Source organism: Bradyrhizobium sp. 138, assembly GCF_023074075.1.
Classification (GTDB): domain Bacteria; phylum Pseudomonadota; class Alphaproteobacteria; order Rhizobiales; family Xanthobacteraceae; genus Bradyrhizobium.
The window spans coordinates 1-56414 of the sequence record NZ_JADPKT010000094.1; the positions used below are offsets into that span (position 1 = coordinate 1).

At 64.3% G+C, this 56414-nt stretch carries 49 protein-coding genes and 1 pseudogene (1 of these 50 running past the window's edge); 29 read left to right on the plus strand and 21 right to left on the minus strand.

Translation table 11 applies throughout. From position 1 onward, the window contains the following. Positions 1-174: 174 nt before the first annotated feature. A complete protein-coding gene (locus IVA79_RS32330; RefSeq protein WP_247560782.1) occupies positions 175-1911 on the minus strand; it encodes an EAL domain-containing protein in 1737 nt (578 codons plus the stop codon). Positions 1912-2121: 210 nt separating this feature from the next. Next, on the minus strand, positions 2122-3087 hold the full coding sequence (locus IVA79_RS32335; RefSeq protein WP_247560784.1) for a sensor histidine kinase: 966 nt from the start codon (positions 3085-3087) through the stop codon (positions 2122-2124). Positions 3088-3266: 179 nt separating this feature from the next. Here IVA79_RS32335 and IVA79_RS32340 point away from each other — a divergent pair, with 179 nt between their 5' ends. Further along, a complete protein-coding gene (locus tag IVA79_RS32340) occupies positions 3267-4106 on the plus strand; it encodes a glucose 1-dehydrogenase (protein ID WP_247560786.1) in 840 nt (279 codons plus the stop codon). A gap of 168 nt (positions 4107-4274) precedes the next feature. On the opposite strand, the gene IVA79_RS32345 is transcribed toward IVA79_RS32340, so the two are convergent. After that, a complete protein-coding gene (locus IVA79_RS32345) occupies positions 4275-5651 on the minus strand; it encodes a cytochrome P450 (protein ID WP_247560798.1) in 1377 nt (458 codons plus the stop codon). Positions 5652-5755: 104 nt separating this feature from the next. Then, a complete protein-coding gene (locus tag IVA79_RS32350; protein ID WP_247560801.1) occupies positions 5756-6991 on the minus strand; it encodes an LLM class flavin-dependent oxidoreductase in 1236 nt (411 codons plus the stop codon). A gap of 297 nt (positions 6992-7288) precedes the next feature. Between IVA79_RS32350 and IVA79_RS32355 the strand changes: the two genes are divergently transcribed. Both IVA79_RS32355 and IVA79_RS32360 read left to right on the plus strand, forming a co-directional pair. After that, on the plus strand, positions 7289-7477 hold the full coding sequence (locus IVA79_RS32355; RefSeq protein ID WP_247560803.1) for a hypothetical protein: 189 nt from the start codon (positions 7289-7291) through the stop codon (positions 7475-7477). A 141-nt stretch (positions 7478-7618) separates the two neighbouring features. Then, on the plus strand, positions 7619-8800 hold the full coding sequence (locus IVA79_RS32360; protein ID WP_247560805.1) for a PHB depolymerase family esterase: 1182 nt from the start codon (positions 7619-7621) through the stop codon (positions 8798-8800). Positions 8801-8847: 47 nt separating this feature from the next. Here IVA79_RS32360 and IVA79_RS32365 read toward each other — a convergent pair whose 3' ends face one another. Beyond that, a complete protein-coding gene (locus IVA79_RS32365; protein WP_247560807.1) occupies positions 8848-9150 on the minus strand; it encodes a hypothetical protein in 303 nt (100 codons plus the stop codon). A gap of 139 nt (positions 9151-9289) precedes the next feature. Between IVA79_RS32365 and IVA79_RS32370 the strand changes: the two genes are divergently transcribed. Then, entirely contained in the window at positions 9290-9658 is a 369-nt protein-coding gene (locus tag IVA79_RS32370) for a helix-turn-helix domain-containing protein (RefSeq protein ID WP_247560809.1), read from the plus strand. 3 nt (positions 9659-9661) lie between these two features. On the opposite strand, the gene IVA79_RS32375 is transcribed toward IVA79_RS32370, so the two are convergent. Then, entirely contained in the window at positions 9662-10330 is a 669-nt protein-coding gene (locus tag IVA79_RS32375; RefSeq protein WP_247560812.1) for an MBL fold metallo-hydrolase, read from the minus strand. Between the two features lie 162 nt (positions 10331-10492). Between IVA79_RS32375 and IVA79_RS32380 the strand changes: the two genes are divergently transcribed. After that, positions 10493-12091, plus strand: a complete 1599-nt coding sequence (locus tag IVA79_RS32380) for an alpha-amylase family glycosyl hydrolase (protein ID WP_247560814.1) — start codon at positions 10493-10495, stop codon at positions 12089-12091. A 78-nt stretch (positions 12092-12169) separates the two neighbouring features. Here the strand turns inward: IVA79_RS32380 and IVA79_RS32385 are convergent, their stop codons facing one another. Further along, positions 12170-13870: an alpha-amylase family protein gene (locus tag IVA79_RS32385; RefSeq protein WP_247560816.1), complete on the minus strand. Its 1701-nt coding sequence runs from the start codon at positions 13868-13870 to the stop codon at positions 12170-12172. Between the two features lie 141 nt (positions 13871-14011). Here IVA79_RS32385 and IVA79_RS32390 point away from each other — a divergent pair, with 141 nt between their 5' ends. After that, positions 14012-14500, plus strand: a complete 489-nt coding sequence (locus tag IVA79_RS32390) for an MmcB family DNA repair protein (protein ID WP_247560819.1) — start codon at positions 14012-14014, stop codon at positions 14498-14500. A 117-nt stretch (positions 14501-14617) separates the two neighbouring features. On the opposite strand, the gene IVA79_RS32395 is transcribed toward IVA79_RS32390, so the two are convergent. Continuing rightward, positions 14618-15172 carry an ActR/PrrA/RegA family redox response regulator transcription factor gene (locus tag IVA79_RS32395; RefSeq protein WP_276577546.1) on the minus strand — a complete coding sequence of 185 codons (555 nt, stop codon included), beginning with the start codon at positions 15170-15172 and terminating at the stop codon, positions 14618-14620. 103 nt (positions 15173-15275) lie between these two features. After that, positions 15276-16598, minus strand: a complete 1323-nt coding sequence (locus tag IVA79_RS32400; RefSeq protein ID WP_247561528.1) for an ActS/PrrB/RegB family redox-sensitive histidine kinase — start codon at positions 16596-16598, stop codon at positions 15276-15278. Positions 16599-16704: 106 nt separating this feature from the next. On the opposite strand from IVA79_RS32400, the gene IVA79_RS32405 reads away from it, so the two are divergent. The 4 genes from IVA79_RS32405 (at position 16705) to IVA79_RS32420 (ending at position 20942) form a co-directional block, all read left to right on the plus strand. Continuing rightward, the gene (locus tag IVA79_RS32405) at positions 16705-17508 is read left to right on the plus strand and encodes an ABC transporter ATP-binding protein (RefSeq protein ID WP_247560823.1); all 804 of its coding nucleotides are present in this window, start codon (positions 16705-16707) and stop codon (positions 17506-17508) included. A 109-nt stretch (positions 17509-17617) separates the two neighbouring features. Next, positions 17618-18436, plus strand: a complete 819-nt coding sequence (locus tag IVA79_RS32410; RefSeq protein ID WP_247560825.1) for an ABC transporter permease — start codon at positions 17618-17620, stop codon at positions 18434-18436. A gap of 121 nt (positions 18437-18557) precedes the next feature. Beyond that, entirely contained in the window at positions 18558-19886 is a 1329-nt protein-coding gene (gene phaZ / locus IVA79_RS32415; RefSeq protein WP_247560827.1) for a polyhydroxyalkanoate depolymerase, read from the plus strand. 216 nt (positions 19887-20102) lie between these two features. Beyond that, positions 20103-20942, plus strand: a complete 840-nt coding sequence (locus IVA79_RS32420) for a SprT family zinc-dependent metalloprotease (protein WP_247560829.1) — start codon at positions 20103-20105, stop codon at positions 20940-20942. 220 nt (positions 20943-21162) lie between these two features. Here the strand turns inward: IVA79_RS32420 and IVA79_RS32425 are convergent, their stop codons facing one another. Then, positions 21163-23367, minus strand: coding sequence for a penicillin-binding protein 1A (locus tag IVA79_RS32425; protein ID WP_247560831.1), 2205 nt, complete (start codon positions 23365-23367; stop codon positions 21163-21165). Positions 23368-23535: 168 nt separating this feature from the next. Here IVA79_RS32425 and IVA79_RS32430 point away from each other — a divergent pair, with 168 nt between their 5' ends. Further along, positions 23536-23961 carry a DUF1330 domain-containing protein gene (locus tag IVA79_RS32430; RefSeq protein ID WP_247560834.1) on the plus strand — a complete coding sequence of 142 codons (426 nt, stop codon included), beginning with the start codon at positions 23536-23538 and terminating at the stop codon, positions 23959-23961. Positions 23962-24099: 138 nt separating this feature from the next. Here IVA79_RS32430 and IVA79_RS32435 read toward each other — a convergent pair whose 3' ends face one another. The 3 genes and pseudogenes from IVA79_RS32435 to IVA79_RS32445 all read right to left on the minus strand — a co-directional run bounded on the left by IVA79_RS32435 (position 24100) and on the right by IVA79_RS32445 (position 27310). Continuing rightward, positions 24100-25326: an ABC transporter substrate-binding protein gene (locus IVA79_RS32435; RefSeq protein WP_247560836.1), complete on the minus strand. Its 1227-nt coding sequence runs from the start codon at positions 25324-25326 to the stop codon at positions 24100-24102. 256 nt (positions 25327-25582) lie between these two features. Further along, positions 25583-26809 (minus strand): ABC transporter substrate-binding protein, encoded by a 1227-nt coding sequence (locus IVA79_RS32440; protein WP_247560838.1) that lies wholly within the window; start codon positions 26807-26809, stop codon positions 25583-25585. 145 nt (positions 26810-26954) lie between these two features. Then, positions 26955-27310: pseudogene (locus IVA79_RS32445) on the minus strand (DUF1304 domain-containing protein). Between the two features lie 101 nt (positions 27311-27411). Here IVA79_RS32445 and IVA79_RS32450 point away from each other — a divergent pair. Continuing rightward, a complete protein-coding gene (locus IVA79_RS32450; protein WP_247560840.1) occupies positions 27412-27942 on the plus strand; it encodes a methylated-DNA--[protein]-cysteine S-methyltransferase in 531 nt (176 codons plus the stop codon). A 9-nt stretch (positions 27943-27951) separates the two neighbouring features. Here the strand turns inward: IVA79_RS32450 and IVA79_RS32455 are convergent, their stop codons facing one another. Next, entirely contained in the window at positions 27952-30741 is a 2790-nt protein-coding gene (locus IVA79_RS32455) for a [protein-PII] uridylyltransferase (protein WP_247560843.1), read from the minus strand. 187 nt (positions 30742-30928) lie between these two features. Here IVA79_RS32455 and IVA79_RS32460 point away from each other — a divergent pair, with 187 nt between their 5' ends. The 5 genes from IVA79_RS32460 to IVA79_RS32480 all read left to right on the plus strand — a co-directional run bounded on the left by IVA79_RS32460 (position 30929) and on the right by IVA79_RS32480 (position 35394). Then, positions 30929-31900 (plus strand): aliphatic sulfonate ABC transporter substrate-binding protein, encoded by a 972-nt coding sequence (locus IVA79_RS32460; RefSeq protein WP_247560846.1) that lies wholly within the window; start codon positions 30929-30931, stop codon positions 31898-31900. Between the two features lie 295 nt (positions 31901-32195). Further along, a complete protein-coding gene (locus tag IVA79_RS32465) occupies positions 32196-33041 on the plus strand; it encodes an ABC transporter permease (protein WP_247561529.1) in 846 nt (281 codons plus the stop codon). Positions 33042-33046: 5 nt separating this feature from the next. Next, on the plus strand, positions 33047-33832 hold the full coding sequence (locus IVA79_RS32470; protein WP_247560857.1) for an ABC transporter ATP-binding protein: 786 nt from the start codon (positions 33047-33049) through the stop codon (positions 33830-33832). A gap of 55 nt (positions 33833-33887) precedes the next feature. After that, the gene (locus tag IVA79_RS32475) at positions 33888-34397 is read left to right on the plus strand and encodes an OsmC family protein (RefSeq protein ID WP_247560859.1); all 510 of its coding nucleotides are present in this window, start codon (positions 33888-33890) and stop codon (positions 34395-34397) included. 193 nt (positions 34398-34590) lie between these two features. Beyond that, on the plus strand, positions 34591-35394 hold the full coding sequence (locus tag IVA79_RS32480; RefSeq protein WP_247560861.1) for a hypothetical protein: 804 nt from the start codon (positions 34591-34593) through the stop codon (positions 35392-35394). A gap of 110 nt (positions 35395-35504) precedes the next feature. Here IVA79_RS32480 and mutS read toward each other — a convergent pair whose 3' ends face one another. After that, the gene (gene mutS, locus IVA79_RS32485) at positions 35505-38243 is read right to left on the minus strand and encodes a DNA mismatch repair protein MutS (RefSeq protein ID WP_247560863.1); all 2739 of its coding nucleotides are present in this window, start codon (positions 38241-38243) and stop codon (positions 35505-35507) included. 216 nt (positions 38244-38459) lie between these two features. Between mutS and pcaF the strand changes: the two genes are divergently transcribed. The 6 genes from pcaF to IVA79_RS32515 all read left to right on the plus strand — a co-directional run bounded on the left by pcaF (position 38460) and on the right by IVA79_RS32515 (position 45140). After that, on the plus strand, positions 38460-39668 hold the full coding sequence (gene pcaF / locus IVA79_RS32490) for a 3-oxoadipyl-CoA thiolase (RefSeq protein ID WP_247560865.1): 1209 nt from the start codon (positions 38460-38462) through the stop codon (positions 39666-39668). 118 nt (positions 39669-39786) lie between these two features. Continuing rightward, positions 39787-40680: a dioxygenase gene (locus IVA79_RS32495; protein WP_247560867.1), complete on the plus strand. Its 894-nt coding sequence runs from the start codon at positions 39787-39789 to the stop codon at positions 40678-40680. Positions 40681-40801: 121 nt separating this feature from the next. Further along, complete coding sequence (gene pcaH, locus IVA79_RS32500; protein ID WP_063199241.1) at positions 40802-41503, plus strand: protocatechuate 3,4-dioxygenase subunit beta; 702 nt, start codon at positions 40802-40804, stop codon at positions 41501-41503. After that, a complete protein-coding gene (gene pcaG / locus IVA79_RS32505; RefSeq protein WP_247560869.1) occupies positions 41504-42094 on the plus strand; it encodes a protocatechuate 3,4-dioxygenase subunit alpha in 591 nt (196 codons plus the stop codon). 219 nt (positions 42095-42313) lie between these two features. Continuing rightward, entirely contained in the window at positions 42314-44002 is a 1689-nt protein-coding gene (locus IVA79_RS32510; protein WP_247560871.1) for a methyl-accepting chemotaxis protein, read from the plus strand. A 76-nt stretch (positions 44003-44078) separates the two neighbouring features. Continuing rightward, on the plus strand, positions 44079-45140 hold the full coding sequence (locus IVA79_RS32515; protein ID WP_247560873.1) for an ecdysteroid 22-kinase family protein: 1062 nt from the start codon (positions 44079-44081) through the stop codon (positions 45138-45140). 161 nt (positions 45141-45301) lie between these two features. Here IVA79_RS32515 and IVA79_RS32520 read toward each other — a convergent pair whose 3' ends face one another. The 3 genes from IVA79_RS32520 to IVA79_RS32530 are packed head-to-tail and all read right to left on the minus strand — an operon-like array spanning position 45302 to position 48516. Beyond that, positions 45302-46858 (minus strand): MDR family MFS transporter, encoded by a 1557-nt coding sequence (locus tag IVA79_RS32520; RefSeq protein ID WP_247560875.1) that lies wholly within the window; start codon positions 46856-46858, stop codon positions 45302-45304. Positions 46859-46877: 19 nt separating this feature from the next. Then, on the minus strand, positions 46878-48041 hold the full coding sequence (locus tag IVA79_RS32525; RefSeq protein ID WP_247560877.1) for an HlyD family secretion protein: 1164 nt from the start codon (positions 48039-48041) through the stop codon (positions 46878-46880). Further along, positions 48034-48516, minus strand: coding sequence for a MarR family transcriptional regulator (locus IVA79_RS32530; protein ID WP_247560880.1), 483 nt, complete (start codon positions 48514-48516; stop codon positions 48034-48036). Before IVA79_RS32530 ends, IVA79_RS32525 begins: the two co-directional genes overlap by 8 nt. Positions 48517-48673: 157 nt before the next feature. On the opposite strand from IVA79_RS32530, the gene IVA79_RS32535 reads away from it, so the two are divergent. The 3 genes from IVA79_RS32535 to ispG are packed head-to-tail and all read left to right on the plus strand — an operon-like array spanning position 48674 to position 51454. Continuing rightward, a complete protein-coding gene (locus IVA79_RS32535) occupies positions 48674-49168 on the plus strand; it encodes a transcriptional repressor (protein WP_247560882.1) in 495 nt (164 codons plus the stop codon). A gap of 36 nt (positions 49169-49204) precedes the next feature. Further along, the gene (locus tag IVA79_RS32540) at positions 49205-50158 is read left to right on the plus strand and encodes a DMT family transporter (protein WP_247560884.1); all 954 of its coding nucleotides are present in this window, start codon (positions 49205-49207) and stop codon (positions 50156-50158) included. Between the two features lie 12 nt (positions 50159-50170). After that, complete coding sequence (gene ispG, locus IVA79_RS32545; RefSeq protein WP_247560886.1) at positions 50171-51454, plus strand: flavodoxin-dependent (E)-4-hydroxy-3-methylbut-2-enyl-diphosphate synthase; 1284 nt, start codon at positions 50171-50173, stop codon at positions 51452-51454. Positions 51455-51463: 9 nt separating this feature from the next. On the opposite strand, the gene IVA79_RS32550 is transcribed toward ispG, so the two are convergent. After that, a complete protein-coding gene (locus tag IVA79_RS32550; protein WP_247560888.1) occupies positions 51464-51886 on the minus strand; it encodes a type II toxin-antitoxin system VapC family toxin in 423 nt (140 codons plus the stop codon). Beyond that, a complete protein-coding gene (locus IVA79_RS32555; RefSeq protein WP_247560890.1) occupies positions 51879-52268 on the minus strand; it encodes a hypothetical protein in 390 nt (129 codons plus the stop codon). Before IVA79_RS32555 ends, IVA79_RS32550 begins: the two co-directional genes overlap by 8 nt. Positions 52269-52392: 124 nt before the next feature. On the opposite strand from IVA79_RS32555, the gene IVA79_RS32560 reads away from it, so the two are divergent. From IVA79_RS32560 to IVA79_RS32570, 3 genes are all read left to right on the plus strand, one after another. Further along, on the plus strand, positions 52393-53289 hold the full coding sequence (locus tag IVA79_RS32560) for a TauD/TfdA family dioxygenase (RefSeq protein WP_247560892.1): 897 nt from the start codon (positions 52393-52395) through the stop codon (positions 53287-53289). Positions 53290-53468: 179 nt separating this feature from the next. Continuing rightward, positions 53469-54806: a Rieske 2Fe-2S domain-containing protein gene (locus IVA79_RS32565; RefSeq protein ID WP_247560895.1), complete on the plus strand. Its 1338-nt coding sequence runs from the start codon at positions 53469-53471 to the stop codon at positions 54804-54806. A gap of 3 nt (positions 54807-54809) precedes the next feature. Next, positions 54810-55622 (plus strand): N-acetylmuramoyl-L-alanine amidase, encoded by an 813-nt coding sequence (locus IVA79_RS32570; protein WP_247560897.1) that lies wholly within the window; start codon positions 54810-54812, stop codon positions 55620-55622. Positions 55623-55652: 30 nt separating this feature from the next. On the opposite strand, the gene IVA79_RS32575 is transcribed toward IVA79_RS32570, so the two are convergent. Beyond that, positions 55653-56414 carry the end of a Na+/H+ antiporter gene (locus IVA79_RS32575; protein WP_247560900.1) on the minus strand. It continues 846 nt past the right edge of the window, so 762 of the gene's 1608 nt are visible here — the last part of the coding sequence; the start codon falls outside the window, past its right edge; the stop codon is at positions 55653-55655.

Sequence of the window (56414 nt, forward strand, 5' to 3'; positions counted from 1 at the left end):
CCGTGCCCACGATCTCTCTCGGCCGCGAAAGATACGTGGGCACGCTTCCGCCGTCGCTCTTCGAGCTATGGCGGACAAGTCGCTTTGCCCACCCTACGGACTGTGGGTATGGGTCCCGGGTCCGCGCTTACGCTTGCTCGGGACGACAGCGGGATGTGTTGCGCCGCTTTCGCCCTACCTTCGATACCCGCTCGCGCGCGAATAGCCCTGGCGGTTCTGCTGATGCGGGCGGCTCGCGACGCTCGCCCGCGCTTCGCTGGAGAGCGGCGTTGCGAGCTTCAGCTCCTCCAGGAAGATCGGCCGGGAGAAGTAATAGCCCTGGGCGTAGCGGATCTTGGTCGCGGCCTGCAGATAAGCGAGCTCCTCGTAGGATTCGAGGCCTTCGGCAATCACGGTCATGCCGAGCGCTTCGCTCAAGGATTCGATCGCGCGCAAAATGCCCTGGCTGCGCGGGCGCTTGTGAATGTCGGTGATGAAGGAGCGGTCGATCTTGATCTCGTCGGCGGTGATGTCGGCCAGCGCCGAGAGCGAGGAATAGCCGGTGCCGAAATCGTCGATCGAGATGCCGACGCCGAGCTTGCGGAACGTCGGCAGGATCTCGTCCTGGAAATGATTCTGGGCGACGAAGGCATCTTCCGTCAGCTCGATCATGAAGCGGTTGGGAAAGCCGGTCTCCTCCAGCGCCCGCGCGAAGCTGCGCATGAATTCGGAATTGCTGGCCTGCTTGGCGGCGACGTTGATGCTGATGGTGGCTTCCGCGCCGAACGTCTCGTTGATCAGGTCGATCGACTTGACGATCTCGGCGAGGACGAGGTGAGTCAGCTCGTCGATCAGGCCGAGCTCGCTGGCGAGATTGATGAACGAGCCGGGTGCCTGAATCACGCCTTCGTCGTCGCGCAGGCGCACCAATGCCTCGATGCCCTTCACGGCGTGGGTGCGGATGTCGACCTTGGACTGGAAGGCGCAGCAGAAGCGCTTTTCCAGTATGGCGAGCCGCAGCGACTGCTCGACCTTCATCCGCGCCTGCGCCTCGCGCTCCATGCTGGAATCGAAGAAGGCGGCCGATCCCTTGCCGCCGTTCTTGATGCGGTACATCGCGACGTCGGCGTTCTGGCGCAGCGTCTCGAAGCTGCTTCCGTGATCGGGATAGAGGCTGATGCCGACCGAGGTGGAGGCGAAGACTTCCGAATTGTCGATGAAGAACGGCGCGGTCAGCCGCTCCAGCGTCGACTGCATGAATTCGGCGACCTCGTCCTGGCTCTGGATCGGCGACAGCAGCAGCAGGAATTCGTCGCCGGAGATGCGCGACAGCATATCGGAATCACGCAGGTCGCGACCGAGCCGCTTCGACAGCTCGACCAGCAGCGCATCGCCGACGGCATGGCCATAATAGTCGTTGATGTGCTTGAAATTGTCGACGTCGAGAAAGGCCAGCGCGAAGCGCTCGCCGCCGCGCTTCTCCGCAAGCAGACTATTGGCGCGATGTTCGATCACGCGCCGCGAGGGCAGTCCGGTCAACTCGTCGAAATAGGCCGACCGGAATAGCTGGTCCTCGAAATTCTTCTGCTCGGTGATGTCGGAGGACGCCGAGATCAGGAGCTCGCGTCCGGCGAGGCGAACGGGACGATGGGTGGTGAGCAGCACCTGGCGTGCGGTGCCGCCGTGCAGCGCCTCCTCGGTGACGACAGGCTGGCCGGCGCTCAGAGCCTTGCGGCAGGCTTCGCGGCGCGGCGCCAGATCGGGTGAGGGTCGGCTGCCGTCCATGCCGAGCTGCGCGGCCGCGGCGTCGTTAACCAGCAGAAGCTCGCCATGCGCGTCCTGCACGGTCAGGCCGGCCGGCAGCATTCTAACGATTTCCTTGAGAAAACCGAGCTCGGCTTCACTCGCGCCGGAATATCTGTTGTCGTTCATAGACGTCATGAATCTTGTTGTTTCAGCGCGTTTTGCAATGGACGCGATCTTGCGTGGTTCCCTCTTAAGTTTGGTTAAGGGGTCCGGAGAAATACGGTGGTGTTTGGAGAAAACTTGCGGCGATGCGACGCGCTGGCGATCGTCATTAACAGAGGGTCAACAGCGCATGCGAAACTGCAGGGGGGCGCGGGTGCGCTTTGGCGCGCGACGCTATTCGCTTCGCGGGATTCGGCACTGCATGATGCAATGCAGCCCGGTCTTCAAATAAGAGATCTCGGTTTTGCCATCGAAGGCCGACAGTGCCGATTTCAGCAGCTTGGTGCCGAAGCCCGGCTCGGACACCTTGTCCACGCTCGGCCCCTCGGTTTCGTCCCAGGTGATGGTCAGGCGGTCGTCGCTGACGGTCCACGACACCTGTAAGAGGCCACGAGGCGCGGAGAACGCGCCATATTTGCCTGCGTTGGTGGCGAGCTCGTGAAACATCAATGACAGCGTGACCGCGAGCTTCGCCGGCAGGAACAGTCGTTCGCCGTTGAGCGTGAAGCGGACATGGCCGTAGGGGCCGAGCTCCGCGATCAGGAGATCGCGGATGTCGCAGCCGGCCTTGTCGATCCGCGAGATCAAATCGTCGGTCGCCGCCAGCGAGCGCAACCGCGGATCGACCCGGGCCCAGACCTGCGGCTGGTCATGCAGCACCTGGTGCACCACGGCATGCACCGTCGACAGCTTGTTCTTCAGCCGGTGCTGGAGCTCGTCGACCAGCAGCTTGCGATAGTCCTCTTCCTCGATCAGGCGCTTGGAGATCCGGCGCTGCTCCGCCAGCAAGGTGCGATAGTGCTCGACGCCCCAGATGGTGAGCGCACAGACCGCCCAATAGAGTGTGAGCAGAGCAAACCGCGCGCGATCGGCAAAGGCATCGCCGAAATTCACGACCACGCCGAGCACGCCGCCGATCAGCGCCGTCACGATTCCGATCCGGAAGCCTCCGAACGCGGCGGCAAAGAACACGGCCGGAAAGTAGGGGGTGAAGTAAACGTCGGGCCGCACATGCGCGAGACCCCAGCGCGCCAGCGTCGCAACCAGCAGGCAGGCCACCGCAAACGTAATACTCAAGCCGAGCGATGGCGGCGCCGTACCCTGCCAACCCCTGCGGAATTCGTCGATCAGCTTCCCCATGCGCAGCCCAGTTGCGATAGGCGTCCGAAAATCGAGCGACCCGTAAGGATGTTACGCATCCCGTCCGCACAAGCATAGCTTGCCTTGGCGGAGGCAGGCAGGGATAGTGGCCACTGCTGCGATGGCAGCGGCCGATGTTCGCCATTTGGCATCAAATCGTTCGAAAACAGGAACATTCCATGGGCAGGCTGGACGGCAAGGTTGCGGTGATCACGGGGGCGACGAGCGGGATCGGATTGCGCACTGCGGAAGTCTTCGTTGCCGAAGGTGCCAAAATTGTGATCGCGGGCCGGCGTGCACCGGAAGGCGAGGCGCTGGCGAAGCAGCTCGGGGAGAGTTGCATCTTCCGTCAGACCGACGTCACGGTCGAAGCGCAGATGCAGGCGCTGATCGCGCTGGCCGTGGACAAGTTCGGCCGGATCGACTGCCTGTTCAACAATGCCGGCGGTCCGGCGCAGACCGGTGGCATCGAGGGTCTCGAGGTCGAGCGGTTCGACGCGGCAATGGCGACGCTGGTGCGCAGCGTCATGCTCGGCATGAAGCACGCCGCGCCCTACATGAAGAAGCAAGGGAGCGGCAGCATCATCAACAATGGCAGCATTGCCGGACGCCTCGCCGGGTTCTCGTCCTCGATGGTCTACAGCGCGGCCAAGGCGGCGGTGATTCATCTCACCAAATGCGTGGCGATGGAGCTCGGCGAGTCCAATGTTCGCGTCAACGCGATTTCGCCCGGCGCAATCGCGACAGGCATTTTCGGCAAGGCGCTCGGGCTCTCGACCGACGCCGCGGAGAAGACGCCGGCGGTGATGCGCGAGGTCTACAAGACCGCGCAGCCGATCCCGCGTGCCGGCCTGCCCGATGACATCGCCCACGCCGCGGTGTTCCTGGCCAGCGACGAATCCAGCTTCATCAACGGCCACGACCTCGTCGTCGACGGCGCCATGACCGGCGGCCGCAATTGGAGCCAGCAGCAGCAGGGCTATGTGGCCTTGCGCAAGGCGTTCGATCAGGGGGCGTAGGGGCTCGGGGGACGGTGCCGTAGGATGGGTTAGACGGCGGCTGCGCCAAGCGCAGTCGCCGGCGTAACCCACCACTTCTCTATCCAAGCGGAAAGCAAAGAGGTGGGTTACGCCTAGCGGACTGCGCTTCGCGCAGCCGCAAGGCTAACCCACGCTACGGGAGCGGTGCTAGACCGCCTTCACCCTGACCTTCAGCCCATCCCGCGGCTTCGGGATCGGCCACATCTGCCAGTCCGGCTTGTAGCCGGGCTCCAGCGACACCTCGAGGTTCTGCAAAAAGTGCCGCGCGAAGCATTTCGCCTGCATGTAGGCGAAGTGCAGGCCGAGGCACATATGCGCGCCGCCGCCGAACGGGACGAAGGCGAAGCGGTGGCGGCCACGCTGCGCCTCCTCGGTGAAGCGCAAGGGATCGAAGCGGTCCGGCTCCGGCCAGATGTCCTTCATGTGATGGGTATAGAGCGGATTGACGCCGACTGCCGTGCCGGCGGGAATGGTAAAGCCCTTGAACGTGAAATCGCGCATGGCGCGGCGCGGCATCGAGGGCACCGGCGGCTTGATCCGCAGCGCCTCCTTGAACGCCATCTCGGACAGCGGCATCTTTTCGAGATCGTCGAAGCTACTCGGCGCATCCGCCGCCAGTCCGAGCGCGAGAACCTCCGCGCGCAGCCTGTCCTGCCAGTCCGGATTGGCGGCGAGCTCGCCGATGAAGGAGGTCAGCGACGAGGTCAGCGTGTCGTGCGCCGCCATCATCAGGAAACTCATGTGGTCGATGATGTCCTGCTCGGACAGCAGCGCGCCGTCCTCATGGGTGGCGCGGCAGAGCTGCGAGAACAGATCATCGCTGCCGTGGTTGCCGCGTCGCAGCGGGATCTGCTCGCGGAAATAGGCGACGATGCGCTTGCGCCCCGCAACGCCACGCGCCATCTGGGTGCCGGGCAGGGGGCGGCGGATCGGGGCGACGGCAGCCGCGACCATGTCGACGAAGGCGCGGTTGATCTCGTCCACCTCCGGTCCGATGTCGGCGCCGAGGAAGGAGGCCGCGGCGAGATCGAGCGTGAGCTGCTTCATCGCCGGGTAGAGCTGCATTTCGCCGGGCTTGGCCTTCCACTGCGCGACCCGCGCGGAGATGCCGCGGTCGAGATCAGCCAAATAGGACTTCATCGGCCCTGATTTGAACGCGACCGACAGCGCCTTGCGGTGCAGCCGGTGCTCGTCGAAATCGAGCAGCATCAACCCACGCGGAAACAACAGGCCGAGCACCTTGTTCCAGCCATGGGTCGACGAGAACAGCTTTTGCTGGTCGAACATCACGAGCTCGTTGGCCTCGGGCCCGAGCAGCACGACATTGGTCTCACCGAACACATGGGTGCGGTAGACCGGGCCGTATTTGGCGCCGTTCGCCTCGATATGGCCCTTGGGATCGGCCAGCACCTGCAGGGTCTTGCCGATGATCGGCCAGCCTTCGTCGCCGGGAATATGCGTCAGGGCATTGCGTTTGGGCGCGGTGAAGGCGGGCGCCGTTGCGGCCACATTCTGCATCGACATGACGATTGCTCCGGTTGGCAAGCTCCGCCAGCGTAGCACAATCCGGGCACCGTGATGCGGCGGTTGCTGGCGCAAATTACCATAGACGACGAGTGGAGTGTGTCCTACCGCTTCGCCGCCTCTTTCTGCAGATCCGGGGCGTTGACGGCGGGGATGGCGCCGCGGCCGGGGCCGGTCACCTTCAGCGCCTCGGCGGCCTTCTCGTTCTCCATGATTTTGGCCATCACCGCCTGGCCTGCGCGCTCGAAGATCGCGCGGTTCTCGATCACGAATTTCTGCGACCTTCGTAAGGAATCGATATAGCCGTTGATCTCGGGCACGACATAGCGCGCCACCATGTCCCAGCTCCGGCGCGTGTTCTCCGGATTGGCCCAATCGTGCACGAAACCGATGATGGCGCCGACGCCGCCGGAGACCTGCATCACGTTCTTGATGGTTTTGACGAGATCGTCGGGCGTGCCGATGGTGGATGCCGCGCCCTCGACGAAGGCGGTCTTGTCCACGGCCTCGTCGGGCGAGGAGAATGCCGTGAGGCCCGGCCGCTGCAGCGTCCCGACATTATACTCGTTGTGCCACCGCATCAGCCCGGCGCCGGCCTCGCGGCGGGCTTGTTCACGCGTTTCGGCGATGTGAAAGGTCAGCAGCACGCGCCAGTCGGCGCGGCTGACGGTGGTGCCGTGCTTCTTGGCGGCGTCCTCGGCGAACTGCCATTGCTGCTGCAGCGACATCAGCCCCTGCGTCGTCATCGAACCCAGCGAGATGATCCCGATGCCGTATTTGCCGGCGAGCGTCATGCCGGAGGGCGAGATCTGCGAGGCCACCACGAACGGCATCTGTTCCTGCAGCGGCAGGATCTGCAGCGCGGCATCGTTCATGGTGAACCAGTCGCTCCTGGCACTGACGCGCTCGCCGTTGAAGAGCCGGCGGATGATGCCGATCGCCTCGTCCTGACGGTCGCGCTGCGTCATCGGGTCGATGCCGAGCGTGTGTGCGTCGGAGGCGAGCGCGCCGGGGCCGGAGCCGAAGATGGCGCGGCCGCCGGTCATGTGGTCGAGCTGCACCATGCGCTGGGCGACGTTGTAGGGATGGTGATAGGGCAGCGACACCACGCCGGTACCGAGCTTGATCCGCTTGGTGCGCTCGCCGGCAGCAGCCAGGAACATCTCGGGCGAGGCGATCATCTCCCAGCCGGAAGAGTGATGCTCGCCGCACCAGAACTCGTCATAGCCGAGCGCATCTAACTGCTCGACCAGGTCGAGATCGCGCCGGAACTGCAGCATCGGATGCTCCCCGATCGGGTGATGCGGGGCAAGAAAGGCTCCGAACTTCAGGCGCGCCATGGCGTTCTCTCCGGCTTTGATTTTCTGTTCGTTGAGACGGTGAGGCTACGTGCCCGATGCCGCGAACGCAATCGCGCGGTGTCCCGCACGGCGGAATGCTGGCATGCGGAGAGCGAAGCGAGATGCGTCTTCTCTCTCCCCAAAGAGGCGAAGAGCACACGAATCCTAACTGCGGGGTCATCGCGATACAGCGCGATCTGAGATCATCGGCGGCGAGTTCAGAGTCATGCACGATACATCAGATCGTCACACGACAAATCGAGTCTTTCCGCCGCTGGTGGGTGCTCGGCCTCCGGCATGTACGGCACCATTGCGCAGATCGGAAATGCGGCCGGAGTGGCCGCAATCGGCGCGGCGTTCTTTGCTGTCGAAGCCTTGCAATCAGCGCGCGCAGGATTTCTGATCTCGCTCGCACTGTTTGTGACATTAATCATGATCTGCGCCGCATTCCTGGCGTGGATGCGCCGCGCCTCTGCACGAAGTTGAGGCATTTGTGGTTAATGCCTGCGAATTCCGCGGGAAATCCCTACGATTTCGTAGGATTGACAGCCCACGGTCTTTTTATTTTGCAATGCAGCAACTATCTGGTTTGGCTGGACGTTGAACGTCGCCCACCAGGAATTTGCCGTGTCGTTAGCCAGAAATGTCGATTTGTTGAGACGTCTGCCGAGGCTGGACGGTCTGCGCTTTGCCGAGCTCGGTCGCAGCGCTGATGCGTCCAGTCCATTGGAAGAGGTCACGGGCTTCGGCGACAACCCCGGCGCCTTGCGCATGTTCTCGTTCGTGCCGACGCAGTTGCAGAAGCCGCGCGCGCTGGTCGTCGTGCTGCATGGCTGCGGGCAGACGGCAGCGGCTTACGATCTCGGCGCCGGCTGGTCGACGCTCGCGAAGCACTACGGCTTCGCACTGTTGATGCCGGAGCAGCAGCGCATCAACAACGGCAACACCTGCTTCAACTGGTTCAATCCGGAAGACACGGTGAGGGGCAGCGGCGAGGCGCAGTCGGTCCGCGAGATGGTCGCGCACATGGTCACGGCGCATCGCATCGATCCCAGGCGCGTCTTCATCACCGGTCTGTCCGCCGGCGGCGGCATGACCTCGGTGATGCTCGCGACCTATCCGGAAGTCTTCGCGGCCGGCGCGGTCATTGCCGGACTGCCCTATGGCATCGCCTCGAATTTGCGCGAAGCGCTGGACGGGATGTTTCACTCGCCGGCGCGTCCGGCGCGCGAACTCGGCGATCTCGTGCGCAACGCCTCCGACTATCGGGGCCCCTGGCCGAAAATGTCGGTGTGGCACGGCAGCGCCGACCGCACCGTCAATCCCGGCAACGCCAACGAGATCGTCAAGCAGTGGCTCGATCTGCACGATCTGCCGGACGTGCCGATGGCGGAGACCAATGTCGACGGCTATCCGCGCCAGGCCTGGTGGAACAAGGACGGCGAGACGCTGGTCGAATCCTACGCCATCACCGACATGGCGCACGGCACGCCGCTCGGGCTTGCCGACAACGATCAACGCTATGGCGTCGAAGGCGCCTTCCTGATCGAGGCCGGTATCTCCTCGTCCTATCACATCGCAAAATTCTTCGGCCTCACCGACTGGATCGCGGACGCCGCCAAGGCGGAGGCCAAGGCCGCAATCAAGCCTGCAACAAAGCCGGCGCTTTCGCCCGCGCCGCATCTCGCCCGCTCGATCCGCGCCGCGGTCGCCGAACAGCCGGCCGAGCCGAAGCGCGGGGAGGCCCGTGGCTTCGATCTCGGCCAGATCATCACGCGCGCGCTGACAGCGGCGGGGTTGATGAAGTAGCCCCGACGTCGGCTCTGCGAACGCAGGGACGACAGCTGAGTTTGCGGCTACGCCGTTGCGTCGATCATCTCGATCGGCGTTGCCGTCACCTCGCCACCAGAGACTTGCCGTGTCATCGCCGAATAGGCCTTGAAGAAGTCGCGCGATTGCAGCGTTTTCTGCGCGTCCTCGTCGGCGACGCTGGCGAGGTGGAAGTAGTGGCCATCGTCGCGATTCTTCAGCACGCGATAGCCGATCCGCCCTTTCAGCTCGGGATCGGCGTCGATCGCCTTGATGAAGCGGGCGATCTCCTGATGCCAAGCCTCGGTGACGCCGTTCCTGAACTCGTATCTGATCATGAAGTGCTTCATGTGACGCTCCCTGTTCGACATGTGCGTCATCATCTGCGGCTCGCGCGCAAACCTGCAAGTATGGACAAAATTGATAGTATGGACTTTTTCGCCGTTGCTCCTATCCTCGTGCCGGTTGGATGCGCATGGAGGAGACGACATGGCAAGGGCAATGCCGGCGCGCAGCTGTCCGGTTGCGGCCTTTCAGAAGATGATCAGCGGCAAGTACAAGCTCCGCATCGTCTGGGACTTGAAGGACGGCCCGCGCCGCTATGGCGAGATCCGAAGCGGACTGCTCCGCGGCACGAATGGCAGCGCGGAGATCACTCCGCGCGTGCTCAGCCGCGAGCTGAAGGCGCTGACGGTGAGCGGCCTGATCGATCGCAAGGACTTTGGCGAGGTGCCGCCGAAAGTCGAGTATCGCCTGACCCGCAAGGGCAAGAGCTTCGTGCCCGTCGTCGCGGCGATCCGGGAGTGGGGCGAGCGTCACCTCGGCGAGGCGGCGGCACTCACCGAGGCCGCCGAATAGGGCCTACATCGCGCCGGTGATGAACGGATTTGTCATCCGCTCCTGGCCGATGCTCGAGCCTGCGCCATGCCCGCAGATGAAGCCGACATCGTCGCCGAGCGGCAGCAGCTTTGTCAGAATCGAGTTGATCAACGTGGCGTGGCTGCCACCGGGCAAATCGGTGCGCCCCACCGAGCCGGCGAACAAGACGTCGCCGACATGGGCAAAGCGCAGTTCCTTGTTGAAGAACACCACGCTGCCCGGCGAGTGGCCGGGGCAGTGGAAGATCTCGAACGAGAGGTCGCCGATCGACACGGTGCCGCCCTCGGCGAGCCACCGGTCCGGCGCGAAATTGCGCACGCCGGTCATGCCGAAGCGCGCGCCGCTCTCCACCACGTTGTCGAGCAGGAACTTGTCCGCTTCGTGCGGGCCCTCGATCGGTACTTTCAGCGCATCGCGCAAGTCGGCCGCACCGCCGACGTGGTCGATATGGCCGTGGGTCAGCCAGATCTTCTCCACGGTGACACCGGTCTGCTTGATCGCGTCCAGGATCTTCGGCACGTCGCCGCCGGGATCGATCACCACGGCTTTCTTGCTGGGCTCGTCCCAGATGATGGTGCAGTTCTGCTCGAACGGCGTCACGGGAACGATGATCGCGCCCGCCTTGGATTGGGTGTCGTTTTGCTCGCTCATGACCTCACAATGCCGATTTTTGCCATGCCGCCAAGCAAAAGATTCGTCTCCGCGCCCGGGAACAACCGTCACACGGCCGTCCCAATTTGACTGCCAATTTGAACCGGGGCGGCGTTGTCGCGTTCTCCCGCGCACGGCGCAGATTTGGGTGGGTTTTTCGGTATGGCTCAAAGCAACGAGAATTGGTGGCGCGACGGAATCTTCTATCAGATCTACCCGCGCTCGTTTCAGGATTCGAACGGTGACGGCGTCGGTGATCTCGCCGGCATCCTGCAGCGGCTGCCCTATGTGAAATCGCTGGGGGTCGATGCGATCTGGCTGTCGCCGATCTTCCCCTCGCCAATGACCGATTTCGGCTACGACATCTCCGACTATACCGGCATCGAGCCGCAGTTCGGCACGATGGAAGACTTCGATGCGCTGATCGCGGCGGTCCATGACAACGGCCTGAAGCTGATCCTCGACCTCGTGCCGAACCACACTTCCGAGCAGCATCCCTGGTTCGTCGAAAGCCGCGCCTCGCGCGACAATCCCAAGCGCGACTGGTACATCTGGCGTGATCCGGCGCCTGATGGCGGCGTGCCCAACAACTGGCTGTCCGAGTTCGGCGGCAGTGCGTGGCAGTTCGACGAGGCCACAGGTCAATATTACTATCACGCCTTCCTGGCGCAGCAGCCGGACCTGAATTGGCGCAATCCGGACGTCCGCGCCGCGATCTACGACGTGATGCGGTTCTGGCTCGAGAAGGGCGTCGACGGTTTTCGCGTCGACGTGATCTGGCACCTGATCAAGGACGCCGAATTCCGCGACAACCCGCCAAATCCTCATTACGTCGAGGGCCGGCCGCCGAACGAAAGGATCATGACGCAATATTCCACTGATCAGCCGGAGGTGCACGACGTGATCGCGCAGATGCGGCGCGTCACCGATGGGTACGGCGCCCGCGTGCTGATCGGCGAGATCTATCTGCCGCTGCATCGTCTCATGGCCTATTACGGCAACGACCTCACCGGCGCGCAGATGCCGTTCAATTTCGCGCTGCTCTCGACGTTCTGGAGCGCGCGCTCGATCGAGAAGATCATCGAGGATTACGAGAAGGCGCTGCCGCGCGGCGCCTGGCCGAACTGGGTGCTCGGCAACCATGATCGCCCGCGTGTGGCGAGTCGCGTCGGGCCGGAACAGGCCCGGGTCGCCGCCATGCTGCTGCTGACGCTGCGCGGCACGCCGACGCTCTATTACGGCGATGAGATCGGTATGCACCAGGTGGCCATCGCGCCGGAGGATGTCCAAGATCCCTTCGAGAAGAACGTGCCCGGCATCGGCGTCGGCCGCGACGGCTGCCGCACGCCGATGCAGTGGGATTCTTCCCAGTTCGGCGGTTTCTCCGCGGTGCGGCCGTGGCTGCCGCTGCCGGAGCATTATGTGCGTGACAACGTCGTCAACCTCGAAGCGGATGCGCGCTCGATCCTCAATCTCTACAGGCGCCTGATCGACTTGCGACAGAGCTGTCCGCCGCTGGTGGCGGGCGAATATCATCCGATCGCGGCGCAAGGCGATCTGCTGATCTTTCGCCGCGTGCTCCAGGGCAAGGCGGTGATCGTGGCTCTCAATCTCGGTGCGGAGCCGATCGCGGTGACGGCCAGCGCGATAAAGTTCGGCAGCAGCATCTTGCTGTCGACGTTCCTGGATCGCGAGGGCGAGCGGATCGAGGGCGTGCTGAATCTACGTGGGAATGAGGGAGTGGTGGTGGTGTCAACGTAAACTATCGTCCCGGATCGTCGCACGCTTGAAGTGCGCTTGTCCGGGACGACAGCGGTGTGGAGGCAGCGAAGGGCTAGATCACCCCGGATGCCTCTTCCCTCGCACCGTGTTGTCGTCGATATCACTCCGCTTCAAGAGATAATCCAGCCCGCCGACCCGGTACCAGCGATACCCGTAGGGCTCCAGCACGACGCGATGCTGGCCGCGCTTGTCGACGCGGCTGTGGTCTTCCGCAAGCAGATTGATCAACAGCTTGCCGGCCTCGCCTGACAGCCCGGTCGAGAACGCGATCTCGCGCGGCTTCTCGTCGAGATTGTGCACGAACAGCACCGAATTGTTGCGCCAGTCGTAGCGCATGATGAACACGGCGGGATCGCGCACCGGAATGATGGCGAAATCGCCCCAGCCGACCTCCGGCACTTCTTTCCGCATGCGGACGATGCGCTCGGTCCAGTTCAGCATGGAATTGGGATCGCGCCGCTGCTTGGCGACGTTGACGTGCGGATAGCCGTACGGTCCCTTGTCGATGACGGGGCAGGCCGGCCTGTCGCTCTTGGTGAAGCCGGCATGCGGCTCGGTCGACCAGTGCATCGGCGTACGCGCGCAATTGCGCTCGGGCAGCGAGAGGTCGTCGCCCATCGCGATCTCGTCGCCATAGCGGATCACGGGCGTTCCCGGGAGCGTGCACATCAGGCTGTAGGCGAGCTCGAGCCGCCTGCGGTCGCCGCCCAGCATCGGCGCGAGGCGGCGGCGAATGCCGCGGTCGTAGAGCTGCATATCCTTGTCGGGGCCGAATGCTTTGAACACGGCATCGCGCTGCGCCTTGGTCAGGCGGCCGAGATCGAGCTCGTCGTGATTGCGCAGGAACAGGCCCCATTGCGCCGTGGCCGGCCGCGGCTTGGTCGCCTTCAGCGCCTTCGCCAGCGGGCGTGAATCGGCGGAGGCCAGTGCATAGAACAGGTGCTGGTTGACGTGGAAGTTGAACATCATGTGCATGCGGTCGGCGTCGCGGCCAAAGTACTCCATGTCCGTCTTGGGCAGCACGTTGGCCTCGGCGAGGATGATGGCGTCGCCCTGCCGCCATTGCAGGAATTCGCGGAACGCGCGCAGCATGTCGTATTGCTCGACCGGCGTCTTCACCTTCGCGCCCTTGGTCGCGATCACGAAGGGCACGGCGTCCATGCGGAAGCCGGAGACGCCGAGCTGGATCCAGAAGCCCATGATCTTGAGAATTTCCGCCTGCACGTACGGGTTCGACGTGTTGAGATCGGGCTGGAAATCGTAGAAGCGGTGGAAGTAGTAGGCGCCGGCTTCCTTGTCCCGCGTCCAGGTCGATTTCTGCACGCCGGGAAACACCATGCCCTTGTTGGCATTGGCCGGCTTCTTGTCGGACCACACATACCAATCGCGATAGGGCGAGGCCTTGTCGCGCCGCGCCTCCTTGAACCAGTGGTGCTGGTCCGATGTGTGGTTGACGACGAGGTCGATGATGATACGGATGCCGCGCTGCTTGCAGCCATGGGCAAACTCGACGAAATCGCCGAGCGTGCCGTAGCGGGCATCGACGCTGTAATAATCGGCGATGTCGTAACCGTCGTCGCGGCCCGGCGAGGTCTGGAATGGCATCAGCCAGATCGTGGTGATGCCGAGGCCGTGCAGATAGTCGAGCCGGCGCAGCAGGCCCTTGAAATCGCCGATGCCGTCGCCGTTGGCGTCCATATAGGAGCCGACGGACAGGCAGTAGATCACGCCGTTCTTGTACCAGAGATCGTCGATCATGCGCCGATAGCCTCGGGTGGTTCCGCCGAGGTGCGGCGGCTGCGTGATAAGTGCGTGGGGAAGGGGAGGTTCCGTGCCTCGTCCGGTCGCGCCATGCCCGCCTGGAATGACGCGCAGAATGGAATCGGCTAATCTCCGGGCATGGACAACACCGCCCGCATCGCCCTCGTGCCGCCACCCGATCGCCGCCAGTCGGAGACCGCGCTCGCGATCGCGCGCGGCACATCCCGGCTCCTGCGTTCGCTCGGCTTCTCCTGCATCAGCGAATTGCCGCTGCCCTCGGGCCGGCGTGCCGATCTCGTGGCATTGAACGAACGCGGCGAGATCTGGATCGTCGAGATCAAGTCGTCGGTGGAGGATCTGCGCGCCGACCAGAAATGGCACGAATACCGCGCCCATTGCGACCGGCTGTTCTTCGCCTTCACCCAGGATCTGCCCTGCGAGATCTTTCCGCAAGACACCGGCCTGATCGTCGCCGACGCCTATGGCGCGCACATGCATTGCGAAGCGCCCGAGCACAAGCTCGCCGCGGCCACGCGCAAACAGATGACGGTGCGGTTCGCGATGGCGGCAGCCTTGCGCATCAACCGCCTGGTCGACCCGCAGGGGCACGCCGAGTTTTGGGAGTAACGGCGCCCCAAACGCAGGTGCCGTAGGTGGGCAAAGCGTAGCGTGCCCACCACCTCTATCCAATGCAGACAGATCGTGGGCACGGCGCTGCGCGCCTTTGCCCACCCTACGGCATCGTTACCTCGGCGCGCGCTTGGCCAAAATCCGCTGCAGCGTGCGGCGGTGCATGTTCAGCCGCCGCGCCGTCTCCGAGACGTTGCGGTTGCACATCTCGTAGATGCGCTGGATGTGCTCCCAGCGCACGCGGTCGGCCGACATCGGGTTGGCCGGCAGCTCGGATTTCTCCGCGCTGGTCGACAGCAGCGCCGCGACGACGTCGTCGGCATCCGCGGGCTTGGAGAGATAATCGATCGCGCCCATCTTCACCGCGGTGACGGCGGTGGCGATGTTGCCGTAGCCGGTCAGCACGATCGCGCGCGCATCCGGGCGCTTCTTCTTCAGCGCCGAGACCACGTCGAGGCCGTTGCCGTCGCCGAGCCGCAAGTCAACCACGGCATATGCGGGCGCCGCCTTGCCGATCTGCGCAAGTCCGTCCGAGACGGTATCGCATGACGTCACGTCAAAGCCCCGTGTCTCCATCGCGCGCGAGAGCCGCTCCAGGAACGGCTTGTCGTCCTCGACGATGAGCAGCGAGCGGTCGGTCTGTTCGTTCAGTTCGGCGATGGCGTTCAAGGTGTTGTCCTTTTTCCAGCGCATTTACATATGGCGTCGCAATCGGTCGATGCCAAGGCGGCAAATAGTCGATCGGCGCCGTTGTGCGACGCAAGGTCGCGCCCTATCCTATTGTTTCTTCGAGGGTCTCGATAGCCTCAAAACGCTGTCTCGGCCAAGTGATCTGAACCACCGCGCCGTGTTCCGGAAAGATCCGGTTGGTAAACGAGACCCTGGCGCCGGTGCGTTCGAGCAGTGTGCGCGCGATGAACACGCCCAATCCGAGGCCGCGCCGTTCACCGCTGCCATCATCCTGGCTGCGCCGCCGCGACAGATAGGGCTCGCCGATCCGGTTGAGGATATCAGGGGGAATGCCGGGGCCGTCGTCGGAGATCACGAGCTCGATAATGTCCTTGTTCCACCACGCGTTCACCTCGACGGTGGTGCGAGCGAAATCGACCGCGTTCTCGACGATGTTGCCGACGCCGTAGAGGATCGCCGGATTGCGCGAGCCGACGGGCTCGGCCACGGCGGCGACCGCGATCCGCACCTTGATCTCGACGCCGAAATCGCGGTGCGGAGCCACCACCTCCTCGATCAGCTCCGACAGCTTCATGCGGTCGAACGGTGCGCCGGTGGAGGAGAGCTGGGTGATCTTGCTCAGAATATCCCGGCAGCGCTGGGTCTGCTCGCGCAGGGTCTTCAGGTCGGCGGCAAAACTGGCGTCCGTCACCGTCTTTTCCAACTCGCGCGAGATCAGGAAGATCGTGGCGAGCGGCGTGCCGAGCTCATGCGCGGCTGCAGCTGCGAGTCCGTCGAGTTGAGTGAGATGCTGCTCGCGCGTCAGCACCAGCTCGGTCGCGGCCAGCGCGTCCGCGAGCTTGCGCGCCTCTTCCGTCACCTGGAACGAGTAGAGGCTGGTGACGCCGATCGCGAGCGCGATCGAGAGCCAGACGCCGACGAGATAGATCGGCGGCAGCACCAGCGGATCGTCGGACTCCCAGGGCAGCGGCAGGTGGTAGAAGAACAGCACCGAGGCGCAGGCTACCGCAAGCAGGCCGAGGCCGAACGTGAAGCGCGCCGGCAGCGCCGTGGCCGAGATCAGCACCGGCGCGAGGAACAGGAACGAGAACGGGTTCTGCAGGCCCCCCGTGAAGAACAACAGGCCGGCCAGTTCCACGATGTTCAGCGCGAGCAATCCGGCCGCCTGCATCGGCTCCAGCCGCTGCATCGGATTGGCCGCGGTCTGGAGTCCCAGATTGAGCGCCGCCGACAGGGCGATGATGCTGACGCAGGGGACGATCTCGACGTTGAACTCCAATCCCTGCGCCACAATGAAGATTGCGGCGAGCTGGCCCAGCACCGCGAGCCAGCGTAGCCGCAGGATCGTGTCCAGGCGGATATGCCGCTGCGCGTGGCGGAAGTTGGAGGCGGCAATTTCGGTCATATCGGCCAATGTGGCGGTGCCTTCCAAGGTCACAAACGCTGGGCTCGCGGAACCACCGGATTACAAGCCTTGCGCTCCCTGCCGCAATAGCAGAAGAACGGTCAGCATGACCGAGAATGACAAGGCTTCAAGTCGGCCGACTGTCGCGGAGCGCAGTGCGTCCGCGGCGATCACGGTCGAACATCTCGTCAAGGTCTACAAGCAGACCCGCGCCGTCGACGATATCTCGTTTTCGCTGCCGCGCGGCAGCATCACCGGGCTGCTGGGCGGCAACGGCGCCGGCAAGACCACCACGATCGCGATGATCATGGGCCTGGTGCTGCCGACCTCCGGCCGCGTGCAGGTGCTCGGCCATCGGATGCCCGCGGAGAGCGCGGCCGTGCTGGGGCGGATGAACTTCGAGAGCCCCTATGTCGACATGCCGATGCGGCTGACGGTGCGGCAGAACCTCACCGTGTTCGGCAAGCTCTATGCGGTCAAGCACCTCGCCGGCCGCATCGCCGAGCTCGCGGACGATCTCGATCTCACCGAATTCATCGACCGCGCCAACGGCAAGCTGTCCGCCGGGCAGAAGACCCGCGTTGCGCTTGCCAAAGCGCTGATCAACCAGCCCGAGCTGCTGCTCCTGGACGAGCCGACCGCCTCGCTCGACCCCGATACCGCCGACTGGGTGCGAGCGCATCTGGAGCGCTATCGCAAGGAGAACAACGCCACCATCCTGCTGGCATCGCACAACATGCTCGAGGTCGAGCGGCTCTGCGACCGCGTCATCATCATGAAGCGCGGCCGCATCGAGGACGACGATACGCCGGAGGCGATCATGGCGCGCTACAACCGCACCACGCTGGAGGAGGTGTTTCTGGACGTCGCGCGCGGCCGCGTGAACGGGGTGAAGGAGGCGGCAAGGTGAGCGGGCTCCAATGTGTCTGCCGTAGCCCGGGTGAGCGCAGCGACACCCGGGAACGCGCTAAGCAAAACCCCGGATGTCGCTTCGCTCATCCGGGCTACCGGAGAGAGTCATGACCGAGCTCTCCCTCCACCGCGGCATCTCCGTCCATCGCATCGGCGCGATGATCCTGCGCTATTGGTATCTGTTGATGTCATCCTGGCCGCGGCTGCTCGAGCTGCTGTATTGGCCCGCGCTGCAGGTCATCACCTGGGGCTTCCTCCAGCTCTACATCGCCGAGAACGCCAATTTCTTTGCGCGCGCCGGCGGCACGCTGATCGGCGCGGTCATCCTCTGGGACATCCTGTTCCGCGGACAGCTCGGCTTCTCGATCTCGTTCCTGGAGGAGATGTGGGCGCGCAACATCGGCAACCTCATGATGAGCCCCTTGAGGCCCATCGAGTTTCTGCTGTCGCTGATGGTGATGAGCCTGATCCGGCTTGCGATCGGGATCATCCCGATGACGCTGCTGGCGCTGGTCATGTTTCACTTCAACGTCTATGCGCTCGGCCTGCCGCTGATCGCGTTCTTCTGCAATCTGATCTTCACCAGCTGGTCGGTCGGCATCTTTGTCTCGGGCCTGGTGCTGCGAAACGGCCTCGGCGCCGAGAGCATCGTCTGGACCCTGATGTTCGCGATCCTGCCGCTCGCCTGCGTCTACTATCCCGTCAGTGTGCTGCCGGTCTGGCTGCAATACGTCGCCTGGGCGCTGCCGCCGACCTATGCTTTCGAGGGAATGCGCGCGCTGCTGATCGAAAACACCTTTCGCGCCGACCTGATGCTGGATGCGCTGGCCATCAATGCGGCCCTTCTGGTTGCATCTTTTGCAGCATTCCTTGCCCTTTTGCGCAGCGCCAAGCGGAACGGCTCGCTGCTGTCGGGTGGCGAATAACGTCACTTTCTCGTGGATTCAGCCTGATTTAGCCGTTCTGCTTACGTAGATGTACGGAACCATGCATTGACGCAATATTGCGCATTCGGCAGTATGCTGCGATGCGAAGAGGAATATAGCGATGCCGATTGGTGAGTTTGGCGGCGCGCCGCCCCTGGCGGCCGAAGGCAGTCCGGTCCTGACGACGCCGATGTACTGGATGTACGAGATGGCGCACGCCTCCCTCAATCCGGCACGTGCGGTCACTGACGCAACCAAGCTGCTGTTTCAGAACCCGCTCAATCCCTGGGCGCGCACCGAGGTCGGCAAGTCGGTCGCCGCGGCCTGCGAGTTGTTCGAGCGTACCACGCGCCGCTACGGCAAGCCGGAATGGGGCCTCAACGACACCGAGGTCAACGGCATCCGTGTTCCGATCGAGATCCGCTCGGTCTGGGAAAAGCCGTTCTGCCGGCTGCTCTACTTCGATCGTAAATTCACCCGTCCGCTGCGCAGCCCGCAGCCGCGCGTGCTGATCGTCGCGCCGATGTCCGGCCATTATGCGACGCTGCTCCGCGGCACCGTCGAGGCCTTCCTGCCCGCGCATGAGGTCTACATCACCGACTGGGCCGACGCCCGCATGGTGCCGCTCAGCGACGGCCGCTTCGATCTCGACGATTACATCGATTACATCATCGAGATGCTGCACGTTCTCGGCGGCAACACCCACGTCATGGCGGTGTGCCAACCCTCGGTGCCCGTCGTCGCCGCCGTCTCGATCATGGAAGCGCTGCGCGATCCGTTCGTGCCGACCTCGATGACGCTGATGGGCGGCCCGATCGACACCCGCCGCAACCCGACCTCGGTGAACAATCTCGCCCAGCAGCGCGGCATCGACTGGTTCCGCAACCACGTCATCACCAAGGTGCCGTTCCCGCATCCGGGCATGATGCGTGACGTCTATCCGGGATTCTTGCAGCTCAACGGCTTCATCAGCATGAATCTCGACCGGCATATGGACGCCCACAAGCAGCTCTTTGCCCATCTGGTGAAGGGCGACGGCGACCTCGTCGACAAGCATCGCGAATTCTATGACGAATATCTCGCGGTGATGGACCTCTCCGCCGAGTATTACCTGCAGACGGTCGACACCGTGTTCGTGAAGCACTCGCTGCCGAAGGGCGAGATGACCCATCGCGGAACGCGCGTCGATCCCTCCAAGGTCACGCGCGTGGCGTTGATGACGGTCGAAGGCGAGAACGACGACATCTCCGGCCTCGGCCAGACCGAAGCAACGCACACATTGTGCAGCTCGATCCCCGATCATCGCCGCATTCATTACGTCCAGAAGGGCGTCGGACATTACGGCGTGTTCAACGGCTCGCGCTTCAGGTCGGAAATCGTGCCGCGGATCCATGACTTCATGGTTTCGGCGGCGAATCCGAGTTCATTGCAGGCGCGCGCCGCCGAATAACCTCCGTTTCGGCTTTCCCGTCGAAAATCAGGCCCTGTTCGAGACTTCCGGCAGGGCTCGGTTCCCTCCAGATTCGCGGTATTTAGGTAGCTTTATAGGAGTGAGTCTGCCCTCATCCCTTGGGGGTGCCGCATGCATCCAGCGGGGGCGAAAAAAGCCGGTTCCAACCCCAGTCTGTAGGGTCTCCCGGACGCCAGACCGCTGTATATTGGGCAAATGATTTGTTTTTGCGCCGAGCGCTTTCCCTGGCGGCGGTTATGGCAGAATCCGGGCGCCCTCCTGCCCCCCGGACTGACAGACATGGCCACTCGCGCACTCCTCTATCGGCGGCCCCACGAACCAAAGACCCTCGTCATCACCCACGGATCGCAATTTTTTGCCATCCGATTGCGCCGGCACAGACGCGCGCGCCGCTACACGCTCAGAATCCATCCGAGCGACCGCGAAGCCATCCTCACCATGCCGCCGCGCGGCACACTGGCCGAAGCGAAAGACTTCGCGCAGCGTCACGGTGCGTGGATCGCCGCCCGTCTCGGCCGCTTGCCGAAGGCCGCGCCGTTCCAGCCGGGCACAGTGATACCGCTGCGCGGCACGCCGCATCGCATCGTTCATCGCGCCGGCACGCGCGGCACGGTATGGACCGAGACGCGCGACAGCGGTGAACGCATTCTCTGCGTCGCCGGCGGGCTCGAACATGTCGATCGCCGCGTCGGTGACTTCCTCAAGCGCGAGGCGCGTCGCGATCTGCAGTGTTCGGCGGAGGCCTACGCTGCCGAGCTCGGCGTCAGGGTCAAGCGTCTCTCGATCCGCGATCAGTCCAGCCGCTGGGGCTCTTGCACCTCAGCCGGCTCGCTGTCGTTCTCCTGGCGCCTGATCCTCGCGCCGCCCTTCGTGCTCGACTACCTCGCCGCGCATGAAGTCGCCCATCTCGTCGAGATGAACCACTCGGCGCGCTTCTGGCGCGTGTGCGGAAAGGTCTGTCCCTCGATGGAGCGCGCCAAGAAGTGGCTCGACACGTACGGGAATGATCTGCACCGCTACGGGGTCGAGGATTAGGGCGGGCTGCCGCCTAACGCTCGCTGCCGTCGCCCGGCTTGACCGGGCGATTGTTATTGAGCCGAGGGGCCGCGGCGTACTTCGCGTAGCCGGACCTGACGGCCGACTTCCAATTGCGCTTAGGTGTCTGCGCAAGCCGTTGATTTCGCTATCCGCGGCTACTGTGCATGGGGTTGTTTTCGCAGTTTTGTCTTGAGGCCGCACGGACCTCAGACAGCACCTATCGATTTCCGCCAAACAGCCGGTCCATCAGCCAGCCATCGAGCCCGGCAGCAGGCTCCGGCCGCACATTGGCGCGCGTCGGTGGCGGCGGGCGATAACCGCCATTGTTCATCGGCGCCGCCGCCGTCGGCGGTGACACCTGCGAGGCCGCCTGCGCGAGGTTCGACAGGCCCCATCCGCCGGGTGAGCTCGGCAAGTTCGCGACCGGCACACCCTCGTGCGCGGTCTTCATGAAGCGCGTCCAGACTTCCACCGGCAGGCCGCCGCCGGTGGCCTTCTTGGTCGGCGAGTTGTCGTCATTGCCGAGCCAGACGCCGGTGACGAGGTTGGCGGTGTAGCCGATGAACCAGGCGTCGCGATAATCCTGGCTGGTGCCGGTCTTGCCGGCCGCCGGCCAGCCCGGGATCTCCGCCTTCTTGGCGGTGCCTGATATCAGCGTCTCCCGCATCATCGCGTTCATCATGCCGGCATAGCGGGGATCGATGACCTGGTTGCGCTCCTCCGCCTGGCGCATGTAGAGCAATTTGCCGCTGAGCGTCCTGATCCGCGTCACGACATGCGGCGCCACCGTGAGGCCGCCATTGGCGAAGGGCGCATAGGCGCCGACCAGCTCGACCACGGAGACTTCGGAGGTGCCGAGCGCGATCGAGGCATTGGGCTCGAGCTTCGAGGAAATGCCGAGCCGGTGCGCGGTGCGCACTACGTTCTTCGGCCCGACCTCGAGGCCGAGGCGGATGGCGACGGTGTTGAGCGACATCGCCAGCGCCTGCGTCAGCGTCACCGCGCCGAAATATTCGTGGGTGTAGTTCTCGGGTCGCCAGCCCTTGACCTCGATCGGCGCGTCCTGGCGCAGCGTGTCCGGCGTCAGGCCCTGCTCCAGCGCAGTGAGGTACACGAACGGCTTGAACGAGGAGCCCGGTTGGCGCTTGGCCGTGACCGCGCGGTTGTACTGGCTCTCGGAATAGTTCCGCCCGCCCACCATGGCGCGCACGGCGCCATCAGGGGTCATCGCCACCAGCGCGCCCTGGCTGACATTGAACTTGACGCTCTTGGCCGCGAGCTCGTCGATGATGGCGGCTTCCGCCACGCTCTGCAGCTTCGGATCGATCGTGGTCTCGACCTTGATGCTCTCGTCGATCTGGCCGACCAGATCGTCCAACACCTCGCCGATCCAGTCGGCGACGTAATTGATCGTGCCGGCGCCGGCCGGCTTCACATTGTAGGAGGGATGGCCGATCGAAGCCTTCGCCTGCGCGTCGGTGATGAACTTCGCATCCGCCATCGCCGCCAGCACGATTTGCGCGCGGGCTTCCGCGCCTTCGGGATTGCGGTTCGGTGCGAGCCGCGAGGGCGATTTGACGAGGCCGGCGAGCATGGCCGCTTCGGCGACCGTGACGTTCTTGGCCGACTTGCCGAAATATCTTTGCGCGGCGGCTTCGACGCCATAGGCGCCCGAGCCGAAATAGACGCGGTTGAGATAGAGCTCCAGGATCTCGTTCTTGGAGTGCTTGCGTTCCAGCCAGATCGCGAGCTCCGCCTCCTGCAGCTTGCGCTGCATGGTGCGCTCCTGGGTCAGGAACAGGTTTTTCGCGAGCTGCTGCGTCAGCGTCGAGCCGCCCTGCGACACGCCGCGATGGAGCACGTTGGTGACGAGGGCACGCGCGATGCCGACGGGATCGATGCCGAAATGCGAATAGAAGCGGCGGTCCTCGATGGCGATGAACGCCTTGGGCAGGTATGGCGGCAGGTCCTGCAGCGCGACATTGGCGCCAGCCATCTCGCCGCGCTGTGCCAGCATGCTGCCGTCGATGCCGACAATCTGGATCGTCGGCGGACGCTTGGGGATTTCCAGCGACTGGATCGGTGGTAGATGGGCGCCGACATAGATCACGACGCCGATCACGGCGATCACGCCCCATAGACTCAGCACCGCGCCCCAGTAGACGAGACGGCCGAGGCCGAAGCCGCCGCGCGACTTCGACCGGCGCTTGGCGCCGCTGCGGCCGGCTTGCGCTTTCCGCTCGCGCGGCGGCTCGTCGCCGGCATCCTCGCTCTTGCGCTTGGCGGATGATTTCGCTGACTTCTTGGGCTTGTCGTCGCCGCCGGGAATGCGGTCAGCCGGGTTAAGGCGCAGATCGGCGAGCGCTGCGGGCAAGCCGAACAGCGGCTCCTTCCGCCCACCCTTTTTCTTTCCCAACCCCATACGCAAACGCCCGGTCAGCCCGCCCCGCCGCACGCTAGCGGTCGCTGTTTAAGGCCCGGTTACCCCGGCGTTAACGCGTGATTAGGAGATGAGGCATTCGCACCCCGCAGTTCCGCTCCTTTGACGCCGGAGCTAGGATCGCCGGCACAAAACAACAGGGAAACACGTATGGGCCATATCGATCCCACCAAGGAGATCTTCGCGCAATTCCGGGACAACGACCGCCCCGGCCCGATCCACATGCTCAATCTGGTGCGCCTGCGCAAAGAAGCGGCCTATCCGGACGGACGCAAGGCGAGCGGCGCGGAAGCCTATGCCGCCTATGGCCGCGAGAGCGGCCCGGTGTTCGAACGCCTCGGCGGCCGCATCGTCTGGCAGGGCCGGTTCGAGCTGATGTTGATCGGCCCGCAGGACGAACGCTGGGACCATTGCTTCATTGCGGAATATCCGAGCGTTGCCGCCTTCGTCGAGATGATCCGCGATCCCATCTATCGCGAGGCGGTGAAGCATCGCCAGGCCGCGGTGGAGGATTCACGGCTGATCCGGCACGCGGTGCTGCCGGTGGGAAAGAATTTTGGGGAGATCCCAACTTAAGTTCGGAGTCCGTAAGGTGAGCAAAGGCCGGGGTGCGCGAATGCGCATCCCCGGGGCGTGCCCACCATGTCTGTCGTGACCGTGAGAAGATGGTGGGCACGACGCTTGCGCGTCTTTGCCCACCCTACGAGATCACCTCTAACCCGCCGGACCCGCGTCCTCCAGGATCGGGCCGAACAGCTCCCAGCGTTCACCGTTGAACTTCATCATCTGAAGTTGCTTGTTGACGCGATAGTCGGTCGGTGAGGTGTTGGCCTTGATGCCGGGCAGCGACAGGTCGAGCTCCACGTCCTTCAGGCTGGTGGCGACCTTCATGACGTTGTCGCGGGTGAGATCGTCGCCGCATTTCTGGAGCACGTAGGCCATCAACTGCGAGGTCGAGTAGCCGTAGCTGTTGAAGCTCGAATCCTTGTCGCCATCAGGATAGTACTTGGCCATGAACTCGAAATATTTCTTCATGCCCGGATCATCCTTCCAGGTCGGATCGAGCGGATCCTTGCCATAGTTGACGCTGATCACGCCCTTGGAGGCTTCGAGGCCTGCGGGCTTCATCACGGCGCCGACCGAGGTGGCGTTGATGTCGAGAATGTGCACGGGATGCCAGTCGAGCTCGGCGATCTTCTTGATCGCCTGCGCGGCCTGTTTCGGCGTCGTGGCGCTGAAGAACAGATCGGCGCCTGCCGACTTGATCTTGAGGATCTGCGAATCGATGGTGGGGTCGGAGACCTCGTATGAAGCTTCCGCAACGATCATGCCGGCGGCCTTGTCTCCAAGCCCGGCCTTGATGCCGTTCAGATAGTCTTTGCCGAGATCGTCGTTCTGATAGAGGACTCCGACCTTGGCGTTCGGATGGTTCTTGATGATGTACTGGCCGTAGATGCGGCCTTCGACGAAGTAGTTGGGATTGAAACCCATCGTCCATGGAAAGTTCTTCGGGTCCGTGAACTTCGAGGCGCCGGTGGCCGCGAACAGTTGCGGCACCTTCTTGGCGTTGAGATATTTCTGCACGGCAGCGTTCGACGGGGTGCCGAGAAGCTGGAAGGTGAGCAGCACCTCGTCGCTCTCGACCAGCTTGCGCACCTGCTCCACCGCCTTCGGCGGCGAATAGGCGTCGTCGTATTGGATCAGGTTGATCTTGCGGCCATTGATGCCGCCCTGATCGTTGATCATCTTGAAATAGGCGGCCTGGGTCTTGCCGATCGTGGCATAAGCGGAGGCGGGGCCGCTGAACGGGTTGGTCTGACCGATCTTGATTTCGGTGTCCGACGCACCGGGATCATATTTCTTCTGGGCGTTGACCGTCGAGACCGACAGCGCCAAAGCGAGCGCCGTGCCAGTGACCAGATGCAAAAATCCGTTCCTCATTCGCAATTTCCTCGATCTGTTATCTCGATGATCTTTCCGCCGCCGTGGCGGCAAGCGGACGTCATCGCTGAGCGGGAGTGTGGCGGAGGCCTTGCTGCAACGCAAGGCGGGTAAAACCCGCAGTTCGTAGGGTGGTGAGCCGAAGGCGTAACCCACCACGTCTGCGCCGCTGAGGCCGAAGAGGTGGGTTACGCCTAGCGGTTTGCGCTTCGCGCAATCCGCGGGGCTAACCCACCCTACGAGATCCGCCCTTGAACTAACCCGACGGACCCGTGTCCTCGATGATCGGTCCGAACAGCTCCCAGCGTTCGCCGTTGAACTTCATCATCTGCATCTGCTTGTTGACCCGATAGTCGTTCGGTCCGGTGTTGATCTTGATGCCGGGCAGCGCAAAGCTCGGGACGAAGTCCTTGATGCTGGCGACCTGCTTCATGACGTTCTCGCGCGTCAGGTTGTCGCCGCATTGCTTCAGGACCTGCACCAGCAGCTCCGCCACCGAATAGGCGTAGGTGTTGACGGTGTTGAGCTTGTCGCCTTCGGGGAAATATTTGTCCATGAAGGCGAAGTAGGCCTTCACACCCGGATCGTCCTTCCACTGGGGATCACCGGGGTCCTTGCCGTAATTGGTCGAGATGATGCCCTTGGAGATGTCGAGACCTGCCGGCTTCAAGGTCGCCGACACCGGGCTCGCGTTGATGTCGAGAATGTGCACCGGCGTCCAGCCGAGATCGGCCAGCTTCTTGATCGCCTGCGCCGCGAATTTCGGTGTCGATGCGTCATAGAAGAGATCAACGCCCATCGACTTCAGCTTGACCACCTGCGAGTCGACGGTCGGGTCGGTGACCTCGTAGGACACTTCGCCGACGATCATGCTGGCGGCCTTGTCGCCGAGGCCGCTCTTGAGGCCCGCGAGATAGTCGCGGCCCATGTCGTCGTTCTGGTAGAGCACGCCGATTTTGGCGTTCGGATGCTCCTTGAGAATGTACTTGGCGTAGATCCGTCCCTCAGACACGTAGTTGGGATTGTAGGCGATGGTCCAGGGATAGTTCTGGGGGTCGTTGAAGCGCGCCGCGCCGGTCGAGGCCAGCAGCTGCGGCACCTTCTTGCCGTTGAGATATTTTTGCACGGCGGCATTGGCCGCGGTGCCGATCAGCTGGAACGTGAACAGCACCTCGTCGCCTTCGACGAGCTTGCGCACCTGCTCCACCGTCTTCGGCGGCGAATAGGCGTCGTCATATTGGATCAGATTGATCTTGCGGCCGTTGATGCCGCCCTGATCGTTGATCATCTTGACGTAGGCGGCCTGGGTCTTGCCGATATTGGCATAGACGGAGTAGGCGCCGGAGAACGGCACGGTCTGGCCAATCTTGATTTCGGTGTCGCTCGCCCCGGTGTCATATTTCTTTTGTGCGAGGGCTTGAGTGGCGGAGAACGCGAAAGCGAGCGCCGCCGTGGCAGCTAGGAAGGCTCTGCGATTGTTCATGTTGGTTGTTCCTCCTGACGGAATTTTCGGCCGACGGTCTTTTTCCGTTGATTGCAACGGTCGCCATCGCTGCCGAAGATTGTGGAGGAAGCTTCGCCGCCGCGCAAGGATCGCAGCGCTCCGCCGTAGCGTCTCAGGCCAGAAGCTAAGCCAGGAACAACGCAGCCAGCGCGACCGCCGCCGGCAGCGCCTGCACCATCAGGATGCGGCGGCTGACGGTCGCGGCGCCATAGGCGCCGGCCACGATCACGCAAAGCAGGAAAACGCCTTGATCTGGAATGCGAAGGCTGGATTGCCGTGGGCGAGACCCCAGATCAGGCCGGCGGCGAGGAAGCCGTTATAGAGCCCCTGATTGGCAGCCAGCACTTTCGTGATCTCGGCCTTGTCCGGCGTGTTACGAAACACCTTCAGGCCCTGCGGCTTGTCCCAGAGGAACATCTCCAGGATCAGGAAGAAGACGTGCAGCGCGGCGACCAGCGCCACCAGGACATTGGCGATCAGGGTCAAAGTCAGCTCCCCCCAGAAGCATCAGCTTTCGGGTGGACGTTAGCATGGCCGGCATGGCAAGTGCGATGAGCGTGTTTCGATGTGATGGTGTCGCAATGGCCAGCCGATCAACCAAACTCCCTGTCAGCTTCGGCCTCGATCGCCTGACGACGCCGATCGGAATCGCCTTGCTGGTCACCGACGCCGAGGGTGCGCTGCGTGCACTCGATTGGGACGATTACGAGCACCGCATGCGCGAGCTCCTGCGCCTGCACTACGGCGCGGTCGATCTGAGCGACCGGCCTGCGCCCGCGGCGATGCGGATGGCGCTGTCGGGCTATTTCGAAGGCGATCTCGGTCAGCTCTCGAGCATCGCATGGCGCATCGCCGGCACGCCGTTCCAGCAGAAGGTCTGGACGGCGCTCGCGCAGATCCCCGCGGGCACCACCATGAGCTATGGCGCGCTCGCCGCAAAGATCGACACGCCGAAAGCCATTCGCGCCGTCGGCCACGCCAACGGCTCCAATCCGATCAGCGTGGTGCTGCCCTGCCATCGCCTGATCGGCGCCGATGGTTCGCTGGTGAAATATGGCGGCGGGCTGGAGCGGAAGAGGTGGCTGCTAAGGCACGAGGGGGTGGAGGTGTAGGTCGCCCCCTCACGCCGCCGGCTGGACCGCCTTGTCGCCGGCCATCACGTGGGTCAGCGCGCTCTTGATCGCGGCCTGCCGCGTCGGCGCGTTGATCTGGGCGCCGAGGAGGTCGGTGACGTAGAACACGTCGCGGGCGCGCTCGCCGAAGGTCGCGACATGGGCCGAGGCGATGTTGAGGTTGAGCTTGGAGATCGCGGTGGTCAGCTCGTAGAGCAGGCCGGGGCGGTCGAGGCCGGAGACCTCGATCACGGTGTAGCGATCGGACCATTGGTTGTTGATGGTCACTTCCGGCTCGATCACGAACGGTCGCGCCTTGCTGCGCACGGTGCGCCGCGCCACCACTTCGGGCAGGCGCAGCTTGCCTTCCAGCACGTCCTCGATCATCTCGCCGATGCGGGTGGCGCGTCGTCCCTCGTCCTCGTCGCGGTCGTATTCCCTGGAGATCGAGATCGTGTCGAGCGCGCGGCCGTCGGTCGTGGTGTAGATCTGGGCGTCGACGATGTTGGCGCCGGCCGAGGCGCAGGCGCCGGCGATGATCGACAACAGCCAGGGATGGTCGGCGGCGAAGATCGTGAGCTCGGTGACGCCGCGCACCTCGTCGAAGCCGACATTGATCGCGAGCTTATGGCCGGCCTGCTCGCTGGAGCGGACGAAACGGGCGTGACGGATTTTTCGCGGGAGCTCGACCTTGAGCCAATAGGCCGGATAGTGCCGGCCGATATAGGCATCGAGCTCGTCCTCCGGCCATTCGGCGAAGGCCATGCGGAATTCGGCATGGGCAGCCGCGAGGCGCTTGCCGCGATCGACCTCCGAGAATCCGCCGGTCAGCACCGGCTCGGTCTCGTAGTAGAGCGAGCGCAGCAGCTGCGCCTTCCAGCCGTTCCACACGCCGGGCCCGACGCCGCGGATGTCGGCGGTGGTCAGGATGGTCAAGAGCTTCATCTGCTCGACCGACTGCACCACCGCGGCGAAATTCTCGATGGTCTTGCGATCCGAGAGGTCGCGCGACTGCGCGACCGTGGACATCGTCAGGTGCTCCTCGATCAGCCAGGCGATGAGCTCGGTGTCGGCCGGGCTGAAGCCGAGCCGCGGGCAGAGCCGGCGCGCCACCTTGGCGCCGGCGATGGAGTGATCCTCCGGCCGGCCCTTGGCGACGTCGTGCAGGAGCGTGGCGATGTAGATCACCGCGCGGTGCTCGGGCCGGGACTTGCGCATGAGGTCGCTGGCGAGTGCGAACTCCTCGATGCCGCCGCGCTCGATGTCCTGCAGGAAGCCGATGCAGCGGATCAGATGCTCGTCGACCGTGTAGTGATGATACATGTTGAACTGCATCATCGAGACGATCTTGCCGAAGGCGCGGATGAAATGGCCGAGCACGCCGGTCTCGTTCATCCGCCGCAGCACGACCTCCGCATTGTCGGAGGTCAGGATCTCCATGAACAGCCGGTTGGCTTCGGGATTTTCGCGAAGCTGCGCGTTGATCAGGCCGAGCGACCGCGTCACGTCGCGCATCGCATCCGGGTGGAAGGCGAGGTTGTTCTTCTGCGCCAGGCGGAAGATGCGGATCAGGTTGACCGGATCGTGCTTGAACACGTCGGGCGCCGCGACGTTGATGCGGTTGTTGTCGACGAGAAAGTCGTCGCTGTCAGGGACGCGCCGCTTCACCGCGGTCGGCCGCAGCCGCGCCATCATCCGGCTCAGCACCGGCGCGGGCTTGGCCTGCTGGTCCTCGAGCTTGGCGCAGAGGATGGCGGTGAGGTTTCCGACCTCCTTGGCGACCAGGAAGTAGTGCTTCATGAAGCGCTCGACGTCCTGCATGCCGGGATGCGAGGTGTAGCCGAGCCGTATCGCGATCTCGCGCTGGAGGTCGAAGGAGAGGCGCTCTTCGGCGCGGCCAGAGTAGAAGTGCAGATTGCAGCGTACCGACCAGAGGAAATCGGCGCAGCGACGGAAGCTGCGATATTCCTGCGCGTCGAACACGCCGCGCTCGACCAGCTCGCTGGTGTCGCGCACGCGGTAGACATATTTGGCGATCCAGAACAGCGTGTGCAGGTCGCGAAGAGCGCCCTTGCCGTCCTTGACGTTGGGCTCGACCAGATAGCGCGACTGGCCGCCGCGGCGGTGCCGCTCCTCGCGCTCGGCGAGCTTTGCGGTGACGAATTCCGATGCGGTGCCCTGCACCACCTCCTTGTCGAAGCGCGCGACCAGTTCTTCGTAAAGCGGCTTGTCGCCGGTGAGGAAGCGCGTTTCCAGGATTGCGGTGCGGATCGTCATGTCGCCGCGCGCCTGCCGGATCGATTCGTCGACCGAGCGCGTGGCGTGACCGACCTTCAGCCCCATGTCCCAGAGGCAATAGAGGATGGCCTCGGCGACCTGCTCGCCCCAGGCCGTCTGCTTGTACGGCAGGATGAACAGCAGATCGATGTCGGATTCGGGCGCCATCAGGCCGCGGCCATAGCCGCCGGTGGCGACCACCGCCATGCGCTCGGCGCCGCTCGGGATCGGCGAGCGGTAGAGATGGCGGGTCGCCGCCGAATACAGAATGCGGATGATCTCGTCCTGGACGTGACACAGCCGCTCGGCGCAGCGACGGCCGTGGCGATCCTTCAAAAGGATTCCCTGGGCCGCAGCACGCGCAGCGATCAGCTCGGCCTTGAGCAATTGCGCCATGGCGGTGCGGAACGCGTCTTCACGTCCCTGATGCTTTTCGGCAAGCGCATCGACCGCGGCGGTGATCCGCGCTGTGTCGAAACGATCGTCCACCTCGGCCTTGTGCTCAGTCGCGACGCTGTCCATGTCTCACCGGATATAAGAGGCGGCAGGCGCTGTCACCCGCCATTCTCTGGCAATAGTCGTTCCATGCTGGAAAGCTGCGGCTTCGGGCAAATCTGTTCTCGGCCGGCACGCTTTCAAGGTGCGGATTTTCTCGTTGACCTCTAGATATAACTCATTGAAAAACAATGAAGTTTTGGAGGAGGCTGGCATGACCTGGATGACACGACGCGTTCTGCTGGCGGGAGCGGTTGCGCTCGCCGCGACGCCTGCGGCAAAGGCGGCGGATCCGCTCAAGGAGATCCGCATCGACTGGGCGACCTACAATCCGGTGTCGATGGTCCTGAAGCAGAAGGGGCTGCTCGAGAAGGAGTTCGCCAAGGACGGTATCACCGTCACCTGGGTGCAGTCGGCCGGCTCCAACAAGGCGCTCGAATTCCTCAATGCGGGCTCAATCGATTTCGGCTCGACCGCGGGCTCGGCGGCGCTGGTAGCGAAGATCAACGGCAACCCGATCAAGTCGATCTATGTCTATTCGCGTCCCGAGTGGACCGCGCTGGTGACCGGCAAGGACTCCAAGATTGCGAGCGTGGCCGATCTCAAGGGCAAGCGCGTTGCGGTGACGCGCGGCACCGATCCGCACATCTTCCTGGTGCGCGCGCTGCTTGGCGCCGGCCTCACCGAAAAGGACATCACGCCGGTGCTGCTCCAGCACGCCGACGGCAAGACCGCGCTGATCCGCGGTGACGTCGATGCCTGGGCCGGCCTCGATCCGATGATGGCGCAGGCCGAGGTCGAGGAAGGCGCAAAGCTGTTCTACCGCAAGGCCGACGCCAACACCTGGGGCATCCTCAATGTGCGCGAGCAGTTCTTGAAGGACCATCCGGACGCCGCCCGCCGCGTGCTCGCGGTGTATGAAGAGGCACGCAAATATTCGCTGGCAAATTACGACGAGCTGAAGAAGACCTTCATCGCCGTCACCAAGCTGCCCGAGGCCGTCGTCGACAAGCAGCTCAAGGAGCGGACCGAGCTCACCCATAGCCGCATCGGCGCGCCCCAGCGCGAGTCGATCCTCGCCGCCGGTCTCGCGCTCCAGCAAGCCGGCGTCGTCGATGCCAAAGTCGACGTGAAGGCGACACTCGACGCCCTGATCGACGACGAGGTCCCGCTGCCGACGAATTGATCCTCTTACCCTCCCGCTTGCGGGCCGGGGTATCGGATATGGAGCGATCTCGCCTGTGGCCATCCTTCGAGACGCCCGCCGTTGGCGGCCCTCAGGATGAGGATCGAGGGCGTTGCGCCAGTTTCAACAGGCTCCGATGCTGCTTAGCCTCATCCTGAGGAGCCCGCACAAAGCGGGCGTCTCGAAGGACGAGGCGCGCGCTCAGCTCGCAAAGAGCCACATGCGATTCCCCTGCCCTCCAGGGGAGGGTAAGAGGCTCCTTGCATTCCCTCGTCAGACGCGCTTGCTAATGACCATGATCTCCGACGCGCCAGTCCTGCAACAAGCCTCCGAACCAGCCGAAAGCGCTGCCGCGCCGTCGCGGCTGTCGCGCTATGCGCGGCCGATGCTGGGACTGCTGCTGCCGTTGACGCTCGCGCTCGGTTGGGAACTCGTGGTCTGGCTCGGCTGGTCCAACGGTCGGCTGGTGCCGCCGCCCTCGCGCATCTTTGCCACCATCGCCGAGCTCGCCCGCTCTGGCGAGCTGGTCCGCCACATCACCGCGACGCTGTGGCGCGTCGCGCTCGGCTTCGCATTCGGCGTGGTCGCAGGCACGTTGCTGGGGGCCATCTCCGGCTATTGGTCGCTCGCGCGCCGGCTGCTCGATCCGACCGTGCAGGCGCTGCGCGCGATCCCGTCGCTCGCCTGGGTGCCGCTGTTCATCCTCTGGCTCGGCATCTTCGAGACCTCGAAGGTTGCGCTGATCGCGGTCGGCGTGTTCTTCCCGGTCTATCTCGGCGTGATGGGCGCGATCCTCTCGGTCGACCGCAAGATCGTGGAGGTCGGTCGCACCTTCCGCCTGTCCGGCCCGGCGATGATCCGCCGCATCCTGTTGCCCGCCGTGTTGCCGGCCTATGTCGTATCCCTGCGCGTCGGGCTCGGCCTCGGCTGGATGTTCGTGGTCGCGGCCGAGCTGATCGGCGCCTCCGAAGGCCTTGGCTATCTCCTGCTCGACGGCCAGCAGCTCGGTAAGCCCGCGCAGATCCTGGCAGCGATCGTGATCTTCGCCATCCTCGGCAAGCTCACCGATTGGCTCATCGAAGTCGCCGCCGCGCCGTTCCTCCGCTGGCAGGATGCCTTCGTCCGCGCGAAGGGGGCCTAAAGGCAATGCTGGCGCTCGACCGGGTCAGCAAGACCTATCCCAACGGTGTGCAGGCGCTGGCGCGTTTCTCCGCCGAGATCAGGCAAGGCGAGATCATCGCCATCATCGGCGGTTCCGGCTGCGGCAAGTCCACGTTGCTGCGCGCCATCGCCGGTCTCGATCGCGCCAGTTCGGGCACGGTGACGCTCGACAATGAGGCGATCAGTTCGCCCCATGCCAAGATCGGCATCATCTTCCAGGAGCCCAGGCTTTTGCCCTGGCTCAGCGTCGCCGACAATATCGGTTTTGGCCTTGCCGATCTGCCCGCGGCCGAGCGGGGTGAGAAGGTGGCGCGGGCGCTCGAGCGCGTCGGGCTCACCGAGAAGGCGCAGGCCTGGCCGCGCGAACTCTCCGGCGGGCAGGCGCAGCGCGTCGCGATCGCACGCGCGCTGGTGCCGCAGCCCGAGGTGCTGCTGCTCGACGAGCCGTTCTCCGCGCTCGACGCCTTCACCCGCAGGGATCTTCAGGATCATCTGCTCGACCTCTGGGCCGACACGCGGCCGACGCTCGTCCTCGTCACGCATGACGTCGACGAGGCCGTGGTGCTGGCCGACCGTGTCCTGGTGATGCGGCCGCGACCGGGGCGGCTGTTCGATCAGATCGAGATCAATCTGGGACGACCGCGCGACCGCAATTCGCCGCTGTTCGAGAATTTCAAGCGAAGTGTGCTGACGTCACTCGACCGTTCGCTCGACCGCAGCGTGCCCGACCGTGACGCAACCCAGGGTCCCGGTCAGGCCATGTGGTGGTGACAATTTCTCTGCGAGCCGGTACATCGAAGGGCGATTTTTCCGGGAGAGAACGAACATGGACGCTGCAGAGCTGCGCCAGATGCAGGCTCCGATCAAGGAGCGCTACAAGACCGACCCCAAGACCGCGCTGATCACGCTGAAGGCCAAGGGCTCCACCGATAGCGAAGGCATCGCCTGCAAGGTCGAGACCGGCCGCGCCATCGCAATGGCGGGCCTGCATCCTGCGACCGGCGGCTCCGGCCTCGAGCTCTGCTCCGGCGACATGCTGCTCGAAGCTCTGGTCGCATGCGCCGGCGTCACGTTGAAATCGGTCGCGACCGCGATCGAGGTGCCGCTCAGGACCGGCAACATCTATGCCGAGGGCGACCTCGATTTCCGTGGTACGCTCGGCGTCGACAAGGAGACCCCGGTCGGCTTTGCCGAGATCCGTCTGCGCTTCGAGGTCGACACCGATGCGCCGCAGGACAAGCTCGATCTCCTGCTCAAGCTGACCGAGCGTTATTGCGTGGTCTATCAGACCATCAAGAACGGCCCAAAGGTGTCGGTGTCGATGCAACGGATGTGAATACCCACCTCTCCCACAGGGAGAGGTCGCACCCAACGGGTCGCGCCGAAGGCGCGCCCGATGGCCGGGTGAGGGGCTGCGCTCTCGCATGGACCTGACGCCCTCACCCGATTTGCTGCGCAAATCGCCCTCTCCCTCCGGGAGAGGTGAACGAGCCCGCGGAAAAATTCCTCAACAATAATAACCCGCGTAAATGTCGCCCGACCTCCACTTCATCCTCTTCCTTCTCCTGCGCATGGCGATCGCTGCGGCGTTCGTCGTGACGGCGTCGATCATCACCGAACGCGCCGGACCGGTGATCGGCGCGCTGGTCGCGACCCTGCCGGTGTCGGCGGGGCCCTCCTATGTCTTCCTCGCGCTCGATCACGACGCCGCCTTCATCGCGCAGGGTGCGCTGGCGAGCCTTCCGATCAACGCGGCGACCATCTTCATGTGCCTCACTTATGTCGTGCTGGCGCAGCGGCACAGTCTTCTGGTGAGTTGCGGCAGCGCGGTCGCGATCTGGATCGCGCTTGCTTCGATCATGCGCCAGTTCGCGTGGCCGCTCACCGCGGGTCTCGCCGCGAACCTGATTGCGTTCGCCATCTGCATCCCGCTCTTGGCGGGTTATCGCCATGTGAAGATGCCGCTGGTGACGCGCCGCTGGTATGACGTGCCGATGCGGGCTGCATTGGTCGCGACCCTCGTCGCCATCGTGGTCTCGACCTCGGGCTGGGTCGGTCCCCGGATCAGCGGCATCATCGCGTTGTACCCGGTCGTGTTCACCAGCATCATGGTGATCCTGCATCCGCGCATCGGCGGCCCGCCGACCGCTGCCGTGCTCGCAAACTCCGCCTGGGGCCTGCTCGGATTCGGCATGGCGATTGCCGTGATGCACGTCGGCGCCGCCAATTCCGGCTCCGCGATCGGCCTCAGCATGGGGCTAGCCACCTGCATCGTGTGGAATCTGACGCTGTGGTGGAACGGGCGAAGGAAGCGACTGGCAGCGGCTTCGTAGCTTCGTAGGGTGGGCAAAGGCGCGCACTTCGCGCGCCGTGTCCACCATCTCTCCGCGATCTCCACTATCGCATGGTGGGCAAGCTTCGCTTTGCCCACCCTACGGCACCGTCACTGCTTCGGCAGCCTGGCTTTCAACGCATAGAGCGCATCCAGCGCCTCGCGCGGCGACATCTCGTCGGGGTGCAGCGCCTTCACAGCTTCCATCAACAGCTCGGCTTCGCTCGGCGGCGCGGCTTCAGCTGCGGCACGCGAGGGCACTGCGAACAATGGCAGATCGTCCACCAGCGCGCGCGCGGTCTGGCCGCGATCCTGGGCTTCGAGCTTGGAAAGCACCGATTTTGCACGCGTGATCACCGCGGGCGGCAGGCCGGCGAGTTTTGCCACCTGGATGCCATAGGAGCGGTCGGCTGAGCCCGGCAGCACCTCGTGCAGGAACACGACATTGCCCTGCCATTCCTTCACCCGCACGGTGGCGTTGAACATCCGCGGCAGTTTTGCCGAGAGCGCGGTCAGCTCGTGATAATGCGTGGCGAACAGGGTGCGACAGCGATTGCTTTCGTGCAGATGCTCGATCGCGGCCCAGGCGATGGAAAGGCCGTCGAACGTCGCGGTGCCGCGGCCGATCTCGTCGAGGATCACGAGTGAACGCTCGCCGGCCTGGTTCAGGATCGCGGCGGTCTCGACCATCTCGACCATGAAGGTGGAGCGGCCGCGAGCGAGATCGTCGGCGGCGCCGACGCGCGAGAACAGGCGGTCGATGATGCCGATCCGCGCGCGCGTCGCCGGCACGAAGCTGCCGATCTGGGCCAGCAGCGCAATCAGCGCGTTCTGGCGCAGGAAGGTCGACTTACCGGCCATGTTGGGACCGGTGAGCAGCCAGAGCTGGCCGGACTTTTGGCCAGGGGCCGGAGAGAGATCACAGGCATTGGCGATGAAGGGCTCGCCGTTGCGCTTCAAGGCCTGCTCGACCACGGGATGGCGGCCGGCCTCGATCGCGAAGCCGAGGGAGTCGTCCACCTCCGGTCGCACATAATTGTCGTCGACCGCGAGTTTTGCGAGTGACGTTGCGACGTCGAGCAAGGCAAAAGCGTGAGCCGCGGCGCGCAGATCGTCGCTGATCGTCATGGCCTTCGCCGACAGCCGCTCGAAAATCTCGAGCTCGAGCCCGAGCGCGCGGTCGCCGGCATTGGCGATCTTGGCTTCGATTTCGCCCAGCTCCGACGTGGTGAAGCGCACCTGGCCGGCCAGCGTCTGGCGATGGATGAAGGTCGCGTTCAGCGGCGCTGACATCAGCTTGTCGCCGTGCTGCGCGGTGACCTCGACGAAATAGCCGAGCACGTTGTTGTGGCGGATCTTGAGGCCCTTGACGCCCGTGCTATCGGCGTAGCGCGCCTGCATCGAGGCCACCACGAGGCGCGAGGCGTCGCGCAAATTGCGCGCTTCGTCGAGCGCGGGCTCATAGCCCTGACGGACGAAGCCGCCATCGCGCTTGATCAGCGGCAGCTGCTCATCGAGCGCACTGGCGAATTCCGCCGCGAGCTCGCGCGAGGGCCTTTGCAGCGCTGCCATCACCGCCGCGATCTCCTGCGGCGGCTGGTCGAGCTCGCCAAGCCGCGCCAGCACCTGGTCGGCGGCGATGATGCCGTCGCGGATGCCGGCGAGGTCGCGCGGGCCGCCGCGGCCGACCGAGAGGCGGGCCAATGCCCGCGACATGTCGGGCGCGCCGCGCAAAATGCTGCGGATGTCCTCGCGCGCGGCTGAATCGGCAACGAAGGCGCTGACCGCGTCGAGCCGGCGTGCGATCATGGGCGCGTCGGTCAGCGGCGCCGCCAGCCGCTGCGCCAGCAGGCGCGAGCCGGCCGACGTCACGGTGCAGTCGATCGCGTCGAGCAGCGAGCCGCGGCGTTCACCGGCGAGCGTCCGCGTCAGCTCGAGATTGGCGCGTGTGGCGGGATCGATCGCCATGGTCGCGCCCGAGGCTTCGCGCGCGGGCGGCGACAGCGGCGGATGCTTGCCGACCTGGGTGCGGTCGACATAGGTGACGGCGGCGGCCGCGGCAGTGGCCTCCAGGCGCGTGAGCTGGGAGAGCCCGTCCATGGTCGCGACCGCGAAATAATCGCACAGCCGTCTCTCGGCGGTGGCGCCGTCGAAGACGTCGCGCGTCAGCGGCGTCACCGCCGGCAGCTCGCGCAAGGTCTGTCCGAGCTCGCTGTCGTTGTAGAGCGCGTCGGTGACGATCGCCTCGTTCGGGTTGATGCGCGCCAGCGTCGCGGCGAGCTCACCGCTAGAGCATTCGGTGACCATGAATTCGGCGGTCGAGATGTCGATCCAGGCGAGGCCGAAGCGATCGCCGCCGCCGGAGGCGCGGGCCCGCGCGATCGCCAGCAGGTAATTGTTGGCACGCGCATCGAGCAGCGTGTCCTCGGTCAGTGTGCCCGGCGTCACCAGCCGCACCACGCCGCGGCGCACCACGCTCTTGTTGCCGCGCGCTTTTGCAGCCGCAGGATCTTCGGTCTGCTCGCAGACCGCGACGCGGTGGCCGGCGCTGATGAGACGATGCAGATAGTCCTCGGACCGTTCGACCGGCACGCCGCACATCGGGATGTCGGCGCCCTGATGCTTGCCGCGCTTGGTCAAGACGATGCCGAGCGTCTTGGAAGCGATCTCGGCGTCCTCGAAGAACAATTCGTAGAAATCGCCCATCCGGTAGAACAGCAACAGGCCCTGATGCGCCGCCTTGATCTCCAGGTACTGTTCCATCATCGGCGTGACGCGCGCGGCGGCTTCTGGCGGCGGCGCGGGCGCTTCGTCGGCGGGCGGAATGGGTATCGGCTGTTGCATGGTCATGGGCGGCGCAACCTACAAAATTTCGCATCCCGCTCCTATCGCTTTGGCCGTCGGGAGCGGGTTTTCCACGTTGTCCGCATTGCGGCATGCGTGGCCGGCGTGCGGCCCCCTCGGAACACGCGCGTATCAGTCAATTGACCTGCCGCGGGCGCCCTCCTAAAACTCCGCCGTCATTGAAGAATTCTGGCCGAACCGCGGCATTCAGGGAGAACAGCGATGCGTGACGTCTTTATCTGCGATGCCGTGCGGACCCCGATCGGCCGCTTCGGCGGCTCCCTCGCCAAGGTGCGCGCCGACGATCTCGCCGCCGCCCCGATCAAGGCGCTGATGGCAAAGCACCCCAATCTCGACTGGGCGCAGGTGGACGAGGTCTTCTTCGGCTGCGCCAACCAGGCCGGCGAGGATAACCGCAATGTCGCGCGCATGGCGCTCCTGCTCGCGGGTCTGCCGGATTCGGTTCCCGGCCAGACTCTGAACCGGCTCTGTGCCTCCGGCCTCGATGCGGTCGGCGCCGCAGGTCGCGCCATCCGCTCCGGCGAGATCGAGCTCGCCATTGCCGGCGGCGTCGAATCCATGACGCGCGCGCCCTTCGTGATGGGCAAGGCGCAGGAGGCCTTCTCGCGCTCGGCCGAGATCTTCGACACCACGATCGGCTGGCGCTTCATCAATCCGCTGCTGAAGGCGCAGTATGGCGTCGATGCCATGCCGGAGACCGGCGAGAACGTCGCCGAGGAATTCCAGGTCTCGCGCGCCGACCAGGACGCCTTCGCCATCCGCTCGCAGCAGCGGGCAGGCGCTGCGATTGCGGCGGGCTATTTTGCGGAAGAAATCATCCCGATCACGATTCCCGGTGGTAAGGCGGGCCCTGTAACCATCGACAAGGACGAGCATCCGCGGCCCGAGACCACGCTGGAGGGCTTGGCCAAGCTGAAGCCGATTGTGCGCAATCCCGGCACGGTCACCGCCGGCAATGCCTCCGGCGTCAATGACGGCGCTGCCGCGATGATCCTGGCTTCGGAAGCTGCGGTGAAGAAGCACGGCCTGACGCCGCGCGCACGCATCCTCGGCCTTGCCTCGGCTGGCGTGCCGCCGCGCATCATGGGCATCGGCCCCGTGCCGGCGACCCGCAAGCTGATGGAACGGTTGGCTAAGAAGATCAGCGATTTCGACCTGATCGAGCTCAACGAGGCCTTCGCCTCGCAGGGCATCGCCTGCATGCGTCAGCTCGGTGTTGCCGATGATGCCGATTTCGTCAATCCGCATGGCGGTGCCATCGCACTCGGCCATCCCCTCGGCATGAGCGGCGCGCGTCTCGCGCTTACCGCCGTCCACGGCATGGAGAAGCGCGGCGGCAAGCTCGCCCTCGCCACCATGTGCGTCGGCGTCGGCCAGGGTGTCGCGGTCGCGATCGAGAAGCTGAACTGACGAGACGCGTAGCGTCTCGTCATCCCGGGGCAGCCCGACAGGGCTGAACCCGGGATCTCGAGATTCCGGGTTCAACCCTGTCGGGCTGCCCCGGAATGACAGGGAGAAGGATGGCGCCATGATCATTGCGCGCGAGCAGGACGTCACAACCGCGGCCCTGGCGGTGATGGAGCGGACATCCGATCCGCGGCTTCGCCAGATCATGGTCTCTCTGGTCAAGCACCTGCACGACTTCGTTCGCGATGTTCGCCTGACGGAGGCGGAATTTCGCGACGCCGCCGCGATCGTGGCCGAGCTCGGCAAACTCACCACCGACACGCATAATGAAGTCGTGCTGATGGCGGGTTCGCTCGGCGTCTCACCGCTGGTGTGCCTGCTCAACAATGGAGATCAGGGCAATACGGAGACCGATCAATCGCTGCTCGGGCCGTTCTGGCGGTTGAACGCGCCGCGGGTCGAGAACGGCGGATCGATCGTGCGCTCGCAGACGCCGGGCGCGCCGCTGTTCGTGAGCGCCCGAGTCGTGGACAAGGATGGCTGTCCCGTCGCTGGTGCCGAGGTCGATGTCTGGCACGCCTCCCCGGTCGGCCTCTACGAGAACCAGGATCCTGAGCAGGCCGACATGAACCTGCGTGGCAAGTTCACGACCGACGGGGATGGGCGCTTTTCCTTCCGCTCGGTGATGATGGTCGGCTATCCCATTCCGACCAATGGCGTGGTCGGCCGTCTCTTGGCGGCGCAGGGCCGGCATCCCTATCGCCCGGCGCATCTGCACGCCCTGATCTTCAAGCCTGGATTCAAGGTGCTGATCTCGCAGGTCTACGATCCCTCCGATCCGCATATCGACAGCGACGTGCAGTTCGGGGTGACGCAGGCGCTGATCGGCAAGTTCCAGCGCCATGAATCGCCGCATCCGACGGCTCACGACGTCACCGCGCCCTGGTATTCCCTCGACCACACCTACCGGCTCGAAGCCGGAGAGGCCGTGCTGCCGCGCCCGCCGATCAAATAGCGGGTGGCTGCCGCGTGCGGGATTCCCTGCCAAACCCGCTTCCCCAAATTAGTTATATCCTATAATGATTGGCGGAAGCGTTGACCGGCCGGACCGAGAATGGCCGGGGAGGAGTTCGCCGATGACATTCATCTATCCCACCGACAGCAACAAGGCGCATCCGCTGCCGCTGTCGCCCGAGTACAAGAGCTCGATCAAGCGCGCGCCGAACAAGCCCCTGATCCCGATGCGCCATACATTGTCGGAGCTGACCGGCCCGGTCTACGGCCACGAGACCGTGCGCGACGGCGACAACGATCTCACCCGGCAGCACAGCGGCGAGCCGCTCGGCGAGCGCATCATCGTGCACGGCCATGTGCGCGACGAGGACGGTCGCGGTGTCCCGAACTCATTGGTCGAGATCTGGCAGGCCAATTCCTGCGGCCGCTACGTTCACGTCCGCGACCAGCATCCGGCGCCGCTCGATCCGAATTTCACGGGGGCCGGCCGTACGGTGAGCGATGCTAGCGGCTACTACCGCTTCGTCAGCATCAAGCCTGGCGCCTATCCCTGGGGCAATCACCACAATGCGTGGCGGCCGGCGCACATTCATCTGTCGGTGTTCGGCCATTCCTTCGTCACGCGCCTCGTGACGCAGATGTACTTTCCGAACGACCCGCTGTTCCCGTTCGATCCGATCTTCAACTCGGTGCCGGACGAGAAGGCGCGGGCGCGGATGGTCTCCTCGTTCGACCTCGAGAACACCCAGCCCGAATGGGCGCTGTGCTACCGCTTTGACATCGTGCTGCGCGGCAAGAATGCCACCCCCATGGAGAATAGCTAAGTGCAGGATAATGGGATCACGCCATCGCAGACCGTCGGTCCGTTCTTCAAATACGGCCTGACGCCGAATGGCGAGTACGCCTGGAACGACGCGTTCACCAGCTCGACGCTCACACCCGATGTCACGGGCGACCGCATCCGTATCGAGGGCCGCGTGTTCGACGGCGACGGCGTTGCCGTGCCGGATTGCATGCTGGAGATCTGGCAGGCGGACGCGCAAGGCCGCTTTGCCGACCCGCAGGACAAGCGTGCGTTGCCGAATGCGAGCTTCCGCGGCTTTGCCCGTTGCGGCACTAACAAGGACGGAAATTACGCCTTCGACACCATCAAGCCCGGCGCGGTGCCGGATCCCGACGGCAAGCCGCAGGCGCCGCACATCCTCCTTGCGGTGTTCGGCCGCGGCATGTTGCGGCATCTCTACACCCGCATCTATTTCAGCGACGAGGCCGGCAACGCCGCTGATCCCGTGCTGGCGCTGGTGCCCGCTGATCGCCGTGCCACGCTGACCGCGGTGCGCGAGGCCGGCAAGCCGGTCTATCGCCTCGATCTGCGGCTGCAGGGCGACAATGAGACGGTGTTCTTCGACGTGTGAGACAAGCGCGCCGGTGAGCCAGCTCGCCGGCGCCAGTTCCTATTCCGCGCAATCGGCTCGCCGTGCGCCAGTCTTTCTGACCCAAGACCGACGATCAACGTCCAATTGCCGTAGTTCTACGGAGCCGTTCTTTTTTGCAACCTCTCCGCGAGTCAATTCCGTATTTACCACATTGATCTAGGCTCCACGCGGTTTTGGCGCGCGCCCTGGATCATTTTCATGAAAATTCGTTTGTCGTTGTCCTCCGCGATCGTTGCGTTCGGCATCGTTCTCGCCATCGGCTTTACCGCCGTGGTTTCAACCAGTCTGTACGCCCTGAAAGAGCTCAAGGTCGGCGGTCCGCTGTACTCCGACATCAAGCTCGGCAACGACCTCATCGCGGATATCCTGCCGCCACCGGAATATGTCATCGAGGCCTATCTCGAGGCGACCCTGGCCATGCGCGAGCCGGACCAGCTGGCGGCCCACGGTGAACGCCTGGTCCAGCTCCGCAAGGATTACGATGAGCGCAAGGCGTTCTGGGTCACCTCCAGCCTCTCGGCCGACCTGAAGACGGCGCTGGTGTCGAAATCCGATGCCGAGGTGCAGAAATTCTGGAAGGCGTCCGACCAGCTCCTGCCGGCCCTCAAGGCCAAGGACGCAGCCGCTTCCGAGCGCGCCTATGCGCAGCTCAAGGACGCCTACACCGCGCATCGCGCCGTGATCGACAGCATCGTCGAGAGCGCCAACAAGCAGAATGCTGCCATGGAGAAGCTGGCCGCGGACCGCGACAGCTCGATGCTCTTTATCCTCCTTGGGGTGTCCGCCGCCGTGCTGGCCTTCATTGCCGCGGGCCTGCTCGGCGTTGCCCTCGGCGTCGTGCGTCCGATCGTGCGCATGACTGATACGATGCAGAAGCTCGCGACCGGCGATCTCGCCGCCGATATTCCTTTCGCGCATCGCCAGGACGAGGTCGGCTCGATGGCGGGCGCGCTTGTGGTGTTCAAGCAGGCGGCGGTCGAGAATTCCCGACTGCGCGAGGAGCAATTGCGGCAGGAGCAGGAGGCGGCGCTGGCCAAGCGCAGCGCCCTGCACCAGATGGCCGAGACCGTCGAGCGCGAGACTGGCCGCTCGGTCGACACCGCGAGCGCGGCGAGCCATGGCGTGGAGCGGGCCGCCACCAGCCTGTCCGAGATCGCAAGTTCGCTCTCCGCGCAGTCGCAGGCGGTCGCGGCGGCCTCCACCCAGGCCCTCGGCAGCTCGCAGACCGTCTCGGCTGCGGCCGAAGAACTGAGCGCCTCGATCCGCGAGATCGCGAGCCAGGTCGCGCGGACCAGCACGGTCACCAAATCTGCCGTCGCCGGCCGCGAGCAGGCGCGTTCGACCATTCAGGCGCTGGCCGGATCGGTGAAGAAGATCGCCGAGGTCTCCGATCTCATTGGCGGCATCGCCGGCCAGACCAATCTGCTGGCGCTCAACGCTACGATCGAGGCGGCGCGCGCCGGCGAGGCCGGTCGCGGCTTCGCCGTGGTCGCCGCCGAGGTGAAATCCCTGTCGGACCAGACGGCAAAATCCACCGAGGAGATCGGGCGGCTGATTGCCGAGATCCAGGCCTCGACGCAGGCTGCGGTCGATGCCGTCGAGACGATGGGAGGGCACATCGTCGAGATCGACGGCGTCGCGACCTCGGTTGCCGCCGCGATGGAAGAGCAGGACGCCGCGACACGCGAGATCACGCGATCGATTTCCGAATCGGCGTCCGCGGCGAAGGAGGTCTCGGCCAAGATCGGCAATGTCAGCCGCGACGCCGCTTCCGTGAACGAGCGCGCCGCGGAGGTCAGGCAGGCGATCGCCGGCATGGCGGCCAATCTCGAACAGCTCCGGTCGGTCGTCGTGCGGACCGTGCGCGACTCGACCGCGGCAGCCTGAGCCCGGCGGCCTCTCGGCCGCTGGTGCCCGGGAGTGTGATCGTGCAGTATGGCGCCGGACAGGGGCATCGTGGTTCATGACATCTCCACAATTGCCGGCGGTCGTTGAGCCCGCCCGACTGACGGCCGCGCTGCGCCGGGGCGGCGTGCTGGACGCCGGCGCGGTCCGCGAGGTGAAGGTGCTGCACCAGCGCGACACTGTCGTGTCGCATATCATCCGGCTTGGCCTGCGCTATGTCGGCGAATCCACCGGCGCCCCGCAGTCGCTGATCCTGAAAACCGCGAATTCCGACTTCGCCGAGAAGCTTGCCGATGGCGGCCGGCACGAGGTCGAATACTACACGCGACTGACGCCGAGCATGCCGCGGGGGCTGGTGCCCCGCTGCTTCGATGGACATTTCGACGAGGGCAGCCTCACCTGGCATCTCCTGCTCGAGGACCTCACCGACAGCCACGAGATCGCGGCGGCCTGGCCGCTGCCGCCGTCGCGCGAGCAAATGATCGCCATCGTCACCACCCTCGCACGCTGGCATGCCGCCTGGTGGGACCATCCGGGCCTCGGCGACACTGTCGGCACCTGGGCGAGTCCCGAGGACAGTGCAGAGCGCATGGAGGCCTTCGCGGGCCATTACGACCGCTTTGCCGATTCTCTCGGTGACCGCCTCAGCGAGGAGCGGCGTATCCTCTATCGCCGTCTGATCGATCAGTCGGACCGGCTGTCGCAGCGTTACCACTCACGCCGTCACCTCAGCATCACCCATGGCGATGCACATGTCTGGAATTTCCTGCTGCCCCGCGCCGGCGTCGTCGATACCGTGCGCATCTTCGATTTCGATCTTTGGAGTATCAACGTTCCGACCCACGACCTCGCCTATATGATGGCGATGCACTGGTATCCGCAGCGCCGGCAGGCGCTCGAACGCGCGATGCTCAACCTTTACCACGACGCGCTGATCGAGAGCGGCATCACCGGCTACACGCGCGGCGCGCTCGATCGCGACTATCGCTGGGCCGTGCTCTGGCAGATCACGAGGCCGGTCTGGCAGTGGAGCATCAACATCCCGCCGGTGATCTGGTGGAATAATCTGGAGCGGGTGATGGCGGCGGTGGATGATTTGGGGTGTGAGGAGCTGTTGTAGCGCGGCTCTTGTCCCGGGCGCGGTGCGGCGCGTAGCGGTGCGCTGGAGAACCGGGACCCATCGTGCCGCGGGCATGGGCCCCGGCTCAGCAACGCATCACACCGGACGATGCTTCGCATCGCCGGGAGTGCTGCGCTGGGTCCGAGGCACGGGATGTTCCGTTACTCCATCACCGCATGCTCCGGCCCGGCCGCCTGCTTGCGCAGCGTGGCCTTGGTCGAGCCGATCAGCAAGGCGAGCGGGATGGTGCAGAGGATGAAGATCATCACCAGCTGGTAGTCGTGCGCGAACGCGATGATCTGCGCCTGCACGCTGACCAACCTGTCGGCCATGGCGCGGCCGGTGTCGGTGGACAGGTTGATCATGCCGCGGACGTCGGGCATCTGGAGTGCGTGGTTGAACGGGTTGATGTGCTCGGACAGGATCGCATAGGTCCGCCGCGTTCCCTGCGTCAGCTGCGCGATGACGACGGAAATGCCGACGGAGCTCGCGACGTTGCGCATCAGGGTCAGCATGGCGGTGCCGTCGGTGCGCAGATCGTTCGACAGCGTCAGGAATGCCACCGTCGAGAGCGGCACGAAGACGAGGCCAAAGCCGAAGCCCTGGATGATGCTGACGGTGACGATCTCCGGCACCTGGGTCAGCTCGGTCCAGCCGGTCATCTGGAACAGCGAGCCCGCGGTCAGCGTCAGGCCGGCGATGATTAGCGTGCGCGCCTCGAAATAGCGCATCATGCGGCCGACCAGCATCATGGCGAAGAAGGTGCCGAAGCCGCGGCTGGCCAGCAAGAGGCCGGCGGTGATGATGGGATAGCCGATCACGTTCTGCATGTAGGGTGAGGCGAGCGCCATGGTCGAGAACAGCACGAGCCCCATCACGATCATGAACACGCAGCCGGTGACGAAGTTGCGATCCCGGAACAGCGCGAAGCGGATGAACGGCGTCGAGGTCGTGAAGGAGTGCGCGAGGAAGAAGTAGAACGCGACGGCCGAGACGATGAACTCCGCCAGGATCTCGTTGGATTCCAGCCAGCCCAATTGCTCGCCGCGGTCGAGTGCGAGCTGAAGCGCGCCGATCGCGATCGCCAGCGCCGCGAAGCCGAACCAGTCGAATCTCAGGCTGAGGTTCTTCTCGGTCTCATCCATGAACACGATGAGCCCGAGCACGGTGATGGCGCCGAACGGCAGGTTGACGAAGAACACCCAGTGCCAGGAATAGGTCTCGGTCAGCCAGGCGCCGAGTGAAGGCCCCATGATCGGGCCCATCATCACGCCCATGCCCCAGATCGACATCGCCTTGGCGCGCTCCTGGAGCGTGTAATAGTCGAGCATCACCGATTGCGACAGCGGCACCAGGGCCGCGCCGAACACGCCTTGCAACAGGCGAAACAGCACCATCTGGTTGATGTCCTGCGCGAGGCCGCACAGCACCGAGGCCATGGTGAAGCCGGCCGAGCAGATGATGAAGATGCGCTTGCGGCCGAAGCGGTTGGCGATCCATCCCACCGGCGCCGTCATGATCGCTGCGGCGACGATGTAGGAGGTCAGCACCCAGTTGATCTGGTCCTGCGAGGCCGACAGCGTGCCTTGCATATAGGGCAAAGCGACGTTGGCAATCGTGGTGTCCAGCGCCTGCATGATGGTCGCGGTCATGGCGCAGATCGTCACCATGTTCCGGCGCAGGCCGGGGACCATCAGACTGGCATTGGGGCCGGACATCGGATCAGTCTTTGTCTTGTTAGTCTTTGTCTTGGTTCGCTGTCGCCGACAGGCCGAGCAGGCCGGCCAGCGAGCGCCGATGGTCGGTGTCGATGGTGGCATAGACGCTCATGCCGGCCTTCAGCTTCCGCACGTATTTGTCGGTCTCGTCAAAATAGATGCGGATCGGCACGCGCTGCACCACCTTGACGAAATTGCCGGTGGCGTTCTGCGGCGGCAGGATCGCAAATTGCGCGCCGGTGCCGGGCGAAAGCGAGCCGATCTTGCCCTTGAAGACGTGGTTCGGGAACGCATCGACCTCGAGCGTGACGGGCTGTCCTTCGGTCACATAGGTGAGGTCGCTCTCCTTCGGGTTGGCGTCGACCCAGGGGTGAGCGACGTCGATGATCGAAAACACCGGGGTGCCGGCGGCGACATAGCGACCGAGCTGGATCTGCTCGACCTGCGTCGCCACGCCATCCATCGGCGCGCGCAGCACGGTGTGGTCGAGGTTGCGTTGGGCATCGTCCAGCTTGGCTTTCGCCTGTGCGTAGGGCGGGAACTGCTCCAGCGGCAGCGCGGCGTCGCCGAGCAGCTGCGTCTTGGCGTTGGAGAGTTGCTGCTTGATGTATTGCGCCTGCGCGCCGGCGGTGACCAGTGCGTTGGAGGCGTTGTCGAGATCGAGCTGCGAGCCAAAATTGTTCTTCACCAGCGCCTTCTTTCGCTCGACGTCGCGCTGCTTCAAATCGATGCCCTGCTGGGCCAGATCGAGCATGTCGCCATAGATCTTGATGTTGGCGACGAGGTTGTCATAGGTCGTGCGGGCCTGCGCGAGCTGCGCCTTGGCTTCGTCCACCGCGTGTCGAAACGGAACGGGGTCGATCTCGAACAGCTCGTCGCCCCGCTTGACCGACTGTCCTTCCTTGACGACAACCTTCTGGATCTTGCCGGAGATGTCCGGGGTCACCAGCACCTTTTGCGCGCCGACATAGGCATCGTCGGTGCCGACATAGCGGCCGCCATTGAGATAGAAGGTGAGGCCACCGATGACGGCGATCACGGGCAGCACGACCAGGAGCAGGAAACGGCGGTAGCGGCGCAGGCCCGCCATCAGGCGGCGGCGCGGATCGGTGCCGGCTTTCTTGGTGGGCTTGCCGCCGTCGGTCTTCTGCTCGGGCTGGAACTTGAGGACTTGGTCAGCCATAGCGCTGCTCCTTACGTGCTTGTTCCGCACCTGAGGTCTGGATCGCGGTGCGCACGTTTTCCTTGATGGTTTCGAGCTGGGTGAGGAGGCGATGGGCGTCCGCCGGCGTGATTCCCTCGAGCGCGTTGGCCGTCAGCTCGGACTTCAGCCCGCTCATCCGGCCCAGCAATTGCCGGCCGGCTTTCTTGAGATACAGGCGCTTGACGCGGCGGTCCGAGGCATCGCTGCGGCGCTCGATCCAGTCGTTGTCGCAGAGCTTGTCGATCAGGCGGGTCAGCGTGATCGGCTGCATCTCGAGCAATTCGGCGAGCTCCGACTGCTTCATGCCCTCGCTGCGCTCGACCTTGGCCAGCACCGCCCATTGCGCGCGGGTGATGCCGAACCGCGATGCCTCCTTGTCGGCATAGACGCGCAAGAGGCGGTAGAGCTCGCCCAGCGTGAACAGGAAGTTCTGGTCGACAGATCCGCGGCTCATGAGCTTGGTCTCCAATAAGCTTGGCATATAATAAGCAAGCTTATGATTATTTCATGGCGGGTTGACGCGACGCTGTCCCGCTGCAAGGGCATGGCTGACCGCCGCATTGCTGGTCGTGCTTTGGGTTCCGCCGCCGAAATGCTAGAAGGTTGGTTGTATGACCCCTGCTAAATCAGCCTTTCCCGCGCCCGACCACGATCACGGCCGCTGCACCGCGGACGCGCTGGCGCATGCGGAGGCGGTTTGCGAGGCTCGCGCGCAGAAATTCACGCCTATACGCCGCCAGGTGCTGCAAGCGCTGCTCTCCAGCCACCGCCCGCTCGGGGCCTATGAGGTGATCGACGAGCTCGCCAAATCCATGTCGCGGCCGGCGCCGATCACGATCTATCGCGCGCTCGATTTCCTGATGGCCAACGGCCTCGTGCACCGCATCGAGAGCCGCAACGCCTATCTCGCCTGCGCCGCCCACGACCACGACGCGACCTCGGCGGTGGCGTTTCTGATCTGCGAGCGCTGCGGCCTGGTCGGCGAGATCCCGTCGGCATCCTTCGCCGGGGATCTCAATGCCGCGGCGCGCAGCTCGGGCTTTGCTCCTAAATTGTCCGTGGTGGAGATCACGGGCGTCTGCACCCATTGTCAGAAAGCTGCATAAAGCAACAACGGCGCAAAGCCGGTTTTTCGGGAAGACATGTCCTCACCACAAGCCATACCGTCCGCCGGCCGCCCCCTCAGTGCCGGCGCCATTGCCCTGATGCTGATGCTGTGCATGACCTGGGGCTTCAACCAGATCGCGGTGAAACTGGTGCTGCCGGACATTCCGCCGATGCTGCAGGCCACGATCCGCTCGGCGGGCGCGCTGCCGGTGCTGTTCATCATCGGCACGCTTCGTGGCGTCAAATTCTTCGAGAACGACGGCACGTGGAAGCCGGGCTTGGTCGCCGGGCTGATGTTCGGCATCGAATTCGTGCTGATCTTCCAGGGGCTGCGCCTCACCTCCGCTTCGCGCGCGGTGGTGTTCCTTTACACGGCGCCGTTCTTCGTTGCGCTCGGCTCCTATCAGGTGCTCGGCGAGCGGCTCGGCGCCTCGCAATGGCTCGGCCTCGCCATCAGCTTTGCCGGCGTTGCGCTTGCGATCGGCGTGCCGCAGCCCAATGTCGATTCGCATGTTCTGCTCGGCGACCTCATGATCGTCGGCGGTGCCGCGCTGTGGGCGGCGACGACGCTGGTTGCCAAGGGCACTAGGCTGCGGTTCGCCGCGCCCGAGAAGGCGCTGGGCTATCAGGTCGCCATTTCGATCCCGATCCTGGGACTGGCGGCCTGGCTGTTCGGCGAGACCATCACGCATACGCCGGCGCCGCTGTCGCTCGGCCTGATGGCCTTCCAGGCGATCTGGGTGGTTGGAACCACGTTCACGCTTTGGTTCGCGCTGGTGAAGGCCTATTCGGCCAGCAAATTGTCGGCTTTTACCTTCATCACCCCTTTGTTTGGCGTGGTGGGTAGCTATTTCATCATGCACGACACCTTGAGCCTGGCGTTCGGGGCGGCGGCTGTCCTTGTAATTGCTGGGCTTTTTCTGGTTAACCGTCCCAGCTCAACGGCTGCGGCGCCGCGCGATGCATTGCTGAACGTCACCAAAACCTGATATTTGGACCCCATGAACAAGCCCGAAACCACCATCGATTCCGACATCGCGGGGCCCGCGCCGCGCCATCACACCACCCAGGTCAAGGTCGGCGACGTCGCCGTCGGCGGCGGTGCGCCGATCGTCGTGCAGTCGATGACCAACACCGACACCGCCGATATCGACGGCACCATCGCCCAGGTCGCAGCGCTCGCGCGCGCCGGCTCCGAAATGGTCCGCATCACCGTGGACCGCGAGGAAGCCGCGGCCGCCGTTCCGCACATTCGCGATGGCCTCGCCAAGCGCGGTATCACCACGCCGCTGATCGGCGACTTCCACTATATCGGCCACAAGCTGCTTGCGGCCTATCCGGCCTGCGCCGAGGCGCTCGCCAAGTATCGCATCAATCCCGGCAATGTCGGCTTCAAGGACAAGCGCGACACCCAGTTCGCCGACATCATCGAGATCGCGAACAAGAACGGCAAGCCGGTCCGCATCGGCGCCAATTGGGGCTCGCTCGACCAGGAGCTGCTGACCAAGCTGATGGACGAGAATGCCGCCTCCGCCAATCCGCGTGACGTCCGCGCGGTGACGCGCGAGGCCATGGTGCAGTCCGCGCTGCTCTCGGCTGCGCGTGCCGAAGAGCTCGGCATGCCCAAGAACCGCATCATCCTCTCCGCAAAAGTCTCGGCGGTGCAGGATCTCATCGCGGTCTATCAGGATCTCGCCAGCCGTTCCGATTATGCGATTCATCTCGGTCTGACCGAAGCCGGCATGGGCTCAAAGGGCATCGTGGCGTCGTCGGCCGCGCTCGGCATCCTGCTTCAGCAGGGCATCGGCGACACCATCCGCATCTCGCTGACGCCGGAGCCCGGCGGCGACCGCACCCGTGAGGTGCAGGTCGGCCAGGAGCTGCTCCAGACCATGGGCTTCCGCACCTTCGTGCCGCTGGTCGCCGCGTGCCCCGGCTGCGGCCGCACCACGTCCACCACGTTCCAGGAGCTGGCCCGCTCGATCCAGGATTTCATCCGCGACGAGATGCCGGCCTGGAAGACGAAATACCCTGGCGTCGAAGAGCTCAACGTCGCGGTGATGGGCTGCATCGTCAACGGCCCCGGCGAATCCAAGCATGCCAATATCGGCATTTCGCTCCCGGGCACCGGTGAAGCGCCGGCTGCGCCGGTGTTCGTCGACGGCAAGAAGTTCCGAACGTTGCGCGGCCCCACCATCTCCGCCGACTTCAAGGCGCTGGTGATCGACTACATCGAGCAGCGCTACGGCCAGGGCGCCAAGGTGCCGGTGACCGCGGCGGAGTAGTGCTTCAGGTCAGCATGTGATCGTGCTGACCTGACCTGTCTCGCCATATCTCAGCAGCAGACCGTCTCGTGTAATCACGCTCGCGCCTAGGTCGCGAGCGGTTGCAATGATGATTCGGTCCGCGGGATCGCGTGGCGGCTCGCCCGGCAAAAATGACGACGCGATCAAGATATCTGGCGTTAGCTCGGCGAGACGCATTCCCTCTACGGCAAGCAGCCGCTGAAACCAGAGTTCTGGCCTTGTGGAGAGGCCTAACCGGTTGCGTGCAACGAGCAAGCCGATTTCCCACGCCGTAATTGCGGACACGAAGATTGCGGTTCCCGCGCGATAGGCTGCCTCGATCGCTTCCCTCGCCTCGGCGGCGATGGGCTTGTCCTCGACAATCCAGATCGCCGCATGAGTATCGAGCAGAAGAGGCGCCGGTTCACTCATAGACCTTGCCCCAATCGGGATCCGCCGGCTGCGTCAAATCCACGCCCGAGGGGATATGTGCCAATCCTTTGAGTGCACCGAACAGCGGATGGCGGCCGAGCTTCTTGGCGCGCGAGGGCGGCGGTTCGGCGGAACTTGACTCGACGCGACGAAACACGACCTTGCGAGCCTTCGTGTCGACCTGCTCGGTACGGAAGCCCGCGGCTAACCAGACCTTGGTCATGACGTTGTTGGTCGGGTTGTTGCTCCACCAAGCTGGATATTGAGGAGAGTTAGGGGGAAGCTTGCTCCCGATGACCCGCTCGATCTCGCCAAAGGTCATGGGGACCTCTTTGGCCCGTTGAGACTTCAGAAATTCACCGAGTCGCTCATATTTACCCATAGCGGTCTCCATCTTCGCAGACACTATTAAAGCTTTATAAGTGTGTCAAGAGATCCGGCCCTTTGCGTCCGCTCCCGCAAAGCCTAGGATCGGGTGCAATCAAGAACACATCGGGAGAACCGCCATGAGCTCACTCGCCGGCAAACAGGGCCCGCGCTATCGCCACACGACTGAGGATGGCGCTTCTTACGAGACCATTGCGGTCGAGAAGCTCACGCCCATCATCGGCGCCGAAATCTCCGGCGTGGACATCGGCGCGCTCGTCGAGGGCGACGCCCGCTCCAACCGGCAGATGGACGAGATCCATCGCGCGCTCGCCGAAAACCTCGTGATCTTCTTCCGTGACCAGCACATCACGCCGCAGCAGCATCTCGCCTTCGGCCGCAAGTTCGGCGAATTGCATTTTCATCCCGCAGCTCCCCACGAGGACGACGACCCGGCGCTGATGAAGATCTACGCCGACAAGAACTCGCCGCGGGCCAACGGCGAGGGCTGGCACTCGGACGTATCCTGCGATCTCGAGCCGCCGATGGGCTCGATCCTCTACATCAAGCAATGCCCGCCGCGCGGCGGCGACACGCTGTTCGCCAACATGTACGCGGCCTACGAGGCGCTGTCGGATCGCATGAAGGCCTATCTCGACGGCCTCACCGCGCTGCACGACGGCGAGCCGATCTACCGCGGCCTCTACGCCAATTACGGCGTTGCCGACAGGCCGAGTTACCCGAACGCCGAGCACCCTGTCGTGCGTACGCATCCCGTCACTGGCAAGAAAGCGCTCTACGTCAATCGCGGTTTCACCCGCCACATCAACGGCGTCCCGCGTGACGAGAGCGATGCGATGCTGGCCTATCTCTACCAACACGCCGAAAACCCGCTGTTCCAGTGCCGCTTCCGATGGACAGAGAACGCCATCGCGTTCTGGGACAACCGCTGCACCCAGCACCGCGCGATGTGGGACTACTGGCCGCATACAAGGTCAGGTACGCGCGTGACGGTGAAGGGGGAGCGACCGGTCTAGGCGGCGGTGCCGTAGGGTGGGCAAAGCGAAGCGTGCCCACGTCTTTTGCCGTCATCGAGAGATCGTGGGCACGGCGCAAGCGCGCCTTTGCCCACCCTACGGCAGAATCTGTGCAGCTCTCGCGTTGACGTCCCAGCGCTCCCGCGCCAATCTTCCCGAAAACAAATCGGGAGGATGCCATGCTCCGCGCCGAGGACAACAAGTTCCTGACCGAGTCCGGCCCCGGAACGGGCATGGGCGAATTGCTGCGCCGGTTCTGGATTCCCGTGTTGCTCTCCGAAGAACTCCCTGAGCCCGACGGCGAGCCGAAGAAAATCACCGTGCTCGGTGAGGAGCTGCTCGCCTTCCGCGACACGCGCGGGGTCGTCGGCGTCATCGACCAATACTGCCCGCATCGCGGCGCCAATCTCTGGCTTGGGCGCGTTGAGGAGTGCGGCATCCGCTGCGTCTATCACGGTTGGAAGTTCGACACCGACGGCCGCTGCCTGGACATGCCGACCTCTTATCCCGATCTCAACGCCAAGGACCTGATCCGCATCAAATCCTATCCGGTGCGCGAATGGGGCGAGATGATCTGGGCCTATATGGGGCCTGCGGAGGCGATGCCCGAACTGCCCGATCTCGAAATGGCGCTGTTGCCGGCCTCGCACCGCTACGTCAGCAAGAAATGGCAGGACTGCAACTGGGTGCAGGCGCTGGAAGGCTCGATCGACACCGCGCATTTCACCTTTGCCCATCTCTCCTTCGACAAGGAGGAGGATGAGATCCTGGACATCAAGAAGCATTTTGTGAATCCGATTGCGCGGATGTCGAGCGATCACATGCGCTGGATCGCGGAGGATCCGCGCCCGGTGATCAAGATCAGCCCCCACGAGGCCGGGCTGACCATTGCCGGCGGCCGGCTTACCGGCGGCGACAACATCTATTGGCGCATTGCGCAGTTTCTGACGCCGTTCCACGCCTATGCGCCGAGCGCGATGCCGGGCGAGAACATCTTCGGGCAGACTTTCGTGCCGGTGACCGACACCAAGTGCTGGATCTATACCTATGCCTGGAATCCGGAGCGTCCGCTGACGCAAGGAGAGCGCGACGCCTATGACCACGGCAACGGCGTGATCGCGGAGGTCGACGACAATTACGTGCCGCTGCGTCACAAGGGCAACGATTATCTGATCGACCGCAAGCTCCAGAAGACCCGAAGCTATACCGGCATCAAGGGCGTCTCCGAGCAGGACGCCGCCGTGCAGGACAGCCAGGGGCCGATCGCCGACCGCACCCGCGAGCATCTCTGGCCGACCGACCTCGGCATCATGCATTTCCGCAAGGTCGTGATGGAGCTGGCGCGGGCGCTGCAGCAGGGCGAGCCGCCGCCGCAGGCCGCGCATCCGGACCGCTATGCGGTGCGCTCCGGTGCCTGCGTGACCAGCAAGACCAAGGACCTGCCCGCCGTGATGCTGGAACGCTTCGGCGATGTGGCGGGCTTCGTCGGTCGTCCCAGGATTGCAGCGGCGGAGTAGCGCTTGGGGCGACCGCGGAGCATCATCGTCGGCCTGATTGCGTCGATCCTGCTATCGTCGCTTGCGATGGTTGACAGCAGCGAGGCCGTGACCGCGCGAAAGATTGCAAGGCCCAAAGCCAGGCCGCAGGTATCGGCCAGATGCGAGATGCCCAAATTCCGGATTGTCGTGGACGTCGGGCACACCCCTGATTCCTACGGCGCCTTGAGCGCGCGCAATGATCCGGAGTTCGGCTTCAACTTCCGTCTCGCAAGTCTCATCACGGCAAAACTCAAGTCCGAAGGCTTTGCCGCAACCCGCCTGCTCGTCACGGACGGCAAGGCGCGGCCGAGCCTGTTCAAGCGGATCAGTGCCGCGAATGACGGCCGGGCCGATCTCTTCCTGTCGATTCACCACGATTCCGTACCGGACAAGCTTCTTGAGAGGTGGGAATTCGACGGCACGAACAGCTATTTCAGCGACCGCTTTTCGGGCCACTCGCTGTTCGTGTCGCAGCACAATCCGCACTTCGCCACCAGCCTGATGCTGGCCCGGATGATCGGCCGGCAGTTGAAGGAGCAGGGCCTGCACTATGCCAGCCAATATACCTTGCCGGTGATGGGCCGTTATCGGCGCCAGTTGCTCGACAAGGATTTCGGCGTCTACCGTTATGACGGGCTCGTCGTTCTCTCGCGGACAAGCAGTGCTGCCGTGCTGCTCGAAGCCGGCTCCATCATCAACCGCGACGAAGAGATGGAAATGAACTCACCGGAGCGGCAGCAGGCGGTTGCGGGAGCCGTTGCGGCCGCGATGAAGGAATTTTGTGAGAGGCGGTAGTTGCTTCGCTGCGCTCGCAATGACGAAATCCTACAGCGGCATCCCCCGATACTCGCGGTTCGCCAAACTCGCCTCCTCCAGATCCAGATCGCGCTCGATCCGCCGTCGCGTCTCGTCGGTGATCTGGCCATCGCGCAGGAGATTGTGGATGAATTTTCGTTCGGCGGCGATCAGGTCGCGGGTCAGCACGATGCCGGCGGCGGAGACGTCGTGACGGTTTGGATCGAGCGAATCCGGAAGCTGGTTAGCGCGGATCTCGTGACGCGCACGCAGAAGCCGCATCACCTCTTCGGAGACCCCCTGTTCCGCGGTCATTGCGTCGAGCGACTTGAGCGCGGCGTCCAGGGCCTGTCGGCGCGCAGCGATCTCGGCCTCGTGCTCGGCTGCATGCTCATTTCGGCCGGCATCGGCGACGCCGAGCCAACGCACCACGGGCGGCAGCGTCAGACCGACGCCGATCAGCGTGACGAAGATGACGCCGAAGGCGACGAACAGGATCAAGTCACGATATGGGAACGCCTCGCCATCAGGTAGCGTGAACGGCAGCGCCAGCGCCGCTGCGAGCGACACCGCGCCGCGCACACCGGTGAAGGCGAGCACGAACGGCCATTGCCAGGGTGGCGACGGATCGCGCTCGCGCAACGACTTGCTGAGCATCCGCGGCAGATAGGTTGCGGGATAGAGCCAGGCAAAGCGCGCGATCACGACGATCATCAGGACCACGGCGGTCGCGATCAGGATGTCTTCGAGCGGAAACGCCTTCGATTTCTCGTAGAGTGCGCGCATCTGAAA

What these genes read in the sequence shown, in the direction of transcription:
- IVA79_RS32565 (WP_247560895.1), top strand. Translation starts at nt 53,469, where the DNA reads ATGCTCCGCGCCGAGGACAACAAGTTCCTGACCGAGTCCGGCCCCGGA.
- IVA79_RS32560 (WP_247560892.1), top strand. Translation starts at nt 52,393, where the DNA reads ATGAGCTCACTCGCCGGCAAACAGGGCCCGCGCTATCGCCACACGACT.
- IVA79_RS32335 (WP_247560784.1), bottom strand. Translation starts at nt 3,087, where the DNA reads ATGGGGAAGCTGATCGACGAATTCCGCAGGGGTTGGCAGGGTACGGCG.
- IVA79_RS32450 (WP_247560840.1), top strand. Translation starts at nt 27,412, where the DNA reads ATGGCCAGCCGATCAACCAAACTCCCTGTCAGCTTCGGCCTCGATCGC.
- IVA79_RS32510 (WP_247560871.1), top strand. Translation starts at nt 42,314, where the DNA reads ATGAAAATTCGTTTGTCGTTGTCCTCCGCGATCGTTGCGTTCGGCATC.
- IVA79_RS32460 (WP_247560846.1), top strand. Translation starts at nt 30,929, where the DNA reads ATGACCTGGATGACACGACGCGTTCTGCTGGCGGGAGCGGTTGCGCTC.
- IVA79_RS32350 (WP_247560801.1), bottom strand. Translation starts at nt 6,991, where the DNA reads ATGGCGCGCCTGAAGTTCGGAGCCTTTCTTGCCCCGCATCACCCGATC.
- IVA79_RS32370 (WP_247560809.1), top strand. Translation starts at nt 9,290, where the DNA reads ATGGCAAGGGCAATGCCGGCGCGCAGCTGTCCGGTTGCGGCCTTTCAG.
- IVA79_RS32515 (WP_247560873.1), top strand. Translation starts at nt 44,079, where the DNA reads ATGACATCTCCACAATTGCCGGCGGTCGTTGAGCCCGCCCGACTGACG.
- pcaH (WP_063199241.1), top strand. Translation starts at nt 40,802, where the DNA reads ATGACATTCATCTATCCCACCGACAGCAACAAGGCGCATCCGCTGCCG.
- mutS (WP_247560863.1), bottom strand. Translation starts at nt 38,243, where the DNA reads ATGACCATGCAACAGCCGATACCCATTCCGCCCGCCGACGAAGCGCCC.
- IVA79_RS32480 (WP_247560861.1), top strand. Translation starts at nt 34,591, where the DNA reads ATGTCGCCCGACCTCCACTTCATCCTCTTCCTTCTCCTGCGCATGGCG.
- IVA79_RS32380 (WP_247560814.1), top strand. Translation starts at nt 10,493, where the DNA reads ATGGCTCAAAGCAACGAGAATTGGTGGCGCGACGGAATCTTCTATCAG.
- IVA79_RS32430 (WP_247560834.1), top strand. Translation starts at nt 23,536, where the DNA reads ATGGGCCATATCGATCCCACCAAGGAGATCTTCGCGCAATTCCGGGAC.
- IVA79_RS32435 (WP_247560836.1), bottom strand. Translation starts at nt 25,326, where the DNA reads ATGAGGAACGGATTTTTGCATCTGGTCACTGGCACGGCGCTCGCTTTG.
- IVA79_RS32465 (WP_247561529.1), top strand. Translation starts at nt 32,196, where the DNA reads ATGATCTCCGACGCGCCAGTCCTGCAACAAGCCTCCGAACCAGCCGAA.
- IVA79_RS32525 (WP_247560877.1), bottom strand. Translation starts at nt 48,041, where the DNA reads ATGGCTGACCAAGTCCTCAAGTTCCAGCCCGAGCAGAAGACCGACGGC.
- IVA79_RS32375 (WP_247560812.1), bottom strand. Translation starts at nt 10,330, where the DNA reads ATGAGCGAGCAAAACGACACCCAATCCAAGGCGGGCGCGATCATCGTT.
- IVA79_RS32355 (WP_247560803.1), top strand. Translation starts at nt 7,289, where the DNA reads ATGTACGGCACCATTGCGCAGATCGGAAATGCGGCCGGAGTGGCCGCA.
- ispG (WP_247560886.1), top strand. Translation starts at nt 50,171, where the DNA reads ATGAACAAGCCCGAAACCACCATCGATTCCGACATCGCGGGGCCCGCG.
- IVA79_RS32345 (WP_247560798.1), bottom strand. Translation starts at nt 5,651, where the DNA reads ATGTCGATGCAGAATGTGGCCGCAACGGCGCCCGCCTTCACCGCGCCC.
- phaZ (WP_247560827.1), top strand. Translation starts at nt 18,558, where the DNA reads ATGCCGATTGGTGAGTTTGGCGGCGCGCCGCCCCTGGCGGCCGAAGGC.
- IVA79_RS32540 (WP_247560884.1), top strand. Translation starts at nt 49,205, where the DNA reads ATGTCCTCACCACAAGCCATACCGTCCGCCGGCCGCCCCCTCAGTGCC.
- IVA79_RS32495 (WP_247560867.1), top strand. Translation starts at nt 39,787, where the DNA reads ATGATCATTGCGCGCGAGCAGGACGTCACAACCGCGGCCCTGGCGGTG.
- IVA79_RS32475 (WP_247560859.1), top strand. Translation starts at nt 33,888, where the DNA reads ATGGACGCTGCAGAGCTGCGCCAGATGCAGGCTCCGATCAAGGAGCGC.
- IVA79_RS32455 (WP_247560843.1), bottom strand. Translation starts at nt 30,741, where the DNA reads ATGGACAGCGTCGCGACTGAGCACAAGGCCGAGGTGGACGATCGTTTC.
- IVA79_RS32365 (WP_247560807.1), bottom strand. Translation starts at nt 9,150, where the DNA reads ATGAAGCACTTCATGATCAGATACGAGTTCAGGAACGGCGTCACCGAG.
- IVA79_RS32535 (WP_247560882.1), top strand. Translation starts at nt 48,674, where the DNA reads ATGACCCCTGCTAAATCAGCCTTTCCCGCGCCCGACCACGATCACGGC.
- IVA79_RS32385 (WP_247560816.1), bottom strand. Translation starts at nt 13,870, where the DNA reads ATGATCGACGATCTCTGGTACAAGAACGGCGTGATCTACTGCCTGTCC.
- IVA79_RS32470 (WP_247560857.1), top strand. Translation starts at nt 33,047, where the DNA reads ATGCTGGCGCTCGACCGGGTCAGCAAGACCTATCCCAACGGTGTGCAG.
- IVA79_RS32520 (WP_247560875.1), bottom strand. Translation starts at nt 46,858, where the DNA reads ATGTCCGGCCCCAATGCCAGTCTGATGGTCCCCGGCCTGCGCCGGAAC.
- IVA79_RS32530 (WP_247560880.1), bottom strand. Translation starts at nt 48,516, where the DNA reads ATGAGCCGCGGATCTGTCGACCAGAACTTCCTGTTCACGCTGGGCGAG.
- IVA79_RS32340 (WP_247560786.1), top strand. Translation starts at nt 3,267, where the DNA reads ATGGGCAGGCTGGACGGCAAGGTTGCGGTGATCACGGGGGCGACGAGC.
- IVA79_RS32420 (WP_247560829.1), top strand. Translation starts at nt 20,103, where the DNA reads ATGATTTGTTTTTGCGCCGAGCGCTTTCCCTGGCGGCGGTTATGGCAG.
- IVA79_RS32330 (WP_247560782.1), bottom strand. Translation starts at nt 1,911, where the DNA reads ATGAACGACAACAGATATTCCGGCGCGAGTGAAGCCGAGCTCGGTTTT.
- IVA79_RS32550 (WP_247560888.1), bottom strand. Translation starts at nt 51,886, where the DNA reads ATGAGTGAACCGGCGCCTCTTCTGCTCGATACTCATGCGGCGATCTGG.
- IVA79_RS32400 (WP_247561528.1), bottom strand. Translation starts at nt 16,598, where the DNA reads ATGACCGAAATTGCCGCCTCCAACTTCCGCCACGCGCAGCGGCATATC.
- IVA79_RS32555 (WP_247560890.1), bottom strand. Translation starts at nt 52,268, where the DNA reads ATGGGTAAATATGAGCGACTCGGTGAATTTCTGAAGTCTCAACGGGCC.
- IVA79_RS32405 (WP_247560823.1), top strand. Translation starts at nt 16,705, where the DNA reads ATGACCGAGAATGACAAGGCTTCAAGTCGGCCGACTGTCGCGGAGCGC.
- IVA79_RS32425 (WP_247560831.1), bottom strand. Translation starts at nt 23,367, where the DNA reads ATGGGGTTGGGAAAGAAAAAGGGTGGGCGGAAGGAGCCGCTGTTCGGC.
- IVA79_RS32390 (WP_247560819.1), top strand. Translation starts at nt 14,012, where the DNA reads ATGGACAACACCGCCCGCATCGCCCTCGTGCCGCCACCCGATCGCCGC.
- IVA79_RS32440 (WP_247560838.1), bottom strand. Translation starts at nt 26,809, where the DNA reads ATGAACAATCGCAGAGCCTTCCTAGCTGCCACGGCGGCGCTCGCTTTC.
- IVA79_RS32410 (WP_247560825.1), top strand. Translation starts at nt 17,618, where the DNA reads ATGACCGAGCTCTCCCTCCACCGCGGCATCTCCGTCCATCGCATCGGC.
- pcaF (WP_247560865.1), top strand. Translation starts at nt 38,460, where the DNA reads ATGCGTGACGTCTTTATCTGCGATGCCGTGCGGACCCCGATCGGCCGC.